The organism is Tsuneonella deserti (assembly GCF_014644315.1).
In the GTDB taxonomy this organism is placed as follows: Bacteria; Pseudomonadota; Alphaproteobacteria; order Sphingomonadales; family Sphingomonadaceae; genus Tsuneonella; species Tsuneonella deserti.
On record NZ_BMKL01000001.1, the window covers coordinates 726377 to 782500 of the forward strand.

Annotated in this window: 54 protein-coding genes and 1 tRNA gene (2 of these 55 only partly in view); 33 read left to right on the forward strand and 22 right to left on the reverse strand. The window is 65.4% G+C overall.

Features of this window, described 5'->3' with window-relative positions:
- The 8 genes from ccmC to IEW58_RS03355 all read left to right on the forward strand — a co-directional run.
- On the forward strand, positions 1-527 hold the 3' portion of the coding sequence (gene ccmC / locus IEW58_RS03320; protein ID WP_188643818.1) for a heme ABC transporter permease CcmC. The gene continues 226 nt to the left of window position 1, outside the view; only the last 527 of its 753 coding nucleotides appear in the window; its start codon lies off the left edge, out of view; it ends in the stop codon at positions 525-527.
- Positions 527-664, forward strand: a complete 138-nt coding sequence (locus IEW58_RS03325) for a hypothetical protein (RefSeq protein WP_188643819.1) — start codon at positions 527-529, stop codon at positions 662-664. The genes ccmC and IEW58_RS03325 overlap by 1 nt, the downstream gene beginning before the upstream one ends.
- Positions 661-1134, forward strand: a complete 474-nt coding sequence (gene ccmE / locus IEW58_RS03330; protein WP_188643820.1) for a cytochrome c maturation protein CcmE — start codon at positions 661-663, stop codon at positions 1132-1134. The genes IEW58_RS03325 and ccmE overlap by 4 nt, the downstream gene beginning before the upstream one ends.
- A 13-nt stretch (positions 1135-1147) precedes the next feature.
- Positions 1148-3106 (forward strand): heme lyase CcmF/NrfE family subunit, encoded by a 1959-nt coding sequence (locus tag IEW58_RS03335; RefSeq protein ID WP_188643821.1) that lies wholly within the window; start codon positions 1148-1150, stop codon positions 3104-3106.
- The gene (locus IEW58_RS03340) at positions 3103-3633 is read left to right on the forward strand and encodes a DsbE family thiol:disulfide interchange protein (RefSeq protein ID WP_188643822.1); all 531 of its coding nucleotides are present in this window, start codon (positions 3103-3105) and stop codon (positions 3631-3633) included. The genes IEW58_RS03335 and IEW58_RS03340 overlap by 4 nt, the downstream gene beginning before the upstream one ends.
- Positions 3634-3704: 71 nt before the next feature.
- Positions 3705-4046, forward strand: a complete 342-nt coding sequence (locus tag IEW58_RS03345) for a cytochrome c-type biogenesis protein (protein WP_188645649.1) — start codon at positions 3705-3707, stop codon at positions 4044-4046.
- On the forward strand, positions 4043-4672 hold the full coding sequence (locus IEW58_RS03350) for a tetratricopeptide repeat protein (RefSeq protein WP_188643823.1): 630 nt from the start codon (positions 4043-4045) through the stop codon (positions 4670-4672). Before IEW58_RS03345 ends, IEW58_RS03350 begins: the two co-directional genes overlap by 4 nt.
- Before the next feature lie 76 nt (positions 4673-4748).
- The gene (locus tag IEW58_RS03355; protein ID WP_188643824.1) at positions 4749-6659 is read left to right on the forward strand and encodes a potassium transporter Kup; all 1911 of its coding nucleotides are present in this window, start codon (positions 4749-4751) and stop codon (positions 6657-6659) included.
- Between the two features lie 7 nt (positions 6660-6666).
- Here IEW58_RS03355 and IEW58_RS03360 read toward each other — a convergent pair whose 3' ends face one another.
- Genes IEW58_RS03360 through IEW58_RS03380 form a run of 5 tightly spaced genes read right to left on the reverse strand, consistent with a single transcriptional unit; the run spans position 6667 to position 11941 of the window.
- Positions 6667-7326, reverse strand: a complete 660-nt coding sequence (locus IEW58_RS03360) for an inner membrane-spanning protein YciB (protein ID WP_188643825.1) — start codon at positions 7324-7326, stop codon at positions 6667-6669.
- Positions 7326-8249 (reverse strand): signal recognition particle-docking protein FtsY, encoded by a 924-nt coding sequence (ftsY, locus tag IEW58_RS03365; protein WP_188643826.1) that lies wholly within the window; start codon positions 8247-8249, stop codon positions 7326-7328. Before ftsY ends, IEW58_RS03360 begins: the two co-directional genes overlap by 1 nt.
- Positions 8246-9433, reverse strand: coding sequence for a MiaB/RimO family radical SAM methylthiotransferase (locus IEW58_RS03370; RefSeq protein ID WP_188643827.1), 1188 nt, complete (start codon positions 9431-9433; stop codon positions 8246-8248). Before IEW58_RS03370 ends, ftsY begins: the two co-directional genes overlap by 4 nt.
- Complete coding sequence (gene dapF, locus IEW58_RS03375; protein ID WP_188643828.1) at positions 9415-10227, reverse strand: diaminopimelate epimerase; 813 nt, start codon at positions 10225-10227, stop codon at positions 9415-9417. Before dapF ends, IEW58_RS03370 begins: the two co-directional genes overlap by 19 nt.
- A gap of 46 nt (positions 10228-10273) precedes the next feature.
- Complete coding sequence (locus tag IEW58_RS03380) at positions 10274-11941, reverse strand: putative bifunctional diguanylate cyclase/phosphodiesterase (protein WP_308419253.1); 1668 nt, start codon at positions 11939-11941, stop codon at positions 10274-10276.
- 98 nt (positions 11942-12039) lie between these two features.
- Between IEW58_RS03380 and IEW58_RS03385 the strand changes: the two genes are divergently transcribed.
- The gene (locus IEW58_RS03385; protein ID WP_188643829.1) at positions 12040-12453 is read left to right on the forward strand and encodes an EVE domain-containing protein; all 414 of its coding nucleotides are present in this window, start codon (positions 12040-12042) and stop codon (positions 12451-12453) included.
- An 80-nt stretch (positions 12454-12533) separates the two neighbouring features.
- Complete coding sequence (locus tag IEW58_RS03390) at positions 12534-12704, forward strand: CsbD family protein (RefSeq protein WP_188643830.1); 171 nt, start codon at positions 12534-12536, stop codon at positions 12702-12704.
- Between the two features lie 369 nt (positions 12705-13073).
- On the opposite strand, the gene IEW58_RS03400 is transcribed toward IEW58_RS03390, so the two are convergent.
- Positions 13074-14378 carry an MFS transporter gene (locus IEW58_RS03400; protein ID WP_188643832.1) on the reverse strand — a complete coding sequence of 435 codons (1305 nt, stop codon included), beginning with the start codon at positions 14376-14378 and terminating at the stop codon, positions 13074-13076.
- A 112-nt stretch (positions 14379-14490) separates the two neighbouring features.
- Between IEW58_RS03400 and pgsA the strand changes: the two genes are divergently transcribed.
- Both pgsA and IEW58_RS03410 read left to right on the forward strand, forming a co-directional pair.
- On the forward strand, positions 14491-15099 hold the full coding sequence (pgsA, locus tag IEW58_RS03405) for a CDP-diacylglycerol--glycerol-3-phosphate 3-phosphatidyltransferase (RefSeq protein ID WP_188643833.1): 609 nt from the start codon (positions 14491-14493) through the stop codon (positions 15097-15099).
- Positions 15100-15190: 91 nt separating this feature from the next.
- The gene (locus IEW58_RS03410) at positions 15191-15538 is read left to right on the forward strand and encodes a DUF6481 family protein (RefSeq protein ID WP_188643834.1); all 348 of its coding nucleotides are present in this window, start codon (positions 15191-15193) and stop codon (positions 15536-15538) included.
- A 1-nt stretch (position 15539) separates the two neighbouring features.
- On the opposite strand, the gene IEW58_RS03415 is transcribed toward IEW58_RS03410, so the two are convergent.
- Entirely contained in the window at positions 15540-15821 is a 282-nt protein-coding gene (locus IEW58_RS03415) for a UvrB/UvrC motif-containing protein (RefSeq protein WP_188643835.1), read from the reverse strand.
- Positions 15822-15954: 133 nt separating this feature from the next.
- On the opposite strand from IEW58_RS03415, the gene IEW58_RS03420 reads away from it, so the two are divergent.
- On the forward strand, positions 15955-16401 hold the full coding sequence (locus tag IEW58_RS03420; protein ID WP_188643836.1) for a hypothetical protein: 447 nt from the start codon (positions 15955-15957) through the stop codon (positions 16399-16401).
- 31 nt (positions 16402-16432) lie between these two features.
- Here IEW58_RS03420 and IEW58_RS03425 read toward each other — a convergent pair whose 3' ends face one another.
- A complete protein-coding gene (locus IEW58_RS03425; RefSeq protein ID WP_188643837.1) occupies positions 16433-17329 on the reverse strand; it encodes a hydrogen peroxide-inducible genes activator in 897 nt (298 codons plus the stop codon).
- Positions 17326-18528, reverse strand: a complete 1203-nt coding sequence (rnd, locus tag IEW58_RS03430) for a ribonuclease D (protein WP_188643838.1) — start codon at positions 18526-18528, stop codon at positions 17326-17328. The genes IEW58_RS03425 and rnd overlap by 4 nt, the downstream gene beginning before the upstream one ends.
- 156 nt (positions 18529-18684) lie before the next feature.
- Here rnd and aspS point away from each other — a divergent pair, with 156 nt between their 5' ends.
- From aspS to IEW58_RS03495, 13 genes are all read left to right on the forward strand, one after another.
- Positions 18685-20475 carry an aspartate--tRNA ligase gene (aspS, locus tag IEW58_RS03435; protein WP_188643839.1) on the forward strand — a complete coding sequence of 597 codons (1791 nt, stop codon included), beginning with the start codon at positions 18685-18687 and terminating at the stop codon, positions 20473-20475.
- A 109-nt stretch (positions 20476-20584) separates the two neighbouring features.
- Positions 20585-21163, forward strand: a complete 579-nt coding sequence (locus IEW58_RS03440) for a hypothetical protein (protein ID WP_229658416.1) — start codon at positions 20585-20587, stop codon at positions 21161-21163.
- Entirely contained in the window at positions 21160-21861 is a 702-nt protein-coding gene (locus IEW58_RS03445) for a COG3904 family protein (RefSeq protein ID WP_229658417.1), read from the forward strand. Before IEW58_RS03440 ends, IEW58_RS03445 begins: the two co-directional genes overlap by 4 nt.
- Before the next feature lie 141 nt (positions 21862-22002).
- Complete coding sequence (locus IEW58_RS03450; protein WP_188643840.1) at positions 22003-22653, forward strand: hypothetical protein; 651 nt, start codon at positions 22003-22005, stop codon at positions 22651-22653.
- Positions 22650-23108, forward strand: coding sequence for a phage holin family protein (locus IEW58_RS03455; RefSeq protein ID WP_188643841.1), 459 nt, complete (start codon positions 22650-22652; stop codon positions 23106-23108). The genes IEW58_RS03450 and IEW58_RS03455 overlap by 4 nt, the downstream gene beginning before the upstream one ends.
- Positions 23105-23983 (forward strand): DUF3618 domain-containing protein, encoded by an 879-nt coding sequence (locus IEW58_RS03460; RefSeq protein WP_188643842.1) that lies wholly within the window; start codon positions 23105-23107, stop codon positions 23981-23983. The genes IEW58_RS03455 and IEW58_RS03460 overlap by 4 nt, the downstream gene beginning before the upstream one ends.
- Positions 23984-24154: 171 nt before the next feature.
- The gene (locus tag IEW58_RS03465) at positions 24155-24391 is read left to right on the forward strand and encodes an acyl carrier protein (protein WP_160610148.1); all 237 of its coding nucleotides are present in this window, start codon (positions 24155-24157) and stop codon (positions 24389-24391) included.
- Positions 24392-24527: 136 nt separating this feature from the next.
- Entirely contained in the window at positions 24528-25790 is a 1263-nt protein-coding gene (gene fabF / locus IEW58_RS03470) for a beta-ketoacyl-ACP synthase II (RefSeq protein ID WP_188643843.1), read from the forward strand.
- A gap of 1 nt (position 25791) precedes the next feature.
- Positions 25792-26754 carry an endolytic transglycosylase MltG gene (gene mltG / locus IEW58_RS03475; RefSeq protein ID WP_188643844.1) on the forward strand — a complete coding sequence of 321 codons (963 nt, stop codon included), beginning with the start codon at positions 25792-25794 and terminating at the stop codon, positions 26752-26754.
- Positions 26755-26780: 26 nt separating this feature from the next.
- Positions 26781-27266 (forward strand): 2'-5' RNA ligase family protein, encoded by a 486-nt coding sequence (locus tag IEW58_RS03480; RefSeq protein ID WP_229658418.1) that lies wholly within the window; start codon positions 26781-26783, stop codon positions 27264-27266.
- 61 nt (positions 27267-27327) lie between these two features.
- Positions 27328-27404: transfer RNA gene (locus tag IEW58_RS03485), tRNA-Met, on the forward strand.
- A gap of 53 nt (positions 27405-27457) precedes the next feature.
- A complete protein-coding gene (locus IEW58_RS03490) occupies positions 27458-27868 on the forward strand; it encodes a hypothetical protein (RefSeq protein WP_188643845.1) in 411 nt (136 codons plus the stop codon).
- On the forward strand, positions 27865-28338 hold the full coding sequence (locus IEW58_RS03495) for an HAD family hydrolase (protein WP_188643846.1): 474 nt from the start codon (positions 27865-27867) through the stop codon (positions 28336-28338). The genes IEW58_RS03490 and IEW58_RS03495 overlap by 4 nt, the downstream gene beginning before the upstream one ends.
- Before the next feature lie 3 nt (positions 28339-28341).
- Here the strand turns inward: IEW58_RS03495 and IEW58_RS03500 are convergent, their stop codons facing one another.
- Complete coding sequence (locus IEW58_RS03500; protein ID WP_188643847.1) at positions 28342-29445, reverse strand: YeiH family protein; 1104 nt, start codon at positions 29443-29445, stop codon at positions 28342-28344.
- 65 nt (positions 29446-29510) lie between these two features.
- Here IEW58_RS03500 and IEW58_RS03505 point away from each other — a divergent pair, with 65 nt between their 5' ends.
- Together IEW58_RS03505 and IEW58_RS03510 are read left to right on the forward strand one after the other, a co-directional pair.
- Positions 29511-31007 carry a glycerol-3-phosphate dehydrogenase gene (locus IEW58_RS03505; protein WP_188643848.1) on the forward strand — a complete coding sequence of 499 codons (1497 nt, stop codon included), beginning with the start codon at positions 29511-29513 and terminating at the stop codon, positions 31005-31007.
- A complete protein-coding gene (locus IEW58_RS03510) occupies positions 31004-31582 on the forward strand; it encodes an NADPH-dependent FMN reductase (RefSeq protein ID WP_188643849.1) in 579 nt (192 codons plus the stop codon). The genes IEW58_RS03505 and IEW58_RS03510 overlap by 4 nt, the downstream gene beginning before the upstream one ends.
- Here the strand turns inward: IEW58_RS03510 and IEW58_RS03515 are convergent.
- Together IEW58_RS03515 and IEW58_RS03520 are read right to left on the reverse strand one after the other, a co-directional pair.
- Positions 31573-31941 (reverse strand): DUF6285 domain-containing protein, encoded by a 369-nt coding sequence (locus IEW58_RS03515; RefSeq protein WP_188643850.1) that lies wholly within the window; start codon positions 31939-31941, stop codon positions 31573-31575. The two genes, IEW58_RS03510 and IEW58_RS03515, sit on opposite strands and share 10 nt — an antisense overlap.
- The gene (locus IEW58_RS03520; protein ID WP_188643851.1) at positions 31931-32947 is read right to left on the reverse strand and encodes a phosphotransferase family protein; all 1017 of its coding nucleotides are present in this window, start codon (positions 32945-32947) and stop codon (positions 31931-31933) included. The genes IEW58_RS03515 and IEW58_RS03520 overlap by 11 nt, the downstream gene beginning before the upstream one ends.
- A gap of 61 nt (positions 32948-33008) precedes the next feature.
- On the opposite strand from IEW58_RS03520, the gene kynU reads away from it, so the two are divergent.
- From kynU to IEW58_RS03535, 3 genes are all read left to right on the forward strand, one after another.
- Positions 33009-34232: a kynureninase gene (gene kynU / locus IEW58_RS03525; RefSeq protein ID WP_188643852.1), complete on the forward strand. Its 1224-nt coding sequence runs from the start codon at positions 33009-33011 to the stop codon at positions 34230-34232.
- 62 nt (positions 34233-34294) lie between these two features.
- A complete protein-coding gene (locus IEW58_RS03530) occupies positions 34295-35581 on the forward strand; it encodes an acyl-CoA dehydrogenase family protein (protein WP_188643853.1) in 1287 nt (428 codons plus the stop codon).
- Positions 35578-36411, forward strand: a complete 834-nt coding sequence (locus tag IEW58_RS03535) for an alpha/beta hydrolase (RefSeq protein ID WP_188643854.1) — start codon at positions 35578-35580, stop codon at positions 36409-36411. The genes IEW58_RS03530 and IEW58_RS03535 overlap by 4 nt, the downstream gene beginning before the upstream one ends.
- Here IEW58_RS03535 and acs read toward each other — a convergent pair.
- From acs to IEW58_RS03555, 4 genes are all read right to left on the reverse strand, one after another.
- Positions 36408-38357 carry an acetate--CoA ligase gene (gene acs / locus IEW58_RS03540; RefSeq protein ID WP_188643855.1) on the reverse strand — a complete coding sequence of 650 codons (1950 nt, stop codon included), beginning with the start codon at positions 38355-38357 and terminating at the stop codon, positions 36408-36410. The genes IEW58_RS03535 and acs overlap by 4 nt on opposite strands.
- 36 nt (positions 38358-38393) lie before the next feature.
- Positions 38394-39911: a TLP1 C-terminal extension domain-containing protein gene (locus IEW58_RS03545; protein WP_188643856.1), complete on the reverse strand. Its 1518-nt coding sequence runs from the start codon at positions 39909-39911 to the stop codon at positions 38394-38396.
- 154 nt (positions 39912-40065) lie between these two features.
- On the reverse strand, positions 40066-42105 hold the full coding sequence (locus tag IEW58_RS03550; RefSeq protein WP_188643857.1) for a 3-hydroxyacyl-CoA dehydrogenase NAD-binding domain-containing protein: 2040 nt from the start codon (positions 42103-42105) through the stop codon (positions 40066-40068).
- Positions 42106-42116: 11 nt separating this feature from the next.
- Positions 42117-43352: a serine hydrolase domain-containing protein gene (locus IEW58_RS03555; RefSeq protein WP_188643858.1), complete on the reverse strand. Its 1236-nt coding sequence runs from the start codon at positions 43350-43352 to the stop codon at positions 42117-42119.
- Between the two features lie 183 nt (positions 43353-43535).
- Between IEW58_RS03555 and IEW58_RS03560 the strand changes: the two genes are divergently transcribed.
- Together IEW58_RS03560 and IEW58_RS03565 are read left to right on the forward strand one after the other, a co-directional pair.
- A complete protein-coding gene (locus tag IEW58_RS03560) occupies positions 43536-45287 on the forward strand; it encodes a class I adenylate-forming enzyme family protein (RefSeq protein ID WP_188643859.1) in 1752 nt (583 codons plus the stop codon).
- A gap of 22 nt (positions 45288-45309) precedes the next feature.
- Positions 45310-46563, forward strand: coding sequence for a TetR/AcrR family transcriptional regulator (locus tag IEW58_RS03565; protein ID WP_188643860.1), 1254 nt, complete (start codon positions 45310-45312; stop codon positions 46561-46563).
- A gap of 111 nt (positions 46564-46674) precedes the next feature.
- Here IEW58_RS03565 and IEW58_RS03570 read toward each other — a convergent pair whose 3' ends face one another.
- From IEW58_RS03570 to IEW58_RS03595, 6 genes are all read right to left on the reverse strand, one after another.
- Positions 46675-49857, reverse strand: coding sequence for a TonB-dependent receptor plug domain-containing protein (locus IEW58_RS03570; protein WP_188643861.1), 3183 nt, complete (start codon positions 49855-49857; stop codon positions 46675-46677).
- Between the two features lie 73 nt (positions 49858-49930).
- A complete protein-coding gene (locus IEW58_RS03575) occupies positions 49931-51160 on the reverse strand; it encodes an MFS transporter (protein ID WP_188643862.1) in 1230 nt (409 codons plus the stop codon).
- 80 nt (positions 51161-51240) lie between these two features.
- Positions 51241-52308 (reverse strand): acyl-CoA dehydrogenase family protein, encoded by a 1068-nt coding sequence (locus tag IEW58_RS03580; protein WP_188643863.1) that lies wholly within the window; start codon positions 52306-52308, stop codon positions 51241-51243.
- A gap of 14 nt (positions 52309-52322) precedes the next feature.
- Entirely contained in the window at positions 52323-53534 is a 1212-nt protein-coding gene (locus IEW58_RS03585; protein ID WP_188643864.1) for an acyl-CoA dehydrogenase family protein, read from the reverse strand.
- 13 nt (positions 53535-53547) lie between these two features.
- Entirely contained in the window at positions 53548-55038 is a 1491-nt protein-coding gene (locus IEW58_RS03590) for an MFS transporter (RefSeq protein WP_188643865.1), read from the reverse strand.
- Positions 55035-56124 carry the 3' portion of an acyl-CoA dehydrogenase family protein gene (locus IEW58_RS03595; RefSeq protein WP_229658419.1) on the reverse strand. 266 nt of this gene lie beyond the right edge of the window, so only the last 1090 of its 1356 coding nucleotides appear in the window; its start codon lies off the right edge, out of view — the gene reads right to left on this strand; it ends in the stop codon at positions 55035-55037. The genes IEW58_RS03590 and IEW58_RS03595 overlap by 4 nt, the downstream gene beginning before the upstream one ends.

Below are 56124 nucleotides of genomic sequence, written 5' to 3' on the forward strand. Positions count from 1 at the left end.
CCGAGATCGTCTGGCGCCACCCGCTGGCAGCGATCGCCGGGCGCGCTGCGGCGCTTCCGGGCGCGTTCTTCACCGCCCTCTGCCTCGTCACCGGCTCGCTCTGGGGGCGTCCTGCCTGGGGCACCTGGTGGGAATGGGACGGCCGCCTCACCAGCATGCTCGTGCTGCTGTTCCTCTACCTCGGCTACATCGCGCTTGCCGGAGCCACTGCGCGCGAAGGCGCTTCGAGCCGCATCCCGGCGATCTTCGGGCTGGTGGGCATCGTGAACGTGCCGGTGATCCACTATTCGGTACTCTGGTGGTATTCGATACACCAGCCTCCCAGCCTTTCGTTGAGCGGATCGGCCATGGCGCCCGAGTTCCTCTGGCCGCTGCTGGCCGCGACCGCCGGGTTCTCCTGCCTGTTCGGCGCGATCGTGCTGATGCGGATGCGCGCTCTGCTTGCCGAGACCCAGGCCCAGGCCCGCTTGCGCCGCCGCGCGCGCGAGCTCGAGCTCGAGCCGCGCCTTAAGGCATCGGGGGCCTGATGCGCGAAACGCTCGATCAATGGCCCTTCGTGATCGCCGCCTATGCGATCGGCATAGCCGGTACGCTTGTGCTGATCGGCTGGAGCTGGCTGGCGATGCGGCGCGCCGAGCGACGCAGGGAAAAGGCCGGAAAATGAACGACTCCGCGCGCGGCCTGCAGCCCAAGCACCAGCGCCTGGCACTGGTGGTGGTGGCCGTGGTCGCCATCGTCGCTGCCGCGATCATCGCCACCTGGGCGCTGCGCAGCCAGGCGAGCTACTTCTATGTGCCGAGCGACATCGTGAAGCACCATCCCGCTCCGGGCCGCTCGGTCCGCCTCGGGGGCATGGTGGAGAAGGGTTCGGTCGTCACCCGGCCCGACGGCGTGACGATCGAATTCGTGGTCGGGGACGGCACGGCGCGGGTGCCGGTCCGCTATTCCGGCATCGTGCCCGACCTGTTCGTCGAAGGATCGGGCGTGGTCGCCGATGGACGGATGCAGGCCAATGGCACTTTCATCGCCGACAAGCTTCTCGCCAAGCACGACGAGAACTACGTCCCGCGCGAGCTTGAGGAAATGACCGCGGCCCAGAAGAAGATGGTGGTCGAGGAGACCACATCGCGATGAAATCCGCTCGCAGATGATTGCAGAGCTCGGTCTTGCCGCGCTGTGGCTGGCTGCCGCGCTGGCTGCGCTGCAACTCGTGTCCGGCTTCCTCGCCGCGCGGCACGGGGGGGAGGCGGCTGAGGCCGAGCTGGCCGTGCTCGTCCGCCCGGCGGCGATCGTGCAAGGGGTGGTGTGCGTCTTCGCCTTCGCGATGCTCGTCTGTTTGTTCGCCCGCACCGACCTGTCGGTGAAGCTGGTGGCGATGAATTCGCACTCGATGAAGCCGATGATCTTCAAGCTCGCGGGTGCGTGGGGCAATCACGAAGGCTCGATGCTGCTGTGGGTTACGGTCATGTCGGCCGCGGGCGCGCTAATCGCTATTGTCGAACGACGCCTGCCGGAACGCACCATGCAGGCGACGCTGGCGGCGCAAGGTTTTGTCGCGCTCGGCTTTTACGCCTTCCTGCTGTTCAGTTCGAACCCGTTCGAGCGGCTGCCGATGCCGGCAATCGAGGGCAACGGCCTCAACCCGCTTCTGCAGGACATCGGGTTGGCCTTCCACCCGCCGACTTTGTACCTCGGCTACGTCGGCCTCTCGGTCGCCTTCAGCTTTGCCGTCGGCGCACTGCTGACACGGCAGGTGACGCCCGAATTCGCGCGGGCCATGCGGCCATGGGTTCTCGGCGCGTGGATATTCCTGACCATCGGGATCACCGCCGGGTCCTACTGGGCGTACTACGAACTAGGCTGGGGCGGCTGGTGGTTCTGGGATCCGGTGGAGAACGCTTCGCTGATGCCATGGCTGGCGGCGACGGCGCTGCTCCATTCGGCCAGCGTGCTGGCCTCGCGCGATGCCTTGCGGGCGTGGAGCATCATGCTGGGCGTGGTGGCGTTCTCGATGAGCATGGTGGGGACGTTTCTGGTCCGCTCGGGCATTCTCACCAGCGTCCATGCCTTTGCGGTGGACCCCGAGCGCGGGTCGTTCATCCTCGCGTTGCTCGCGATCTACATCGGCGGCGCCCTGGCGGTGTTCGGTCTCAGGGCGAGCACGATAGCCGAAGGCGAGCGTTTCGCGCTGGTCAGCCGCGAGGGCGCGCTGGTGATCAACAACGTGCTCCTCTCGGCCATTCTCGGGGTCGTGCTGCTGGGCACGCTCTATCCGCTGCTGACCGAAGCATTGGGCGTGCGCGTCTCGGTCGGGCCGCCCTATTTCGACCCGGCGTCGGCGATTTTCGCTTTGCCGATGCTGGTGGTCATGGCGGCGGGCCCGTTGCTGCGCTGGCGGCGCGATCGATTGCAGCGGGTGCGGCGGCCGCTCATCGTTGCCGGGGCTGTGGCACTTGCCGCCCTGCTCGTGGCGCTCGCGCTGGACGGTCCGGGCATTCTGCCGCTTCTGGGGCTGTCGCTGGGCGCGGGTCTGGCGGTCGCCTCGGTTCTTCCCTTGCGCGGACGCAACTTGCGGCGGCTGCCGCTGGCGACCTGGGGCATGGTCGTCGCGCACCTGGGCATCGCGGTGTCGCTGATCGGCATGGCGAGCGACACGGCTTTCAGCGAAGAACGCCTGTCGGCCCTCAGGGTGGGCGAGACGGCCCAGGTCGGGCCGTGGCGCGTGACGCTGCAGTCTGTATCGCCCGTCGCCGGTCCGAACTGGAACGCGCTCGAAGGGGTCATGCTGGCGAGCTACGCCGGCGGTGAGCCCGCTCGCCTAGCACCGCAGGCGCGCAGCTTCTGGGCGCCCCCGCAGGAAACCACCGAGAGCGCGCTGCAAACCCGCTGGAACGGCCAGCTTTACGCGGTCCTCGGCAAGGCGGCCGACGGGCAGCGGTGGCAGGTGCGCCTGTGGTGGAAGCCGTTCGTGACGCTCATCTGGCTTGGCGGCCTGATGATTGCGCTTGGCGGCGTGCTGGCGCTGCTTGGAAATGTCGCGCGCGACCTGAAGCGGCGAACCGTCCAGCGCAAGGCCGCGGCGCGGCGGGCGGAGCTTGCGCGATGAAGCCGTGGCGCTTCTTCGTGCCCCTGGCCGTGTTCAGCGCCTTCGTCGGCGTGGCGGCATGGCAGCTGACGCAGCCCAAGGACGAATTCGTCCATTCGGCCATGATCGGCAAGCCGGTGCCGGAATTCGCGATGCGCGCCGCCTCGGCCGACCGCCCGGGACTGGCGCTGGCCGATCTCAAGGATGGCAAGCCCAAGTTGCTCAACATCTGGGCGAGCTGGTGTGTGCCATGTGCCGCGGAGGCGCCGCAACTTGCGGCCTTGCAGGCCCGGGGCGCGACCATCGTCGGTGTTGCGATCCGCGACCGCCCGGAGGACGTTGCCGCTTTCCTTGATCGGTACGGCAATCCCTTCACCCGCATCGGCGCCGACGACCTGTCCGAACTCCAGCTTGCGATCGGCAGCTCAGGGGTGCCGGAGACGTTCGTGGTCGATGGCAAGGGGATCATCCGCTACCAGCACATCGGCGACATCCGCGAAAGTCAGGTCCCGATGATCCTCGAAAAGCTGGCTGAGGCGGGCCAGTGAGGCTGCTTGCCGCCTTGTTGCTGGCCCTGGCCTTGCTTCCGTCGCAAGCCCCGCTTCGCGCGCAGGATTCCATGCCGCCTGCGCCTTACGCCTATCGCCAGCTTGACGACCCCGCGCAGGAAGCGCGGGCGCAGGGGCTGATGGAGACGCTCCGGTGCCTCAAGTGCCAGAGCCAGTCGATCGCCGACAGCGACGCGCCGATGGCCGGCGACATGCGGCATCAGGTCCGCACCCGGATCGCTGCGGGCGAGGACCCCGAGGTCATCCGCCAGTGGATGATGGAGCGTTACGGCGACTACGTCAGCTATGCCCCTCAGGTCAGCCGCACGACCTGGCCCCTGTTCGCCGGACCGGTGATCCTGCTCGCCATCGCGGCGCTGTTGCTGTGGCGCCGCTTCGGGAGGCGCCGGTGACTTTCCTGCCGATCATCCTGTTGGCGGCCGTGGCTTTCGTGGTGGCTGTCTTCGTGTTGCGGCTGCCCCGTACGGGCTGGGCGCTGTTCGGCGCCGCGCTCCTGTTCGGTCTGGCGGGCTATGCCCTCCAGGGCTCTCCCGGTCAGGCGGGCGCGCCGAAGGCTGCGATCCCCGAGGCTGCCGACGCGGGTGTCGCGCTGGTCGAAGCCCGGCGCGAGCTGTTTGGACCGGCACCGCCCAGCCGCTTCGTGACGGTGGCCGATGGTTTCGCGCGGCGCGGTCAATTCGCCGATGCGGCAGGTATCCTGCGCGCCTCACTCGAGAAAAACCCCGGCGATGCCGAGGCATGGCTCGCTCTGGCCAACGCGCTGGTGGAGAATGCCGAAGGTCAGCTCACTCCGGCGGCGGTCTTCGCCTTCGGCAAGGCGGAGCAGGTCGATCCCGAAAGTCCGGGTCCCGGCTTCTTCCTTGGCGTCGCCCTGATCAATTCCGGCCGCCCGGTGGAGGCGCGCCAACTGTGGGCCGACATGCTCGCGCGAGCGCCTGCCGATGCACCGTGGCGCGCCGGACTCAAGGAACGGCTCGACCGGCTCGACGTTCTTATCGCGCAGATGGGAACGCGGTGAACATGCGCGCTCTGCGTTGCAGGGGCCTGGACGCGGTGCTAGTCGCCGCGCCCGCCATGACAGACTCACTCGGCCAATGAGCGCTCCGCTCCCGCCCGGCGAGATCGGCGGCAAATCGACTTCGGCGAAGGTGAAGCTGGCGGTCGGGGCGATCGGCATCGTCTTCGGCGACATCGGCACCAGTCCGATCTACGCATTCCGCGAAACCTTTGTCGGGCCCCACCCTCTCACGCTCGACACCCTGCACCTGATGGGAGTGGTCAGCCTGATCTTCTGGGCGATGACGATCATCGTGTCGCTGCAGTACGTTGCCATCCTGATGCGGGCGGACAACAAGGGGCAGGGCGGCACGCTCGCCCTGGTCGCGTTGATCTCGCGCAAGATAGGCAGCACCAACCGAAGCTGGATTGCGGTCATGCTCGGCGTATTCGCCACCTCGCTTTTCTACGGCGACAGCATGATCACGCCAGCCGTGTCGGTCCTCTCGGCGGTCGAGGGCCTCACCACCGTCGAGGCGGGACTGGCCGATTTCGTCATCCCCATCGCGCTTGCGCTGCTGATTGCGCTGTTCCTGCTTCAGAAGCGGGGCACCGCCTCGATCGGCAAGCTCTTCTCGCCGATCATGCTGGTCTATTTCTCGACACTCGCGGTGCTCGGGATCAGCCACATCCTCGATTTCCCCGGGGTGCTGGCCGCGCTCAACCCCTGGTATGCCGTCCAGTTTTTCATGACGGACAAGCTGCTGGGCTTCCTCGCGCTCGGGTCCGTAGTGCTGGCGGTGACGGGGGCGGAAGCACTCTACACCGACATGGGCCATTTCGGCCGCGGCCCCTTGCGGATCAGCTGGTTCGGTTTCGCCATGCCATGCCTGCTGCTCAATTACTTCGGCCAGGCGGCGATGATCATGAACCTGGAAGCCGCGGCGGCGGCCGAGGCGATCCAGAACCCGTTCTTCCTGATGGCGAGCGAGGCCTTCCGCCTGCCGCTGGTGCTGCTGGCAACGGCGGCGACCTTCATTGCCAGCCAGGCGGTCATCTCCGGTGCCTTTTCAGTGACGCAGCAGGCCATCCAGCTGGGCTTCGTGCCGCGCCTGTCGATCCTCCACACCAGCGAGACCGAGCACGGACAGGTCTACATCCCGTTCGTCAACTGGGTGCTTATGATCGCGGTCATCCTGCTCGTGCTGACGTTCCGCAACTCCTCAAACCTCGCCAGCGCCTATGGCATTGCGGTTACCGGCGCGATGCTGATCGATACCTGCCTGATGGCGGTTCTGTTCGTCGCCGTATGGCGGTGGAAGCTGTGGCTGGCGCTGCCGATCGCGGCAGTTTTCTTCCTCTTTGATGGAGCCTTCTTTGCCGCCAACCTGCCCAAGGTGCCGGATGGCGGCTGGTTCCCCCTGCTGGTCGGCGCCTTCGCGTTCACCCTGCTGACGACCTGGGCCCGGGGCCGGCAACTGATGCGCGACCGGATGAGCGAAGTGGCGCTGCCCATCGCCATTTTCGCCAAGAGCGCCAAGAACTCCGCAACCCGAGTGCCCGGCACCGCGATTTTCATGGCCTCGACTACCGGCGGCGTGCCGAGTGCGCTGCTTCATAACATCAAGCACAACAAGGTGCTGCACGAGCGAGTGGTGATCCTCACGATCGAGATCGCCGACGTGCCCTATGTCGATCCCATCGAGCGCTTCGAAATCCATAGCGTCAGCGACGGGCTTTACCGGGTGGTGCTGCATTTCGGCTTCATGGAGGAAACCGACGTGCCCGCCGCCCTCAAGGGCGTGGAATCGTGCGGCGGCATGTTCGACATGATGCACACCAGCTTCTTCCTCAGCCGGCAGACGCTGATCGCCTCAAAGCGGCCCGGGATGGCGATCTGGCGCGAAAAACTGTTCGCCTGGATGCTGCGCAACTCGGCGACCGCCATGTCGTTCTTCCGCCTGCCGACCAACCGCGTGGTGGAACTCGGCAGTCAGCTGGAAATCTAGGCCGCTGTCAGTCGGTCGGTGGCTGGTCCTTCAGCACCTCGTCGCGATCCTCGAAGCTGAGCCCGTGGCGCAGGAGCATCGGGATCTGCGTGAAGGTAAACAGGAACGACAGCGGCATGAAGACCCACAGCTTGGCCCAGAGCCAGGTTTCGAAACCGTCGTTGCCGGCGTTGTAAAAGTGCCGCAACGCTTCGTTCAGGGCAGCGAGAAAGGCGAAGAACAGCCCCCAGTTGCGGGACAGCTTGAGCCAACCGGCCTGATCCACCCCTTCAAACGCCGCGCCGAGCAGGACCTGGAGCAACGCCACCCTGCGAGCGTAGCCGATAAGCAGGGCGGCGGCGAACAGCAGGTAGATCACCGTCGGCTTTACCTGCACCCAGAAGGGATCGCCGAGGAATATGGTCAAGCCGCCGAAGCCGACGATGAGAGCGGTGGAGAGCCACAGCATCGGCGACACGCGCCCGAACTTGATACGAGAGAATAACAACGCCGCGATCGCCGCCACGATGAAGGCGCCGGTGCCCCGGATGATCGCGGCGATCGTGCCGGCCATGTCCTTGCCGCCCGGATCGGACAGCTTGAACACCGCGAGGAACACGATCAGCGGACCATAGTCGATGGCGACATTGAGCCACCCGGTCGGCTTGCGCTCGCCTGCATCGCTCATCACGCCACTCCCGCGATCACGCGCGCCACCAGGTCGGGGTCGAAGGGCCGCAAGTCATCGATCTTCTCACCGACGCCGATGGCATGGATCGGCAGGCCGAACTGCTCCGCCGCCGCGACCAGCACGCCGCCGCGGGCGGTCCCGTCGAGCTTGGTCATGACGAGCCCGGTCACCCCGGCGACCTCCTTGAAGGTTTCGATCTGGGCAAGCGCGTTCTGGCCGTTGGTGGCGTCGAGGACGAGGATCACGTCGTGCGGCGCTTCCGGATTGAGGCGTCCGAGCACGCGGCGGATCTTGGCCAGCTCGTCCATCAGCTCGCGCTTGTTCTGCAATCGCCCGGCCGTGTCGACGATCAGCGCGTCGGTGCCCTTCGCGGTCGCTTCCTTCAGGGCGTCGAACACGATCGAGGCAGGGTCTCCGCCTTCGGGTCCCGAGACGATCGGAACGCCAATCCGTCCCGCCCAGGTGGCCAGCTGGCCGATGGCCGCCGCACGGAAGGTATCCCCGGCGGCCAGCATGACCGCATAGTCATCCTCCTGCAGCCAATGGGCGAGCTTGGCGATGGTCGTCGTCTTCCCGCTGCCGTTCACTCCGATGACGAGGATGACCTGCGGCCGCGGAAAGGCAGTGATCTCGAGCGGCCTGGCCACGGGGCGCAGGATCGCGGCGATCTCTTCGGCTACAGCCTCCTTCAACTCCTGTTCGGTGACGTTGAGGCCGAAACGCTTTTCGGTCAGACGGTCGCGAATGCGCCGTGCCGCTGCCGGCCCGAGGTCGGAGACAATCAGCGCGTCTTCGACGTCGTCGAGAGTGGCATCGTCGAGCCGCGCTGTGCCGACTACGCCGGTGAGATTCTGGGTGAGCTTTTCGGACGTCTTGCGAAAGCCGCCGAACACCCGCTCGGCCCAGGTGGGTTCGCTCATACGAGCAGCCCTTCCTCGATAGTGGTGGGAACTATGCGAACGATTTCGCCACGCTGGACACCCGCCGGAAGACGGACGCGGGCGAAGTTTTCGGCATGGCCTGTCCCGTCGGATTCGGCCAGCACCAAAAGCGGAGTACCGACCAGCGAGCGAAGCCACGCTGCGCGCGTTTCCGATACTGCCTCGCGGAGGGATGCGGCGCGTGTTTTCACGGTTGCCCGATCCACTTGCGGCATCCTGGCCGCAGGGGTGCCGGAACGGAGCGAATATGGAAAGACGTGCCCGTGCACGATGCCGAGCTCGCGGATGATGGAGAGGTTGGCCGAATGACGCCCTTCGTCCTCGGTGGGAAAACCGGCGATCAGGTCAGCGCCGATGGCGATGGCGGGCCGCCTGCTTTTCAGTCTCGCCACCAGGTTCAGGGCATCCTGCCGAAGGTGGCGGCGTCTCATGCGCTTGAGGATCAGGTCGTCGCCATGCTGCAGCGATAGATGCACGTGTGGCATGACCCGCGACTCGCTCGCGATCAGCTCCTCGAGCAACGGGTCGATCTCGATGCCGTCGACGGACGACAGTCGCACGCGAGCCAGGCCGGGGAACGCATCCAGGATCGCCGCGACCAGCTGGCCCAGCCGGGGCAATTTCGGCAGGTCATGGCCCCAACTGGTCAGGTCCACCCCTGTGAGCACCACTTCGGCCGCGCCCAGCGAAAGATAGCGTTCCACTTCGCCCAGCACGTCGGCGACCGGCACCGAGCGGCTGCCACCGCGACCTTGCGGGATGACACAGAAGGTGCAGGCGTGATCGCAGCCATTCTGCACTGCGACGAACGCGCGTGTGTGGCGGCGCGCGGCGGGCGCCGGCCCGCCCGATACGTTCCAGGCGCGGAAATCGAGCTTCGATGCGTTTGCCACGATGCCGTCCACTTCGGGCATGGCGCCGATCGCCTCGCGCTCGATCTCGGCCGCGCAGCCCGTCACCAGCAGCCGCGCATCGGGGCGGGCGCGGCGGGCGCGGCGGATCGCCTGGCGCGTCTGGCGCATGGCCTCTCCGGTCACGGCGCAGGAATTGATCACTATCGTGTCGCGTTCACCTGACAGCAGCGAACTGATCCGCTCGCCTTCCGTCAGGTTCATGCGGCACCCAAGCGAGATGACCTGCGCCGTCACCCGAAATCGTCCCATTCGAAGCTGCCGCGAAAGCTCTCCGTCGCCGGCCCCGTCATGGCTATGCGACCGCTGTCCATCCATTCGATCTCGAGGGGGCCCCCTGGCAGCGTGACCGTTGCGCCGCGACCGGCGACCAGGCCGCGCCGCATCGCCGCAATCGCCGTCGCGCAGGCACCGGTGCCGCAGGCGCGCGTCAGGCCCGCGCCGCGTTCCCACACCCGAAGCTTGATCGAGCGCGGTCCGGTGACTTGCGCGACGTTGACGTTGACCCGTTCTGGGAAGAGCGGATCGTTCTCGATAAGCGGGCCGAGCCGGTCGAGCGGAACGGTGTCGACCTCGGGCACGAAAAAGATCACATGCGGATTGCCGACATTGACCGCGGCGGGTTGCTCCAGTCCCTCCCATGCAACCGGCATGGACGCGGTGTCGATCGGGTAGGCGAGGGGGATCGCATCCCAATCGAATCGCGGTGCGCCCATGTCTATCCGTGCACCGCCGCTGGCAGGCTCTACGGTGACGACGCCGCCCGCTGTCTCTACCCGGGCCAGTCGCCCGTGAAGCAGGGCCACGGCGCGGCTGGCATTGCCGCACGCTTCCACTTCGCTCCCGTCCGGATTGAAAATGCGCATGCGGAAATCGGCGTGGGCCGAGGGTTCCAGGACGATCACCTGGTCGCAGCCGATGCCCGTTTGGCGATCGGCCAGCGCGGCTGCGATCTTGCCGGTGAGGGGCGGTAGCGGATCGGTCCGGGCATCGAGCACGACGAAGTCGTTGCCGAGACCGTGCATCTTGATGAAGGGTACCCGCATGGCGCGCGGGCTCTAGGTCGAGGCGGACCTCGCGTCCAGTGCGCGCTCAGCCCGCCAGGCGGTGGTCGGCGGCATCTGCGGGCACCGCGGCTTCGACAGGCGCTGCAGCCGTTGCCAGCAGGCCAAGAGCCGCCAGCCGCTCACGCACGGCGGATGCCGTTTCGGGCTTGCCGAAATAGTAACCCTGGCCCTTCAGCTCGCCCATGGTCTTCAGTTTGGCTAGGATCGCGGTCGTCTCGATCCCTTCGGCCGTGATGGGCAGATCGAGACCGCCACCCAGCGAGACGATTGCGCGGACCAGCTTGTCCGCCTCCTGCCCATCTTTAAGTTCGGACACGAAGCTGCGATCGATCTTCAGGCGATCAAAGGGCAGGGTGCGCAGCTGCGAGAGGCTGGAAAAGCCGGTCCCGAAATCGTCAAGGCTGATCGTCACGCCCTGGTTCTTCAGGCTGGTGATGATCGTGCGCACGACGCCGATGTTCTCGTGCAGGCAGCTTTCGGTGATCTCGATGTCGAGCCGCTGGGGCGGGAAGTTGTGCCGCACCAGCATCTTGAGCAGCTTTTGCGAAAACCACGGATCCCGCAGCTGAACCGGTGAAATGTTGATCGACAGCGACAGACGCGGATCCCATTCCTTCGCATCCTGCAGGGCCTGTTCGATGAGATGTTCGCTGAGGTCGGCGATTGCGCCGATTTCCTCTGCGACGGGAATGAAGACTTCCGGGCTGACCAGCCCGAGGGTTGGCGAGTGCCAGCGGGCCAGCATTTCAAAGCCCGAAAGCTCTCCGGTAGAGACATCTACCTGCTGTTCGTAATACGGCACAAACTCGCCAAGCGGGATTCCGCGGCGGATGCCGTTCTCCACTTCACTGCGGAAGCGAAGCTCGCTCTCCATCGATTCCTCAAACCAGAAGTAGCGGTTCTTGCCGCGCTTCTTGGCATGATACATGGCGATGTCGGCCTGGTGGATAAGGGTGTTCGCATCCGTTTCCACGCCTTTTGCGCCATGATCGGCCGCCGTTGCCATGCCAACCGAAACGGTGACCTCGATCGTCGTATCGTTGACGACTACGGGTTGTCCGACCCGCTCGATCACCAGGGATGCGAACTGGTCGATCCGGTCGGGATACCGCGGGTCCATGGGCAGGACGCAGGCGAATTCGTCGCCACCCAGCCGCGCCAGCAATGCGCCGCTCGGCAGGAGCGCGCGGATCCGGTCAGCTGTCGTCCTGAGCAGATGGTCCCCGGCAAGATGACCGTTGAGATCGTTGACCAGCTTGAAGTTGTCGAGATCCACCATCACGAAGGCGGTCGACCTGCCACTGGCTTTCGTGTCCGCCAGCAGGGCATCGGTCGCCGGGCCGATGCTGCGGCGGTTGAGCGCACCCGTCAGCGGATCGATCTCCGCCAGCTCACGCGCCAGTTCCTCGGCTTTGCGGCGCTCCGCGATCTCGTCGGTCAGCTCCGCATACCTTCGCCATCCGAAGATCACGAGTGCGACGTTAAGGATCAGCGCATTCACGAGCGCCGGATCGGGGGCCGCTCCGAGGCCCATCCACGAACGCATGATCTGCGGCACCACGATCCAGCCGGTGCCGATGAACAGGAGGATTGCGGCCACCGCGATGCCGAGAGCCAGCAGATCGCGCTCGGCGCGTCCAAGCTTCTGGACCTTCGCTTCCGGTCGATCCGTATTGGCATTGATGCCGGGCAACCCAACCCCCTGACGTTGCGAACGCCTGCCTATCCCCTAAGGGCCTGAAAATTGAGTTAAGAGCAGTGCGCCTGCGGGTGCGCGGAAAGAGGAATTCCATGGAACGGCGCTATTGGCTGATGAAATCGGAGCCCGATGTCTACGGCTGGGACGATCTGGTGGCCGAAGGGGAAGGTATCTGGGACGGTGTACGCAACTACAGGGCGCGCAACAACCTCGCCGCCATGAAAGTAGGAGACCGGGCGTTCTTCTATCATTCGAATATCGGCAAGGAAGTCGTCGGGATCGTCGAGATCAGCGTCGCCGGACTGCCCGATCCGACCGACGACAGCGGCAAGTGGGCCTCGGTCAAGGTGAAACCGGTCGAAAAGCTTGCGCGTCCGGTGACGCTGGCCCGGATCAAGGCGGAGCCCGCGCTCGCGGACAGCGAGATCATCCGCCAGTCGCGGCTTTCGGTGGCCGAACTGCGCCCCGCCGAATGGCAGGTCATTCTTCGCATGGGTCAATCGTAAAGGAACATTCCGCGCCCGGCGCCCGTTGAGTGAAGGAGAGGGCGGCATCCCGCTGCCCCGTTCAATCAAGGAGACCCCCCATGGGCGAACTGAAGGACAAGGCCAAGGGCATCGCGAACGAAGTCGCCGGCAACGCCAAGCAGATGTCGGGCGACCCTGACACCCGCGCCGAAGGCACCATGCAGGAACGCAAGGGCGAAGCGCAGAACCTCAAGGGCGAGGTGAAGGGCGCGTTCGGCAACAAGGTCTGAGCCACCTCTGGCCAACGAATGGTAGTGGAAGGGCCGCCTGGCGACGGGCGGCCCTTTTTCTGTGGAAAAGGGATCATCCTCGTCAACAGACAGCCTTAATGTCCCGTCACGCGACAATGGCGGAATAGCAGGGAGCGTAATGGTTTCCATGCCGTTAACACCTTCGCCATGCGACGCTCCCTTGTCCTTACCGATGAATCGGCCCGCCATCCTTTCCGTGCGTCGCTACCGCCGCACGTCCGCCGCGTTGACGCTTCCGCTTCGATGAAACCATCATGGGCGATTTCGCGCGATGACGTGCACGGGTTCGTCGGGGCCTATTTCGCCTGCCTGGCGGCAGTGGCGGTATTCATTGCCTGACAGGGCGCCCTAACGCTGCGCGGCACGTTCGGCGCGCAGAAGCAGCAAACCGAGATAGGCCGACACGAGGCACATCGCCGCGCTCAGAAGCAGATGGTGAATGATGTCGAGCCCAACCGCTGACAGGCCCGTCGCCAGTAGCGATCCAAGCACCATCGCGCCCGAATTGACGATGTTGTTCGCAGCGATGGTCCGCGCCGTCTGCGTCTTCGGCACGAAGGTGGTCAGAAACGCATAGAGCGGCACGACGAACATTCCCCCCGCCACCGCAATGCCGAGAAGGCAAAGCAGCAGGGGCACCGCCATCGGATGGGCGATGAACTCGGGCACGTCCAGCAGGCCGGTCGGATCAGGGATCCACGCCTGGCAAACGAGGTAGAAGCCGAGCACGAACAGCCCCATCGCGATGACCGACAGGGGAGAGTATCGCGCCGAGACCGTGCCCTTCAACAGGGCGTTGACTGACACAGACCCGATCGCCACCCCGATCGAGAAAATCACCAGGAACAGGCTGGCGACTTCCTTGCTCGCGGTCAGGACGTTTTTGGCGAGGGGCGGGAACTGGATGAACAGCACCGCGCCTATGGTCCAGAAAAAGCTGATCGCCATGATGGCCAGGAATACGCGGCGATCGTGCGAGGTATTGCGCACCAGAGCAATCGAACTGCGCACGAAATGGAAATCGAGCGGCTCGACGGCGCCCTGGGCGGGAGCATCGGGCACTTGCCGGGCCACGACGTAGCCCAGGATGGCAGTGACGATCACGCCTGCGGCGGCGGCCTCGACCGGTATCCAGCCCGCGAGAATCGTGCCGAAAAGTATCGCGATGTAGGTTCCCGCCTCGACCAATCCCGTGCCGGCGAGCACCTCGTGCTCGTGCAGGTGCTGGGGAAGGATGGCGTATTTGATCGGCCCGAAAAAAGTCGAGTGAACTCCCATGGCGAACAGGGCCACCATCAACAGCGGTATGGCGACCGCGTGAACGGCGATGTCCTGCCACGCGAGAACGAGCCCGATGCCCCCGGTGCACATGATGCCGATTTCGCAGGCCTTCACGATGCGGATGATGCGGGCCTTGTCCCGCATGTCGGCAAGCTGGCCGGCGAGTGCGGAGAAAAGGAAGAATGGCAGGATGAAGACACCCGACGCGACCGCGCTGAACATGCCTTCGGCTTCTTCGGAGTTGTAGATGCTGTACACGACAAACAGCACCATCGCCGTCTTGTAGAGGTTGTCGTTGAAGGCGTTGAGCAGCTGGGTGATGAACAAGGGCAGGAAGCGCCGGCGGCGCAACATATGCGTGGATACTGTCATTCGCTTCCGCCGGTAGCCTCTCCGGGCGCCGGGTCTAGCGGCTGGCGACAGGGGAACAAGCCCAAAGGCGGCGCTTTTGCGCGAGGCTTGTCTGGGGTAGGGCGGCGATCAGATGCTCACTCTGCCTAATCTTCTGACGATGAGCCGCATCTTCGCGGTCCCTCTGCTGGCCTTCCTGTTGTGGTGGCCGGACTGGCGGGTCGGCTACGGCGTGGGGTTCGTGCTGTACTGCGTGATCGGGTTCACCGACTACCTCGATGGCTATCTGGCGCGCGCTCAGGGAACGGTGAGCAAACTCGGCCAGTTTCTGGACCCGATTGCCGACAAGATCATGGTTGCCGCGGTGATCCTGGTGCTCGCTGCGCAAGGTTACATGCGGGGGCCATATGTAGGGGACCTGCACGTGATTGCAGGGCTGATCATCCTGATGCGCGAGATCGCGGTGTCAGGCCTGCGTGAATTCCTCGGTCCCCTACGGGTTTCGGTTCCGGTCTCGCGCCTCGCCAAATGGAAGACCACTTTCCAGTTGGTGAGCCTGGGCGCGTTGATCCTCGGCGGCGCGGTGCACGGCGCGCCTTGTGTCCTGGGATCGGAACCGTGCATTCCCCGGCCTGGCCAGTGGATCCACCTGACCGGTCTCGTCACGCTGTGGGCCGCAGCGGTGCTCACCCTGATAACGGGGTGGGACTATTTGCGGGTCGGCCTGAAGCACATGGATTGACCGGATCGTCAGGCGGATTGAGCTACGGGTAGCCAGCGGGCGAACATCCTTGTAGGGGGCCGCGCGCACACCGACGTGCCAGGATGGACTAATGGCTGGATTCAAGGACCTCGACTTCAACGAACGCCGCGCCGCGGCCGACAGGGCGCGCGAGAAGGCGCTGGCCAAGTTGAAGGCGCGGCCACAGCTGGACGAGGAAGAGCGGGCCCGCCGCGTTGCCGAACGGACCGCGCGCGAGGCAGCCGAAGTCGAGAAGCGTCGCGCGGCGAAACAGGCTCGCGAAGAAGCCGCCGAAGCCGCGCGGATCGCCAAGGCGGAAGCCGAGGCGGCAGCTGCTGCCGAGGCTGCGGCCAACAAGCCGCGCGAAAAGACCGAGGAAGAACGCAAGGCCGAGCGCGACGCGCGCTATGCCGCACGCAAGGCCCGCAAGAAGCGCTGAGCTACTTGCGGCGGCGCCGCGAGGGGCCAGTCGTTCTCGGGTCTGGCTTGGGCGGAGGCTCCCAGCCGGGCGGCGGCTCCATTCGCGGCTGACCCGTTCCAAGACCCATTGCACCGGGGCGCTGGCGAGAAATCCCCGCTCCCCCTGCCGCGTTAACCTCGTCCGGAGACGCGCCGCCCGAGACCAGCGCGATCATGTCGCGCAAGCGCCGTGCCTCCTCGAAATCCATCGCGTCGGCGGCCGATTGCATTTTCGCTCGCAAGGTTTCCAGACTGTCGATCATGATGGTTTAACGCGCGCGATCTTATTTTGCCCTCACGCAACGCGATGCTCGCCGGTTTCCGCATGTTTACGGATAAGTCGTTCGGGTAGAAACGCCGGTTGTAAGCGCATCCCGATGAAGGAGAAGCCTTCCGATGCGCTTGATCATGCTTTCGCTGGCAATTCTGCTGTCAGCCCCTCCGCTTTCCGCGCAAGCGACGACCAGTGGACCCTTACAGCCAGTGCAACCCCGCTCCGCGGTTCCGGTTCAGCGCGATGACGTTTCTGTCAACAATCCCACCAAGATGCAGCTCAGAGTGCAGATCCAGCAACTGGAGGCCAAGGTCGACGAACTCACAAGCCTTATCGAGGCACAGAGTACGCTGCTCGCAACGGTAAACGGCAACCTGACTTCGGTTCAGGCGGCGCTGGGCAACTTTCGGGCTTCAGCAGACAAGCAGCACACCAAGCTGCGCACGACGAGTTTCCTCGACTGCTACCAGACCGCTGCGTACTCTACCTGGGGTTACGGCGAGGGCGAAATCGCTCTCAAGCATTGCACCGGAGAACTTGGCGCCCAGGGCATCACGATTCCGTACTGAGAATCGTCTTCGCCAAGGTAGTCTCGGCGTCTCAGCCTGCCCGAAGCTCTTCGGCGAGAAGCCTGAACTCGTCTCCCCGGGGCGAATTCTTGCGCCAGATAAGGGCGATCTCGCGGCTGGCCGCCTTGCCCTTCAATGGGCGGGCGACGACGTCGGTCTCGTGCAGGATGCCCGCGTCGATCGCCATCTGCGGCAGCATGGTGACACCCAGTCCGTTGTCCACCATCTGCACCAGCGTGTGCAGCGAAGTGCCGATCATCGTTGCCGACGCCCGAAGTCCCGGGCGATTGCAGGCCGCAAGCGCGTGATCTCGCAGGCAGTGTCCGTCCTCGAGCAGAAGCAGCCGGCCCTCGTCGATCATCGAAGCGGGTATCTCCTCCGGCAGATCGCGCGGCTCATTCTTGGGAAAGGCAACGAACAGGCGGTCGTCCGATATGTGCGCCGTCTCCACCTCGCCCGTGGCGAAGGGCAGGGCGAGCAGCACGCAGTCGGCGCGGCCGTTATTGAGGCTTTCGATCGCATCCGAACTGGTCTCTTCGCGCAGGAACAGCTTCAGCGCAGGCCGTTCGCGACGAAGACGGGGAAGCATCCGTGGGAGCAGGAAAGGGGCAATCGTGGGGATCACGCTCATGCGCAATTCGCCGCTCAAGGGCTTGCCACTGGCCTGGACGAGATCGCTCAACTCCTCTGCTTCACGCAAGAGCCGGTGCGCCTTGGCCACCACCTGCTCGCCGAGCGGAGTAAAGCGGACAACTCGGCGGCTGCGCTCGACCAGCGTGACTCCCAGGAGCGATTCCAGCTCGCGCAGGCCGGCTGACAGGGTAGACTGGGAAACGAAGCTGGCCTCTGCCGCGCGGCCGAAGTGACCGTGCTCGTGCAGCGCCACGAGGTACTGGAGTTGCTTGATGGTGGGAAGGTAAGTCGTCACTCAGCCGCCAGGGCGTCTTCCGCTTCGGCGGGTTCGTGTGCGATCCGCGTCATCTTGAGGCGTCCGTTTTCGACCCCGAAGCCGAGGCGACCTTCGACCAGCTCGAGGGCATCTTTGCCGAATACCTCGTACCGCCAGCCTTGCAGCACCGGCAGGTCGCGCATGCCGGCAGCGAGTGCCTCCATTTCGTCGCTACGGGTAAGGAGGCGGGCGGCCACATCGATCTCGCGGCTACGGATCTTGAGCAGCAGCTTCAGGAGGTCGGCGACGAGCGCGCCCTCCTTGCCCAACGGCGCGCCGCGGCGAGGCTTGTCGGGCATTTCGTCGTTGGAGAGGGGGCGGGCACCTTCGATGACCTTGATCAGCCGCTTCCCGATGTCGTTGTCCTTCCACGCTGCCGAAAGGCCGCGCACTTTTGCCAGATCGGCCTGCTGCCTGGGCGGATGGCTGGCGAGATCGGCGAGGGTTTCGTCGCGCATGATCCGGCCACGCGGGATGTTCTTGTGCTGCGCCTCGGATTCGCGCCAGGCGGCGAGCGCCTTCAGGCGGCCGAGAACGGCTGCGTTGCGGCTAGGCGGACGAATGCGCTCCCAGGCGGCTTCAGCGTCGGTGGCGTAGTTGGCTGGATCTGCCAGCCGCTCCATCTCGGCATTGAGCCAGGTCCCGCGCCCCGTTTTGATCAACTTCTTGAGAATACGCGGGAAGATTTGCGCCAGGTGCGTGACGTCGCCGATCGCATACTCGATCTGCCGGTCGGTCAGGGGGCGGCGGCTCCAGTCGGTGAAGCGCGCGCCCTTGTCGACGGTGAAGCCGAGCCAGCTTTCGACGAGATTCGCGTAACCGATCTGTTCGGACTGGCTGATCGCCATCGAGGCTATCTGGGTGTCGAAGATCGGGTGCGGGGTCTTGCCGGTGAGATTGTAGACGATCTCCACGTCTTGTCCGCCGGCATGGAAGACCTTGAGCACGTCCTCGTTCTCGCACAGCAGGTCGAGCAGCGGGGCAAGGTCGATGCCGGGGGCGAGCGGATCGATCGCGGCTGCCTCATGCGTGTCGGCAATCTGCACCAGGCACAGTTCCGGCCAGTACGTGTTCTCGCGCATGAATTCGGTGTCGACGGTGACGAAATCGCTTTTCGCCAGGCGCTCGCACAGGTCCGTCAGCGCATCGGTCGTGGTAATCAGATCGTGTATCTTCATCGGTTCTTTTCTTGTCTCGGGCGGAGTACCGCCCCCGGACCGCCGCGCAGCTTGACAAAGCCGGGGCGTTCCCTTGTTAGCGCGCGTCGATTCCGCCTATGGGAGCCGCGCGCGCCGCGCCCTAGCGCCTTACCCGTGAATTTGGAAAGAAATTAGATGCACGCCTATCGTTCCCACAGTTGCGGCGCCCTGACGAAGGCGGAAGTCGGCCAATCCGTTCGCCTGTCGGGCTGGGTGCACAACAAGCGCGACCATGGCGGCATCCTGTTCGTCGATCTGCGCGATCATTATGGCATGACCCAGATCGTCGCAGACAGCGACAGCCCGGCGCTTCCGGTGCTCGAGAAGCTGAAGCTGGAATCGGTCGTCACGATCGATGGGACGGTTAAGGCTCGGGCCGACGCCGCGGTGAACCCGAATCTTCCCACCGGCGAGATCGAGGTGTTCGCCACCGCCTGCACGGTGCAGAGCCGAGCCGAAGACCTGCCGCTCATCGTCAACTCGGCGGAGGACTATCCCGAAGAGACGCGCCTCAAGTACCGTTTCGTCGACCTGCGGCGCGAGCGGGTGCACGCCAACATCATGCTGCGCTCCAACGTCATCGCTTCGCTTCGGCGGCGGATGATCGGGCAGGGTTTCACCGAATTCCAGACGCCGATCCTTGGCGCCTCCAGCCCCGAAGGCGCGCGCGACTATCTCGTCCCCAGTCGCCTGCACCCGGGCCGCTTCTACGCGCTTCCCCAAGCGCCGCAGATGTTCAAGCAGCTTCTGATGGTCGCCGGGTTCGACCGCTACTTCCAGATCGCACCCTGCTTCCGCGACGAGGACCTGCGGGCCGATCGCAGCCCCGAGTTCTATCAGCTCGATTTCGAGATGAGCTTCGTCACGCAGGAAGACGTGTTCCAGACGATCGAGCCGGTCTTGGCCGGGGTGTTCGAGGAATTTGCTAACGGTAAGAGCGTGACCCCTGCGGGCAGCTTCCCGCGCATCCCCTACCGCGAGGCGCTGCTCAAGTACGGCACCGACAAGCCCGACCTGCGCAATCCGCTGATCATCTCGGACGTTTCCAGCCACTTTACCCAAAGCGGTTTCGGGTTGTTCGAGAAAATCGTCGGTTCTGGCGGCGTGGTCCGCGCGATTCCCGCGCCTGCGACGCACGAGAAGAGCCGCAAGTTCTTCGACGACATGAACGATTGGGCGCGGCGCGAAGGCTTTGCCGGCCTCGGCTACGTCACCCGCAAGGGCGGCGAGTTTGGGGGGCCAATCGCCAAGAACCACGGTGCCGAGGGGATGGAGAAGCTGTACGCCGAGCTCGGTCTCGGCGAGAACGACGGCCTGTTCTTCGCAGCCGGCAAGGAAAAGGACGCGGTCAAACTGGCCGGTGCCGCGCGCACCAGGGTTGGCGAAGAGCTCGGCCTCATCCCCGACGACCGTTTCGAGTTCTGCTGGATCGTCGATTTCCCGATGTTCGAATACGACGAGGACGCGAAGAAGGTCGATTTCAGCCACAACCCCTTCTCGATGCCGCAGGGCGAGATGGAGGCGCTCGAGAGCAAGGACCCGCTCGATATCCTCGCATGGCAGTACGACATCGTCTGCAACGGCTACGAGCTGTCCTCTGGCGCGATCCGGAACCACCGTCCGGACATCATGTACAAGGCGTTCGAGATCGCCGGGTACAGCCGCGAGGACGTGGACCAGAACTTCTCCGGCATGATCGAGGCGTTCAAGCTCGGCGCGCCGCCCCACGGCGGCTCGGCTCCGGGCATCGACCGCATCGTCATGCTGCTCGCCGACGAGCCCAATATTCGCGAGGTGATCGCTTTCCCGCTGAACCAGCGTGCGCAGGATCTGATGATGGGCGCCCCGAGCGAAGTGCCCGCGCGGGCGCTTCGCGATGTGCATATTCGCCTGGCAGAGCCGCCGAAGGCACCTTCTGCGAACTGACAGGTCGCGCCGACCGGCGCGTTTGACCGCACGCTCCAAGAGGCGTAAATTTGTCCCCTGACGACGGGCGGCCCGGACCGTGCCGCCCACATTCGGTTGGGGTCGAGCGATGAGCGGTTGGAAGATGCGCGCGGCAGGCGCGGGCGGTGCGATGCTGGCGATGCTGTCACTTGCCGTTCCCGCTCACGCCCAGTTCGGTGGCCTGCTGGGAAGCATCGGCAGGCCGACCTCTGAAAAGACTTCCGACGGGTGTCCCAAGGGCAAGTCGCGCAGCGGCGGATCGCAGGTCTTCGGCTCGATCCTCGGCTCCGTTGCAGGCAATGCCGCGGCCCGCGCGGGCGTCTATTCATGGGTGCCGATTTCCGGCCTCACCGACCAGCTCACGGCGGCGATAGCCTGCAAGCTCGATCCCGAAGAGCAGAAGCAGGCGGCGCAAGCCACGCTCGACGCCACCCGGGGTGAGGGCGACGGTGCGGAAGTTGCGGTGGGCACCTCCGCCTCGTGGACTTCCGCGACGCGCGAGGATGTATCCGGCACATCGACGGTCGTCGCCCGCAACGATGAAGAACCCGGGGGCCTGCAGTGCCTCGTCGTGTCCGACGTCGTCATCGTCCGGGGCGAAGAAACCCGGGCGGACAAGCGGATGTGCCGTCGCCCCCCTGCTGCGCGATACGCGCTGGTCGCGTGAGAAAAGGCAGCCGTTTCGGCATTGCGGTGGCCGCGCTCGCGCTCCTCACCGGCGCAGCGGATCCCGACAACCCGAGCTGCCCTGCCAATCCGGATTTCGGTCCGGCCGTTCCCATGACGCTGACCCCTGCCGATCGCGGCGGCGGCCGCGTGCTTCTCGCGGAGGGAAAGATCGACGCATCGCTCCCGGCACGGCTGCGCAAGGCCCTGGAAGCGGATGAGACCATTGGCGAAGTGTGGATCCGTTCCGCCGGTGGGGATGCACGAGCAGGCAACGAGGCGGGCAAGGTCATCCGCTCGTTCCCGGGGATGCTTACCCGCATACCCTCGGGCTGGGCGTGCTTCTCGGCGTGCAACTTCCTGTTCATGGGCGGCGACCGCCGGGTGGTCGAGCCGGGCGGAGTGTTCATGGTGCACATGTTCACGCACACCAATCAGCGCGACGTCATTCAGGAGACCATCGCCGAAGGCACCAATGCCACCGCCGAGTTGATCGGTGAGATCGAGCAATCGAGCGCCCAGCTCGCCAGCGACGATAACGATTTCCTGATCCGCATGGGTGTCAGCCGCAAGCTGCTGACCGATGTGATGTACAAGCAGCAGGCTTTGAAAACGGAAGGCAATCCGACCACGCGATACTGCCTGACGCAGGAAGAGGTTCGCCGCTACAATGTAATGCCCGAAGAACGATCGCTCTAGAGTGAGCACTGATCGTTCCGCTGGTGGCAATTGACGCACTTCCCGTCGAATAAACGCCACTGAGAGGGTTATCGTGGAGCGGTGACGGAAACACCGCAGGCGCGCGTCCATTGGTCTGATATCGGATCAAAGGAGACCAGCATGACCCAAGCGACAACCCCCGGAATCTCCGGGGCGTCTACCGGATCGACCTCCATTGGAGAGGGTCTTTCGAGCGACGCTACCCGGCTGAAGGACACGGCAACGGCAAGAGTGGAGCAGGCTGCCGACACCCGCAAGGAACAGGCGACCACCACGGCGCACGCGATATCGTCCGCCATCGACAAGGCTGCCGGTGCTCTGCGCGAGGATGACAAGGCGCCGGAATGGCTGACCACGGCGTTCGAGAAAACGGCCCGTCAGGTCGATGAGCTCGCGCGAACAATCGAGAACAAGGACATCGCCGACATTCGTCGCTCGGTCACGGGTTTCGCCCGGCAGAGCCCGGTGGCGTTTCTCGCCGCCGCTGCCGCTGCAGGCTTCGCTGCCGCGCGTTTCCTGCGGGCCGGCAGCGAATATCAGACGCGCCGCGAACAGGACACGCAGCGGCCCTTCGAATCGACAGGCTCGAGGAGCGTGACGAAATCGGAAGGCTTCCGGGGAGCGTCCGACAGGGCGCCCGTGGGGGCCGCCGGCGCCGCGTCAGGTTCCGATACCGGCGGCGCAGGCTCGAGGGACGGGATGGCGGGCGCCGACAACACGGCTTGGGCACCGTCCTCCGCGCCGCTCGATAGCGAAGGAGCTCTGTCATGAACGACCATACGCCAGACAGGGTAATGAACCCGCCCAGGTCCGGCTCTGGGGCCACCGGCGGCGATAACGTCGTCGACCTTCTCGGCCAGTTGACCAGCCAGGGCGCGCACCTTGCGCACGAGCAGGTCGCGCTCATGCAAGCCGAGGTGCGACAGGGTGTCAGCGACATCAAGCAGGCCGTCGCCGCCTATGCGGGTGCCGCAGTGCTGGGTCTTGCGGGACTCGGGGTTACGCTCACGGGACTCGGGTGGTGGCTTGGCGACGGCATCGACAACGTGCCGCTGGGCATCGTCATCGTGGGCGTCGTGGTTCTCATCATCGCCGCGATTCTCTACTCAAGCGCCAAAGGCAAGGTCGCAGCGGCCCATCTCAAGCCAGAACGAACCATCCGAACAGTCGGCGACACGCCAGACATTGTCAGCGGAAATGAAAGCTTCACTGGAGGCAGGCCATGAGTAACGCAGAGCACACGGAAACCCGCGATCCGGCGGAGATCGAGCGCGAAATCCGTCAGACACAGGCGGAGATGGGCCGCACGGTCGACAAGATCGGCGATCAGTTGACGCCCAGGAACCTTCTTAACGCTCTGCTGGACAAGGCTGACGAGAATGGCATCGACGCGCGCTATCTCGTCGATGGCGCACGGAGGAACCCGCTGGCGCTGGGCATGATTGCGCTCGGCGGGATCTGGCTCGTCAGCGACAGTGACGCGCGCCCATCGACCCTGAAGCCTTCCGGGATTGGCGGATGGACCGGCTCGGAAGCCCACTACGATCATCATCGCGGCTATATCGAACACATGAGTCGATGCGAGCCGCAGGCGAACGAGGACGAGGCCAGTTACCGCCGGCGCCGCGACCTGGCGCGGGCCAACTACCTGATGATCGAGCAGCGGCACGACGAGGACGAGAGCAGCTTTCGCCAGCGGCTTGACCAGGCGACCGACGCATTGCGCGAACGGCGGGACAGCTTGCTCGACCAGGCGCATCGCATGGGACGGACCGCCAGCGAATCCGCAGGTGAAGCCTCAGACAGCGTGATGCAGGCTTATCGTTCGAACCCGCTGGTCGGCGGCATGATAGCCGCGCTGGTCGGCGCGCTCGCCGGCGCGGCCGCACCGGTCACCCGGACGGAGGAAGGACAGATCGGCAAGTTCGGAGCGGACGCACTCGACGCGGCAAAGGAAAAGGCCCGCGAACTCGCGGACGTCGCGCGTGACAAGAAGGACGAGCTGGTTGACAAGGCAGACCAGCGAATGGCCAAGGGTCGCGGCGGGCCCTCGGTGGGCGACGCGCCAGGGGTCCGGGCCCCGGAATACGGCACGGTCTGAGTCCGGAGGACTGCATGACCCGGCGGCCGCTCCCTCCGCGGCCGCCGGCTCATTGATGAGGCCTCTTCTCGATTGCCCGGGAAGCCATGGTCTCGGGCACTTGCCAGCCGTAACCGCGTTCATTAGGGCGACAGAAAATCTCGAAACCCGAAATTCAAGAGGGAACACTCCATGAGCGATACCGCCGAACGCGTGCAGAAGATCGTCGTCGAACACCTGGGCGTGGAAGCCGACAAGGTCACCCAGGAAGCCAGCTTCATCGACGACCTGGGCGCGGACAGCCTCGACATCGTCGAGCTGGTGATGGCGTTCGAAGAGGAATTCGGCGTCGAGATCCCCGACGATGCCGCGGAAAAGATCACCACGGTCGGCGATGCGACCAAGTACATCGAAGAGCACAAGGGCTGATTGCCCAACCCGCCACGCTCGCCTGACAGCAGTCGGCGGGGCATGGGGGCGCCCATCGAAGTAAATGCTTTGATGGGCCCCGGGCAGGCTCGACCCCCGCAGCGGGGCCGGGCCTGTTGCATTTACGGAGAGTAGCATGCGCCGAGTGGTCGTAACCGGACTGGGCCTCGTCACCCCGCTGGGTAGCGACGTGGAAACCACGTGGAAGAACCTTGTCGAGGGCAAGAGCGGGATCGGACCGATCACCCGCTTCGACGTCTCGGACCAGAAGGCGAAAATCGCCGGCGAGGTGAAGCCCAAGGATCACGAGTGGGGCTTTGATCCAGACAAGCGGGTGGACTTCAAGGTCCAGCGCCAGGTCGATCCGTTCATTGTCTATGCGATCGACGCCGCGGGCCAGGCTCTTGAGGACGCCGGGCTGGAGGACATGGACCAGGAGACGAAGGAGCGCACGGGCGTCTCGATCGGCTCGGGCATCGGTGGCCTTCCCGGCATCGAGAGCGAATCGCTGGTCCTGAAGGAAAAGGGCCCGAGCCGGGTAAGTCCGCACTTCGTCCACGGACGGTTGATCAACCTCACCAGCGGTCAGGTCTCGATCAAGTACGGGCTGATGGGCCCGAACCACTCGGTGGTCACCGCCTGTTCGACCGGTGCGCACTCGATCGGCGACGCGGCCCGGATGATCAAGGACGGCGATGCCGACATCATGCTCGCCGGCGGCGCGGAATCGACCATCAATCCCCTCGGCCTTGCCGGCTTCGCGCAGGCGAAGGCTCTCAACATGAGCATGAACGACCAGCCCGAAAAGGCGAGCCGACCTTATGACAAGGGCCGCGACGGCTTCGTGATGGGCGAGGGTGCCGGGGTCATGGTGCTCGAGGAATACGAGCACGCCAAGGCGCGCGGCGCGAAGATATATGCCGAGGTCGTGGGATATGGCCTGTCGGGTGATGCCTACCACGTCACTGCGCCTCATCCCGAGGGCAAGGGCGCGGAGCTGGCCATGCGCATGGCGCTTCGCAAGGCGCACATGGAGCCGGGCGACATCGACTACGTCAACGCTCACGGAACATCCACGATGGCCGACACGATCGAGCTGGCGGCGGTAAAGCGCGTGCTGGGCGACGATCTCCACGGGGCATCGATGAGCAGCACGAAGTCCGCGATCGGGCACCTGCTCGGGGGCGCCGGCGCGGTCGAGGGCATTTTCTGCGTGCTGGCGATCCGCGACCAGGTCGTGCCCCCCACGCTCAACCTCGACAACCCCGACGAGGGCACCGAGGGGGTCGACCTGGTTCCGCACAAGGCGCGCCATCGGGAGGTGCGGGCGGCACTGTCGAACAGCTTCGGTTTCGGCGGAACCAACGCCAGCGTGATCTTCAAGAAGGTCGAAGACTGAGGTGCGCAAGCTCGCGCTGGGGCTGGTAGCGCTCGGCGCGCTGGTCCTGATCTGGTTTGCCTGGGGCTGGTACGGCAGCGGACCGGCGGCGAAGGAGACCGCGTTTACCGTGCCCGACGGGGCGACCCTGACCTCGGTCGCCGGTAAGCTGGAAGAGGCAGGACTGATCTCCTCGTCCGACGCATTCCTGCTGCGGGCGAAGGTTCTCGGTAGCGGCGATCCGGTTCAGCGCGGCGAATTCGCGATCCCGGCCGGGGCGAGCCCCGCGACCATCCTTGATACACTGCAGCACGGGCAGGTGATCCGGCGGTTCGTGACCATCGCAGAGGGGCTGCCATCGATCGTCGTTTATGAAAAGCTGATGGCCGAACCTTTGTTGACGGGTCCAATTCCGGTCCCCGAGGAGGGCTCGGTCCTGCCCGATACTTACGACTTCGAACGGGGCGAGCCGCGTACGCGGGTGCTTGCGCGGATGCAGGCGGCCATGAAGAACTATCTCGCCGAAGCATGGTCGAAGCGGAAGCCGGACATCGCCGTATCTTCGCCGCAGGAAGCGCTGACGCTGGCCTCGATCGTCGAGAAGGAAACAGGCGTTGCCAGCGAACGGCGCATGGTGGCGGGTCTATACTCGAACCGCGTCAAGCAGGGCATGCCGCTGCAGGCGGATCCGACGATCATCTACCCGATCACCAAGGGCAAGCCGCTGGGCCGCCGCATCCGCCAGAGCGAGATTGCCGCGGTCAATGGGTACAACACCTACACCATGAGCGGGTTGCCGAACGGTCCCATTACCAATCCGGGCCGCGAGTCCATTGCTGCCGTGCTCAATCCGGCACCGACCAAGGCGCTCTACATGGTGGCGAACGGCAAGGGCGGTCACGTCTTCGCAAGCACGCTTGCCGATCACAACGCCAACGTGCGCAAGTGGTTCGAAATCCGCCGCGCGCGGGGAGAGCTTGACTGAGCGGCGGTCACTACGCACCGCTAATCGTGACCGCCGAGCTGCCCGAAGCCTTGCAGTCTCGTGCGGACCAGCTTCGGCGCGAGCACTTTCCGCCTGAGCGCAATCATCTCAAGGCCCACGTCACGCTGTTCCACGCACTGCCGCCCGGCGTGGAGGACGAACTGCGCGATGCGCTCGCCGCAGAGGCAAGGAGCAAGCCAATCCCAGCACGGCTTGCAGGCGTGATGAACCTTGGGCGGGGCACCGCACTCAGGCTGGAGAGCCCGGCCATGCTCGCCTTGCGCGAAAGGCTCGCAGATCGCTTCCACGGGCTCCTCACGCCCCAGGACGAGCGCGTCCCCCGGCTGCATGTAACCATCCAGAACAAGGTGCCGCCTGTCGAAGCCCGCGCATTGCAACAGGTGCTCGCGCCCAAAATCGAGCCGCGCGATTTCACCTTCGCCGGCCTCGCGCTGCATCGTTATCGCGGCGGCCCGTGGGAGTTCGTCAAGCGGTGGTCCTTTCGCGGTTGACCACGTGGGGGACCGCTTCTAAATGCGCCGCCTGCCTCGCCGAAGCGGGGCGCGCAGGACTGGCGGAGTAGCTCAGCCGGTTAGAGCAGCGGAATCATAATCCGCGTGTCGGGGGTTCGAGTCCCTCCTCCGCTACCAGTCCTTACACAGCCCCGCCGGGAACAGTCAGGCGCGGCTCCGGTTGGCCGGATATGGCATCGTTCCATGACATCGCCGACAAAGCCGGCCCGGGGCGCTCGGTGGTGGGCTGGAAGTTGCCTGAAGACGATCGTCGGCGCCTTCTCGACCGGTTTTCGCCGCGCTATGCCCGGACGGTTGCGGATCATGTCACGCTGGCGGCAAGGGTAGCTTCCGATACGCGGCCGCCAGACGATGTCGATGCAGTGGTGGTGGGACATGCGGACGACGGGCAAGGCGTGGAGGCGCTGGCCGTCGCGGTCGAAGGCTCGCGGGCACGGCCGGACGGCAGCACTTTCCATATCACCTGGTCGCTTGCGAAGGGGAGGATGGCGAAGGAGAGCAACGACGTTCTTGCTTCACGCGGGTGGACCTCACTCGAAGAGCCGATTCCTATTCATCTGGTGGGAGCGCGTTTTCCTTGAGGCGCCTCTATCTCGATTGCGATGGCGTGCTGGCGGACTTCGACAAGGGTGCGACAGCAGTCCTCGGCTTGCCGCCGCGCGTGTTCGAAAAGCGGCATGGCCTCGGCCGCTTCTGGCAAAAGCTTGCCACGGCGCCGGACTTCTACTTCGGTCTGCCGCTCATGGATGACGCGATGGAGCTGTTCGATGCCGTGCGGCACCTCGATCCGGTCATCCTGACCGGGCTGCCCCGCGGCAATTGGGCTGCCGATCAGAAAGTGCGCTGGGCGGCCGAATACTTTCCCGGAACCCGCATCATAACGACGATGGCCCGGGATAAGCGCGACCACGCGAAGGAAGGGGATGTTCTGGTCGATGATCAGACCCGCCACCGGCAGCGTTGGGAGGAAGTGGGCGGGGTATTCATTCATCACACTGGCGCGCGCGAGAGCCTGGCGCAGCTCGAGGAATATTTTCCCCTGAGCCGTTGAGCTTCACAGAAGCGCTATCGCGAATCCCAAAGCCACGATGAAGCTCACCGCCGTTGCCGCGAGGACCGGCACCGTGGAACGCCAGCCCATCTGCATCAGCAGATCCATCCGGCTGCGCATGGCCGTTGCCGTCACCGCCAGCAGGAGCAAACCCTTCGAAGCCGCCAGCGTGCTTGACGAAAAGTCCGCAGGCACTGTCACCAATGAGTTGAGCGTGACGACGGCCAGAAAGGCGACGATGAACCACGGCGGCGCAAGCCGGTGGAACCACGGCCGTCCGTTTCCTGCCCCGGCGGCGCCGATCCACATGCTTACGAGAAGCACGACGGGCGCGAGCAGTGCCACCCGCGACAACTTGACCACCGTGGCATAGCCGCCCGCACTGTCCGAAAAGGCGTAACCTCCTCCGATCGCCTGGGCGACATCGTGGATCGATGCTCCGATCAGGAAGCCGGCCTGCCGGTCGTCGAGCCCAAGCAACCCCGCGAGCGGAGGGTAGAGCGACATGGCCAGCGCGCTCGCGAGTGAAACACCGACCAGCGTAAGCGCGAACTGCGCCTGACCCAGCCGCTCCTTGCCGATCACACCATACAGCGCGAGCGCGGCGCTGGCACCGCAGATCGCGGTCGCGCCGCCGGCCAATATGCCTGCGTAGCGGGACTGGCCCGCCGCCCGCGCGCCAGCGAGACCGGCGGCAAAGGTGGCTCCCATCACAACCGTCAATGCGAGAAATGGCGAGAGGCCAAGCGATGCGATCTGGCCGAAGGTGACCTGCAGACCAAGAAGGACAATGCCCCATCGCAGGAATGTGCGCGATGCGAAATCGAGCCCCCGGTGAGTGCTCGGCTCGCGCGCAACGAAGTTCAGCGACAATCCCACGAGCAAGCCCAGCAGGATGATCGGAAACTGGTAATGCTCTGCCAGCCAGGCCGCCGCGGCAGAGCCCACCCCGCACGCGACGAGGCCTGGCAGCAGGTTCCGGCCGGAAGTACCTGCGGTGACTGCTTTGATTTCCTGCTCGGCGAGGTACATTTCGCCAAACAGGTCGCCGCCGTAGGGGAGGGTATCCCAATCGATCGGGGAGGCGGCGCGGCTCTTCAAGGTCATGTCCGCTTTCCCTTCGCGCGGCGGGCGCTAGTGTGCAAGCCGGGCACCGCGCAAGCACAGGGACAATGCCGGAAAACGACAATTCTTTGTTCGACGTCGCGGTCATCGGCGGAGGAGTGAACGGCGCGGGAATTGCGCGCGATCTGGCCGGACGCGGCGCGCGCGTTCTGCTGCTCGAGGCGGGGGACCTGGCGAGCGGGACTTCATCTGCCTCGAGCAAGCTGATCCACGGAGGGCTGCGTTACCTCGAGCATTACGAATTCGGCCTGGTTCGCGAGGCGTTGTCGGAGCGGGAGCGCTTGTGGGAAATCGCGCCGCATCTGATCTGGCCCATGCGTTTCGTCCTGCCTTATGTTTCGGGGCTGCGTCCGCGCTGGCTGCTGCGTCTGGGATTGTTCCTGTACGATCACCTGGGAAGGCGAAGGCGGCTTCCCGGCACCGAAAGCGTGTGGCTCGACGAGCATGTGGCAGGCGCCCCGCTAAAGGGGGAATTCGTACACGGATTCATCTATTCCGATTGCTGGGTCGATGACGCCCGGCTGGTGGTGCTCAACGCGAGGGACGCGGCAGACCGGGGCGCACAAGTTCGCACCCGTTGTCGGGTCGAGGCGATCGAGCGCGCGCGCGAACATTGGAGCCTCGTCACGCCGCAGGGCCTTTTCAAGGCGCGGGCGGTGGTCAATGCTGCGGGCCCCTCGGTGCTCGATCTGCTCGGCAAATCGGGGGAGCCGGCCGGGCGATCGATCCGCCTCGTGCGCGGGTCGCACATCGTGGTGCCCCGCCTGTTCGAGCACCCCTATCCTTATTTCTTCCAATTGCCGGACGGTCGCATCTTCTTCGCAATCCCCTACGAACGGGATTACACGCTGATCGGCACGACCGACCGCGACCATCATGGCGGCCTCGATGCGATCCACGCGAGCGAAGAGGAAATCGCTTACCTGTGCCAAGGCGCAAGCCGCTTTTTCCGCCATCCGGTCCAGCCGTCGGACGTGATGTGGTCGTACGCCGGGGTGCGGCCGCTGGTCGACGATGGCTCCGGCAAGCCCGAGGCGGCGACGCGCGGTTACAGTTTCGAGCTGTCCGATGAAGATGAAGGCGCGCCGATACTCAGCGTGTTCGGCGGCAAGATCACCACCTATCGTCATCTGGCGCAGGAAGCGGCCGACCTGCTGGCCGAGCGCATGCCCGAGCTCGACAAACCACATTGGACCGATGCCGCGCCGTTGCCTGGCGGTAATTTTCCGGTCGATGGGCAGCCGCGCCAACTCGCGACCCTGCTGTCGCACTATCCGTTTTTGGAACCCACCTGGGGGGACCGGATGATCAAGGCCTACGGCACGCTGGCGAGCGTCATGTTGGGGGACGCCAGCAGTCTCGACGACTGCGGCCGGCATTTCGGCCACGGGTTGACCGAGCGTGAGGTGCGATACCTTCAAGCGCGGGAGTGGGCCGTCACGGCGGATGACATCCTGTGGCGCCGCAGCAAGCTGGGCTTGCGTTTTACAGCCGAGGAGCGACAGGCACTCGAGACTTTTCTGGCACAGGAGCCAAGCGCTTGACCCCTCGCATCGTCGCCATCGGCGGCACGGTATCACCCGGCAGCACGACCGAACTGGCGCTCAAGACGGCGATGGCCAGCGCAAAGGCCGAAGGAGCCGAGGTGACACTCTTCGACGGCAACTATCTTGCCGGCCTGCCGCATTATCGCGGACCTGGCCACACGGTCGAGGACGGGATGGAAATGGTTGAAGCCGTCCGGCAGGCCGACGGATTGCTGATCGCGGCACCGGGATATCACGGCACTGTGTCCGGCCTCGTGAAAAACGCTCTCGACTACCTTGAAGATCTGGCCGGCGATGAAAGACCGTACCTGGACGGTCGGGCAGTGGGCTTGATCGCCACCGCATACGGCGACCAGGCGACGGTCAACACCATGCAGACGCTGCGCACGGTAGTCCACGCCTTGCGCGGCTGGCCGACGCCCATGGGCGCGACGATCCGGGTAGGCCCGGACATGTTCTCGTCCGGCGGGCCGCGCCTCGACGAGCGGTCGCGTACGCAGCTCGAACTCGTGGGCCGCCAGGTGGTGCTCGGCGCGCGGAGCCTTGCTTCGCTGGGCGAGGCTCAGGCCTGATCCGGCTTGCTGCCGCGCCAGGCGCGAAAGGCAGGGTAAGCCGGCTGGTCGATCTCCAGCTTGGCGACAGTCGTGCGGATCAGGTGATTGATCAGCGCCGGTTCTTCCGCGTCGATCGACGCGCTGCGAATGGCAACGGCAAGGCGGCCGTTCAGCGACGCCAGGTCTTCCTCTGGCCCGAGCAGATCCACCAGACGCGTCCGTTCCTCCTCCTCCAGCGCGGGTCCCATTTCCAGCTGGCGCTGGGCGATGCCGAGCGCATTGGCGACCACCTTCTGCGGGAAGCCCGGCGCCACTCCGCCCTCAAGGGCGCGGCGGGCCTCGGCAATCAGTAGTGAAGGGGAAGGTCTATCGAACATTCCAAGCCTCGTGATCGGGCGCCAGCAGGCGCATCAGGTCGAACTCGGTTTCGGACGCCCGGCGCGCGATTACGCCTGCTTCGATCGATCGGCTGCCTTCGAGGAACGCCTCGGCCACCCCGGCGCACATGACGCCCCAGTTCATGGTCTGGAACACCTCCCATGCGTGCAGTTCCGCGCGATCGACGGGGGCACCGCCAGCGGCCTCATAGCCGGCGATCAGGTCTTCGCGGGTGCCGAAGCCGCCGACCGGCAGGTCCGGTCGCTGGAACCGCCAGCTCGTCACGCATAACCACGCAAGATCGTAGGCCGGCGGGCCGACGTGAGCGAGCTCCCAGTCAAGCACTGCGCGTATGCCCTCGGGCCCCACCATCAGGTTGCCGTTGCGAAAGTCCCCGTGCAGGAGCACGCGCGCGCGCTCGACCGGCAGGCGGCCCTTCAGCCACCGCAGGGCAAATTCGAATACCGGCCGATCATGGCCGGTCAACCGGTGCCGCTCCTCGAGCGCGGCGAGCTCCTCGTGCGCGCCGATCTGGCGCAGGCCGAGTGGCTCGTATCCTCCGGCACCATGGATGCGAGCGAGTATTTCACCGCAATGGCGCGCCATACCGGCGCGGGCTTGCTCGAGTTCCGGCAGCTTGAGCACCCGCCCGCCGACGGTTTCTCCGGTGATCCGGGCCATCGCGTAACCATCGCCAGCCGCGGAGCCCGGAGCAAGTTCGAAGGCAACCGAGGGCACCGGCACTCCAACCCCCTCGGCAAGCCGCACAAGAGCCGCCTCCGCCGCAACGCTCGGCAGACCTTGCGAAGAGAAGCGTCTCCCGGCCGGCTGGCGGCGCAGGACCAGCGGGATCGTGGTTCCGCCTGCAGTCACGAGATCGAACGCCCACATCTCTTTGCTCGCGCCGCCGGATAGCTGGCGCAGGCCGGTTACTTCGGAGGCATCGATGCCTGCTTCGCGTGCGGCCGCCAGCAAAGCGTCCGCGAGTTCATGTTCCGCTCCCATTGGGTCCACGGTGCGCGATTTGCCGTGCGCTGGCAACGCCTCTCCCGCTAAGGACCCGTCCATGACTCCCGAACAACTCGACGCCGCCGATCCGCTTGCGCCCTTCCGCGACCGGTTCGCTTTGCCGGAAGGAGTGATCTATCTCGACGGTAACTCGCTCGGCGCCCGGCCGAAAGCGGCAGCCGGGCGCATCGCGCAAGTCGTCGAGCGCGAGTGGGGCGAGGGGCTTATAACCTCGTGGAATGCTGCAGGCTGGATCGAGGCGCCCCGGCGGATCGGCGACAAGATCGCGCAGCTGGTCGGCGCGGGGAATGGCGAGATGATCGCCTGCGATTCCACCTCGGTAAACATTTTCAAGACCTTATGCGCTGCTCTTTCGCTCACGCCCGAGCGCGACACCATCCTTTCAGAGCGCGGCAACTTCCCGACCGACATCTACATGGTGCAGGGAATCGAGGCGCTGACGGGCCGCAGGATTCGCCAGCAGCTTGTCGAGCCCGGTGAAGTCGAGGGCGCGATGGGCGACCATGTCGCCGTGGTGCTGCTGACCCATGTCCACTACAAGACCGGGCGAATGCGCGACATGGCGCTGACCACCCGGTTGGCACACGAGGCGGGCGCGTCGATCGTGTGGGACCTTAGCCACAGTGCGGGTGCGGTGCCGGTCGACCTTACCAGCGCCGGTGCGGATTTCGCGGTCGGATGCGGATACAAATATCTCAATGGAGGACCAGGGGCGCCGGCGTTCTTGTTTGCGGCGAAGCGGCATCAGCAAAAGGTGATGCCGGCGCTGTCGGGCTGGTTCGGACATGCGGAACCCTTCGCGTTCGACGACCAATATCGGCCTGCCCCCGGAGTCGAGCGTTTCATGGTCGGCACGCCGCCCGTGCTCGGAATGGCGGCGCTGGAGGTCGGTGTGGATCTGTTTCTCGAAGCGGACATGGCCCAAGTGCGATCGAAATCGCTGTCGCTCTCCCGGCTTTTCATCGAGCGCATGAAGCCACTGTGCGCAGCGCATGGTTTCCAGCTCGCGAGCCCCGAGCTTGAGGCCGAGCGGGGAAGCCAGGTCTCCTATCGGCATCCACAGGGCTATGCGATCATGCAGGCGCTCATCGCGCGAGGCGTGGTCGGCGACTTTCGCGCGCCCGACATCCTGCGCTTCGGCTTTACCCCCCTGTACACCTCGCACGTGGAAGTGGCGGCGGCGGTGGATCACATGGCCCAAGTGATGGAGGGCGGCGAGTGGGACAGGCCCGAATATAAAGTTCGGGCCGCGGTCACCTGAATCCTTGCGGTGGAACGCCAGCGCGATAGGTTTCACCCGGCAACGAAAAACGGGAGAAATCGATGGACTTCGCGATACCGCGCGAGCTGGAGGACTACTACGCGGAGCTGGTGGCATTCATCGAGGCGGAAATCGATCCGCTCGTCGCTGCCGACGACAACATGCGCTTCTTCGATCACCGGCGCGAGCATGCGCGGACCGACTGGGATGCGGGCGGCCTGCCGAGCCACGATTGGGAAGAGCTGCTTCGAGAGGCGCGCAGGCGTGCGGACGCAGCTGGTCATTGGCGTTTCTCCGCGCCCAGGAAGTACGGCGGCAAGGACGGATCGAACCTGTGGATGGCGGTGATCCGCGAGCGCTTTGCGCGGCGCGGCCTCGGCCTCCACAACGATCTGCAGAACGAGCACTCGATCGTCGGCAACTTCCCCTTCGTGGCGATGTTCGAGACCTTCGGTACCGAGGAGCAGAAGGAGGAGTTCATCCTGGGCGGGTTCGAGGGGAATCGCCGGGTCGCCTTCGGCCTGACCGAGCCGCACCACGGCAGCGATGCGACCTGGATGGAGACCAAGGCGGTGCGCGAGGAGCGCGACGGCGTGCCCGGCTGGCGCATCGACGGCGAGAAGATGTGGATCACCGGGATGCACATCGCGACCCACTGCGCGACGTTCGCCCGCACCAGCGGCGAGCCGGGCGATGCGCGCGGGATCACCTGCTTCCTCGTCCCCAATCCCACGCCCGGCCTCGAAATCGAGGAATGGATGTGGACGTTCAACATGCCTACAGATCACCCGCGCCTTAGCCTGACCAACGTGTGGGTGCCGGACAGCGCGATCCTGGGAGCTGAAGGTCGGGGGCTGAGCCTGGCGCAGAGCTTCGTCCACCAGAACCGCATCCGCCAGGCCGCGAGCAGTCTCGGCGCAGCGCTCCACTGCATCGACGAGAGCGTGAAATACGCGCGTGAAAGGAAGCCCTTCGGAGAGGAGCTGGCCCGCAACCAGGGCATCCAGTTCCCGCTCGTGGAGCTTGCGACGCAGTGCGAGATGCTCCGCCTGCTGATCTACAAGACCGCGTGGGAGATGGACAACATGCCACACGAGGAGATCGAGCGGACGATCTCCGATAAGGTATCGATGTGCAACTACTGGGCGAACCGGCTGGTGTGCCAGGCGGCGGACCGGGCGATGCAGGTCCACGGCGGTATCGGCTACTCCAGGCACAAGCCGTTCGAGCACATCTACCGCCACCACCGCCGCTACCGCATCACGGAGGGCGCCGAGGAAATCCAGATGCGGAAGGTGGGTGCGTACCTGTTCGGCTATCTCGGTCCAAACCGGGGCAAGTTCGGGTGAAGCAGCTCGACTGGCGGCTGACTGGCCAGCGCGGCGTTGAGCTGTTTGCGCAAGGCTGGTTGCCCGACGGCCCGGTGCGCGACGTGATCGTCATCGCCCATGGCTACGCCGAGCACGGCGGGCGCTATGGCAATCTTGTCGAACGGCTCGTGCCCGGGGGCTATGCTCTCTATGCCATCGACCACCGGGGGCATGGCCGGTCGGGAGGAAAGCGTGCGCTGGTCGATCGCATGGCCTGGGTTATCGAGGACCTGCACAAGTTCATCGGCGAGGTGCGCGAGCGGCATGACGGCCAGCTGGTCAAATTGCTCGGCCACTCGATGGGCGGCAACGTGGCGTTCGGGTATGCGCTGCGCTGGCCGGAGGACCTGTCGGGCCTGATCCTCTCAGGTCCCCTGATCGGTGGCACCGCGCCGGCGGCGCAGCGGCTGGTGGTAAAGCTGCTCTCGGCCGTGGCGCCGGGCCTTGGGACTGTCGCGCTGCCGCCCGAGGCGGTCAGCCGGGACCCGGAGGTGGTGAAGGCGTATGAGGCCGATCCGCTGGTGACGGTCGGCAAAGTCCCCGCCCGCACGGCGCACGAGCTGTTCGCGCCGCTCCCCGGCTACCTTGAACGCGCGCCTGGCATGCAGGTCCCTGTTCTGATCCAGCATGGCGAGGCCGACGCGCTGGTTCCGCTGGCTGGCGCAAGGCCGACCATCGATGCGATCGGCGCGCCGGACAAGACGGTGATCACGTATCCCGGCCTCTATCACGAGATCTACAACGAGCCCGAGAAGGACGCCGTGATCGGCGACCTTGCCCGCTGGCTCGAGGCACATCCCGCAGCCTAGCGGTTCATCCTCCCCGCAATCAGCTGGTCCACCACCGATGGATCGGCCAGCGTCGAGGTATCGCCCAGCGCGCTGACCTCGTTCTCCGCGATCTTGCGCAGGATGCGGCGCATGATCTTGCCGCTGCGCGTCTTGGGCAGGGCGGGTGTGAAGTGGAGATGATCGGGCGAGGCGATCGGGCCGATCTCATGCCGCACCTGTTGGCGGAGCGCGGCGGCGAGATCGTCGGAAGGCTCCAGCCCCGCGTTCAGCGTCACGTAGCAGTAGATGCCCTGGCCCTTGATGTCGTGCGGGTAGCCGACCACCGCGGCCTCTGCGACATGCTCGTGGAGCACCAGCGCGCTTTCGACTTCGGCGGTGCCCATCCGGTGGCCTGAGACGTTGATCACGTCGTCCACCCGCCCGGTGATCCAGTAGTATCCGTCCTCGTCGCGCCGGCAGCCGTCGCCGGTGAAGTACTTGCCGCGGTAGGTGACGAAGTAGGTCTGCACGAAGCGGTCGTGATCGCCGTAGACCGTGCGCGCCTGCCCGGGCCATGAGCGAATGAGGCACAGGTTGCCGCTCGCGGCGCCTTCGAGCACTTCGCCGTCGGCATCGACGAGCTGCGGCACCACGCCGAAGAACGGCTTGCCTGCGCTCCCCGGCTTCATGTCGTGCGCGCCGGGCAGGGTGGTGATCATCACCCCGCCGGTCTCGGTCTGCCACCAGGTGTCGATCACCGGCAGCGCGCCCTTGCCGACGGTGTCGGAGTACCAGCGCCAGGCTTCGGGATTGATCGGTTCTCCCACGGTGCCAAGCAGGCGGAGCGAGGAGAGGTCGTGCCGCTCCACCGGCTCCTTGCCCTCGCGCATCAGCGACCGGATCGCGGTCGGCGCGGTGTAGAAGATGTTGACCTTGTGCTTCTCGACCGCAGCCCAGAACCGGTCGACATCGGGCCAGTTGGGCACGCCTTCGAACATCAGCGCGGTCGCTCCGTTCTGCAGCGGGCCGTAGACGACATAGCTGTGGCCGGTGACCCAGCCGATGTCGGCGGTGCACCAGAACACTTCGCCCGGGCGGTAGTCGAAGGTGTAACGGAAGGTGGTCTCGGTCCACACCGCGTAGCCGCCCGTGGTATGGAGCAGACCCTTCGGCTTGCCGGTCGATCCGCTGGTGTAAAGGATGAACAGGGGATCTTCCGCGTTCATCGGCTCGCACGGGCACTCGTCCGACACGCCTTGCGACAGCTCGTGATACCAGTGATCGCGGCCCTCGCGCATGGTCACCTGTCCGCCGGTGTGTTCGATTACCAGAACACCCCTGTTCGGCGCCTTTTCAAGCGCTTCATCGACATTGTTTTTGAGCGGAATCGTCTTGCCGCCGCGCCGTCCCTCGTCGGCGCAGACCAGCCAGTCGCTCGCGCAATCCTCGATCCTTCCGGCGATCGCCTCGGGGCTGAAGCCGCCGAAAATGACCGAGTGAACCGCGCCGATCCGCGCGCAGGCGAGCATGGCGAAGGCGCCTTCAGGCACCATCGGCATGTAGATCGTGACGCGGTCGCCCTTCGAAACACCCATCTTTTTCAAGGTGTTGGCCATGCGAACGACTTCGCGCTCGAGCTCGGCATAACTGATGCGGCGCACTTCGCCGTGCGGATCGTCGGGCTCGAAGATTAGCGCGATCCGGTCGCCGTGTCCCGCGGCGACGTGCCGGTCGACCGCGTTGTGGCAGATGTTGAGCTGGCCGTCCTCGAACCACTTGATCGAGACCGGATCGAAGCTCCAGTCGCCCGCCACCGTGGGTGTCTTTACCCAGTCCAGCCGCGCCGCCTGCTCGAGCCAGAAGGCATCGCTGTCCTCGATGCTGCGGGCGTACATCGCCTCGTACTGCTCGGCGGTGCAGTTGGTGCCTTGGGCGGCGGAGGCGGGGCGGCGCACCCATTCGTCATGCGCGGCGGTGTCGGTCATCGTGCTCTCCCGGGCTGTGTGACGGAGACTAGCGTTTCAGCCGCCCAGTGTGAACGCGTTGCGTTCTCCGCCATTGGAAAGCAGCACTTGCGCTCCCACCGGATCCGCGTCTTCCATAGCCGTGAGCGTCGCGGGGTCGTCGCTGCGAGCGATGAAACGGCTGCCATCGGCAAGGCTACCGACCGCGATGGCGTAAGTCGGTCCCTCGCGGCCGTAAACGATGGTATAAGTTTCCACCGTGCCCGGCCCTTGGGCCAGCTCGGCGATTTCGGGCGAGGGCGCGCGCTTTTGCACCGCCTCGCTCCAGCCGGGAAATGCGCCGGGCTCGGTCGAGAGAACAAGCGCGGCGTACTTGCTCTGGAAACCGCCGTTCGCGCCGACGAGGCCGTATGCGCCAGACCGTTCGCGGAGCCGTTCGACCGTGCTCGCGATCGCGTGGCTCGAATAGCCGTTGCCCGATCCGCCGAAATAGGGGAGCCCGCCCGTCACCGTCAGCCCGCGCGGATCGTTCTGATTGAGACCCAGGTGGTCGATCGCGGTCGAGAAAACGGCGATCGGGAAGCACGAATAGAAATCGAGCACTTCGACTTCCCCCATCAACTTGCCGGAAGCGGCAAGAGCGGCATCGAGCGCGGCCTCGGCGGCGGGGTAAGCGCCCGGGTCGGCGCGTTCGAGGATGTCGGGCTCTGCCGCCTGTGCTGCGCCGTGGATATAGACCCAGCGGTCCTCCGGGATGCCCGCGCCTCGCGCGGCAGCGACGGACATGACCAGCATAGCGGCGCCCATGTTGACCTGGTCGCGGGCGACGACCTTCAGCGGGAAGGGATCGGCGATCATGCGATTCTTCGCTGTGACCGTCGCGATCTCCTCGGCGGAGAGCGGTTCGCTCGCCGCGCAGGAATATGGGTTCGCCGCCGCCTTGGCGCTGAACGGCGCGAACAGCTCGCCCATCGCGGTGCAGTAGTCCTCGCGGCTCATGCCGAGGCGCGCGCGGCGGGCGTTCTCGAGCAGGGCGTAGGCGATCGGCGCGCTGACGATGCCGTGACGGATGCCGAGCGCGGTGAGCATCCGCGCCGATCCGCGGTCCTCGATCTCCCCTTCGTCGTGCTCCGCCCAGTCGCGCATCTCGCCCTGCGATGAGAGGTAACGGGTGTTCGAGATCGCCTCGGCCCCGAACACCATTCCGGCAGCAGTCTCGCCGCGCGCAATCCGCTCCGCCATCTCGACGAGCGCCGTGACCGGCGATTGCCCGCCAACCGCTTCGAGGATCGCGTGCCTCGGAGCCAAGCCGACCCGACGTGCCACCGCGAGCGGGAACTTGTCCGGCTTGCCAAAGGGCGAGGGCGCTGCGCCCGAATCCTCGAAAGTGCGGATGGAGGAGACGACTTCCACCAGCGGCTTCAGGTCCCGTGCCGCGCCCGCATCCGCCAAGGCGCGCTCGGCGGCGGCGGCGGCGAGATCGGCGGCGGAAAGGCCCTGCCAGCCGGCCTCGCCGATGCGCTCGACAACCTGGCCGACACCAACGATTACCGGCGTCGAATCCGCTCCGTTCATCGCTCGATCCCCACGCGTGGACCACATGGACCACTGTCCTGGCAAAAGAAATCGGGCCGCTGCAAAGCTACGCCAGGAGCGGCGGCGTGGAGGGGTCGGCAGACGCGGATCATGCCGCCTCCATCGCACGCCGGACGCTTTGTAGGAAAGCGGCTCAGCGGTTGAACTTCTCGCCCGCATCCGCCTTGCGTCGCAGGTAATCGCTCACCGGAAGGCCATGCTTTTCAAGCCCTTCGACGACGGTCTTGAGACCGATCGTGTCGGCCCAGAACATCGGCCCGCCGGTGTAGAGCGGCCAGCCGTAGCCGTTGATCCACACCACATCGATGTCGCTCGCGCGCTGGGCCATGCCTTCGTCGAGGATCTTCGCGCCTTCGTTGACCATCGGGTAAAGCAGGCGCTCGCGGATCTCGTCCTTGGAGATTTCGCGCTGCGGCTTGCCTTCCTTCTTGGCGAAATCTGCGATGATCGCCTTGGTTTCCTCCGACGGCGTGCGGTTGCGCGCCTCGTCGTAGTCGTAATAGCCCTTGCCCGCCTTCTGCCCGAAGCGGCCCTTGGCGCAGAGCGCGTCGCGGATCGTTTCGATCTTCGACGGATCGCGGTGCCAGCCGATGTCGGTCCCCGCGAGGTCGCCCATCTGGAACGGACCCATCGGGAAGCCGAATTCGAGCAGGACGTCGTCGATGTCCCAGTAGTTCGCGCCTTCCATGATCAGCGCGTTGGCCTGTTGCTGGCGGGGGCTGAGCATGCGGTTGCCGATGAAGCCGGGGCACACGCCCGAGACCGCGGCGACTTTGCCGATCTTCTTGGCGAGCTGCATCACTGTCGCCAGCACGTCCTTGCGGGTTTCCTTGCCGCGAACGATCTCCAGCAATTTCATCACGTTGGCGGGCGAAAAGAAGTGCATGCCGAGCACGTAGCCGGGCCGCCTGGTCGCGGTGGCGATCTCGTCCACGTCGAGATAGCTGGTGTTGGAGGCGAGGATCGCGCCCTGCTTCACCACTTCGTCAAGCCTGGCGAAGACCTGCTTCTTGACGTCCATGTTCTCGTACACGGCCTCGATCACGAGATCGCAGTCGGCCAGTTCATCGTAGTTGAGGGTGGGCGAGAGCAGGCCCATCGCCTTTTCCACCGCCTCGTCGGTCATGCGCCCGCGCTTGGCGGTGTTCTCGTAGTTGCGGCGCATCGTCCCCGTCCCACGGTCGAGCGCGTCCTGCTGCATTTCCAGGATCGTCACCGGGATGCCGGCGGACAGGAAATTCATCGCGATCCCGCCGCCCATTGTGCCGGCGCCGATGATGCCGACCTTGTTGATGGGGATCAGCGGGGTATCGCCCGGCACGTCGTCGATCTTGTTCGCGGCGCGCTCGGCGAAGAAGTAGTGGCGCATGGCAGCCGACTGGGTGCCGGTCATCAGCTTCATGAACAGCTCGCGCTCCTTCTTCACGCCTTCGGCATAGGAGAGCTCGCCGGCCGCCTTGACCGCCTCGATCGCGGCGTTGGGCGCGTCGAAGCCGCGGATCTTACGGGCCTGGCTGGCGCGGAACTTGTCGAAGATATCGGGATCGCGAACACCGTCCTGGTTCTTGGTGTCCTCGGAAGCGCGCGGGACGGGCTGGCCGATCTTGCTGCGCGCGAAGGCGACCGCATCGGCTTCGAGGTTGTCCTCGCTGACGATCGCATCGACGAGGCCAATGCTTTGCGCCTTCTTGGCAGAGATCGGATCGCCGCCGACGACCAGCGGCAGCGCGGCTTCGGCACCGACAAGCCGCGGCAGGCGCTGGGTGCCCGCCGCTCCGGGTATCAGGCCGAGCTTCACTTCGGGCAGGCCGATCTTCGCGCTCGGCACGGCAACGCGGTAATGGCACGCGAGCGCCACTTCGCACCCGCCGCCCAGCGCCGTGCCGTGAATCGCGGCGACCACGGGCTTGTCGCTTGCTTCCATCGCGTCGAGCGTCTCGGGCAGGCTCGGCCCTTGCGGCGGCTTGCCGAACTCGGTGATGTCGGCCCCGGCGAAGAACGTGCGTCCGTCACAGCGGATGACGATGGCCTTCACCCCGTCGTCGGCAAGGCCGGCCTCGATCTCGCGCTTGAGCCCGGCGCGCACCGCCTGGCCGAGCGCGTTGACCGGCGGGTTGTTCGATACGACGACAAGCACTTCGCCATCGCGGTGGGAGGAAATCGGATCGGTCATCGGGGTTCTCCTCAGGCGCGGCTGTCGGACAGCGCGGAATAGATCAGGGTCTTGAGCTGACGGCGGATCGGATAGGCGCTCGACGGATAGACCTGCGTCATGAACACCATCGTGATCCCCTCGACCGGGTCGACGAAGAAAGCGGTCGAATAGGCGCCGCCCCAGTAAAATTCGCCCTTGCTCGCCGGCATCAGCGTCTTGGCGGGATCGATCACGCAGGCAAAGCCGAGGCCGAAGCCGACGCCTGCGTTCTGGCTCTCCGAGAACAGGCTCTGCGAAAGCTGCGTGAGGTCCTGTCCGCCGGGCAGGTGGTTGGCGGTCATCAGGTCGAGCGTCTTGGGGCTGATGATCCGCGCGCCGTCCAGCTCGCCGCGATTGACCAGCATCGCGGTGAACCGCTCGTAGTCCGCAATCGTGCCGACGAGGCCGCCGCCGCCGCTGTCGAACCGGCCCGGACGCCCGAGATTGCTCTTTAGACCGGCGTCGATCATCTTCGGCTTGTGGCCGGGAATGTACTGGTAGGCATCGACGAGGCGGTCGAGCTGGCCTTCCGCGCCGAAGCGCGTGTCGGTCATGCCGAGCGGCTGAAAGATATGCTTTTCGAAATAGTCGCCCAGCCGCATCCCGCTGATCCGCTCGACCGCGACGCCGAGCACGTCCGTCGAGACCGAATAATTCCACCTGTCGCCGGGCGAGAATTCGAGCGGGATCTTTGCCAGCGTGGCGATGTATTCGTCGCTGTCGAGGTGGCCGCGCGCGAAATCGAAGCTGCTATCACGATAGGCTGCATCGACGTTGGTGCGCTGCTGGAACCCGTAGGTCAGGCCCGACATGTGGGTCAGCAAGTCGACAAAACGCATCGGCCCGGCTTTTGCGCCGGGCACGAACGGCGCGCCGCTGCCGCCACCACCGGCGTACACGCTCAGGTTCTTGAACTCGGGAAAGACCTTGGTCACCGGCTCTTCCAGCGCGACCTTGCACTGTTCCACCAGCTGCATGAACGCGATCGAGGTGACCGGCTTGGTCATACTGGCGATGCGGAACAGCGCATCCTCGCGCAGGGCTTCGCGGCCTTCGCCCATCGTGCCCATCTGGGTGCGGTAGACCGGCTGCCCGTCGCGCGCGATGCTAAGCTGCATCATCGGAAGGCGGCTGGTGTCGAGGTAGGCCGTGCGCAGAAACGGCTCAATCCGCTCCAGCCGATCTTGGTCGAAGCCGAGGGCCGCCGTGGCCGTGGTGTCCAACATGGTGCGATTCTCTCCCGCATGGCGCTCGCGGCGCTCTGTCGTGCTTGCATACCCAGCTTTCCGACGAGGGCAAACCCTCTCCGGCGGGCAGGCCCATACCAGCCTTAGGAATGGGCGCTTGCGCACGGCGCGCGATTGTTCTTAGTATTGGCCCTAACGAAAGTACGAATACAAGGGAAAGCGATGTCTGAAACGACTCTGGCCGAAGCGCTCGGCTGGACTCCGCCGCCCGGCTGGCCGGCGATGAGCCGCGACCAGATCCGCGACCAGCTCACCGCGCCCGGTGAACGTTTCGAAATGGAGATCGTCACCATCCGCGGCGTGCCGACCCGGGTGTGGAAGCATGCCCCGGAAAACCTGCGCGCCCTGATGATGCTCGCCCGCACCCACGGAGAGCGCGAGTTCGTAGTCTACGAAGACGAGCGGGTGACTTACGCTGCGTTTCACCGTGCGGTGGCGAAGCTCGCTCACGAACTGCGCGAGCGCGGGGTGAAGAAGGGCGACCGGGTGGCGCTTGCCATGCGCAACCTCCCCGAATGGCCGGTGGTGTTCTTTGCCGCCGTCACAATCGGCGCGATTTGCGTCCCGCTCAATGCATGGTGGACGGGCGGGGAGCTTGCCTATGGGCTTGCGGACTCCGGCACGGCGGTGCTGATCTGCGACGCCGAGCGATGGGAGCGGATCGCCCCGCACACGGGGGAAATCCCCTCGCTTCGGCACGTCCTCGTCAGCCGCGCCGGCACCGGCGAACTGGCGGGTCCGGCCCAGCATCTGGAAGCGGTGATCGGCGCGCCCGGCACCTGGGGCGGTCTGCCCGATGCCGAAATTCCTGACGAGCAAATCGCCGCCGATGATGACGCGACGATCTTTTACACCAGCGGCACGACCGGGCATCCCAAGGGCGCGCTCGGCACTCACCGCAATCTCGTCACCAACATCTTTTCGGGAGCCTACAACGCGACAGTATCGGTGTTGCGGCGCGGCGAAGTGCCGCCCGATCCGGTGCCCAAGACCGCGCTCACGGTGATCCCGCTGTTCCATGTCACCGCCTGCAGCGCGACGCTGATGGGGACGCTGGCGGCGGGCAACACGCTGGTGTTCATGCACCGATGGGATCCGCTGAAGGCGTTTCAGATTATCGAGCGCGAGAGGGTCAATGTGACGGGCGGCGTGCCGACCATCGCGTGGCAACTCATCGAACACCCCGAGCGCGAGAACTACGATCTCTCGAGCCTGGAGGCGATCGCCTATGGCGGCGCGCCTTCGGCGCCCGAGCTGGTGCGCAAGATCCGTGACGTGTTCGGCGCGCTGCCCGGCAACGGCTGGGGCATGACGGAGACGATGGCGACCGTCACCGGCCATTCCAGCGAGGACTACCTCAACCGCCCGACCAGCTGCGGTCCGCCGGTCGCGGTCGCCGACCTCAAGATCATGAGCGAGGACGGGACGACCGAACTTCCCGTCGGCGAAGTGGGCGAGCTGTGGGCGCGCGGGCCGATGGTGGTGAAGGGCTACTGGAACAAGCCGGAGGCAACCGCGGAGACCTTTGTCGATGGCTGGGTGCGCACGGGCGACCTGGCGCGGCTGGATGAGGAAGGATTCTGCTACATCGTCGACCGGGCCAAGGACATGATCCTGCGCGGGGGCGAGAACATCTACTCGTCGGAAGTCGAAAACGTGCTCTACGACCACCCGGCGGTGACTGACGCCGCCCTGGTCGGCATTCCACACCCGACACTGGGCGAGGAGCCCGCCGCGGTGGTCCACCTCGCGCCGGGGATGGACGCGAGCGAGGCTGAATTGCAGGCCTTCGTCGCCGAGCGGATCGCGAAGTTCAAGGTGCCGGTGCGTGTCCTGTTTTCGGAGGAAACACTGCCGCGCAACGCGAACGGGAAGATCCTGAAGAAGGACCTGAAGGCACTGTTCGATCAATAGCCGCAAGAGCCGGGGGAATGTGATGGGGGAGGGGACGCACCCGAAGGCAAGCGAGACCGAGCGGTTCGAGCGCCGGAGGCAGGATGTCGTGCACGCGGCATCGGCGCTGATCAACGAACTGGGGGTTAAGGGTACGACCTTTGCCGAGCTCGCCCGCGCCGTGGGCCTCAACGCGACCAGCATCACCTATTACTTCGACCGCAAGGACAAGCTGGTGGTCGCGGTGTACGAGGCGACGCTCGATTGGTTGGAGAGGGCCGCGCGCGAGGCTGGTGACTTGCCTACCCCGGCCGAGCGGGTGCGGGCGTTTATCGCCGCACATGTCGCACTGCGCCGCCGTATCCGCGGAGGGGAGCGCGGGCTGATCACCGCGCTCAGCGAAATCCGCACCCTGGAAGAAGCGGCGCAGGCGCCGCTGCTTACGCAGTATGCCCGCGTAGTGGACCATGTGCGCGGCTTCTTCGGAGAACACCGCGAGGGCCTCAAGCGCTCGCTCGACACCGCACGGGCGCACGTCCTGCTGGAGGCGATGTTCTGGTGGCCGGTGTGGTCTCTGCGGTATTCGACCCGCGATTTCGACCGGCTCGAAGCGCGCATGTTCGACATCTTCGCACGAGGCCTGGCAGGAGATGGCAAAGGCTGGCAGCCACGTCCGCTGGAGAGCGAGGGGTGGCGCTCGCCAGAAGTTTCCAGCGCGGAGACAACCAACGCCTTCCTTCGTTCGGCCACCGTGATGATTAACCAGCGCGGCTATCGGGGCGCCTCGGTCAACCGGATCGCGGCCGCACTCAACGTCACCAAGGGCAGCTTCTATCACCACCACAATGCCAAGGACGATCTCGTATTCGAGTGCTTCCAGCGCAGCTACGACCGGCTATCCGCGGTCCAGCTTGCCGCGGAGGATATCGAGGCCGACGGCTGGACCCAGATCGCCAGCGCGCTGGCCGAGCTGATCGACCTGCAATTCCGCGATCCGATGCCCCTGCTGCGTACCACCGCGCTGCAGGCGCTGCCGTTGGATGAACGGGGCAGTGTCGTCGTGAGATCGAACCGTCTTGCAAACAGGTTCGCGGGAATGCTGGCAGACGGAATAGCCGACGGGTCCGTGCGTCCGGTCGATCCGCTGGTGGCGAGCCAGCTCATCATGCCGGCCCTTAATGCCGCCTACGAGGCGCGAGGTTGGGCGGCGAGGCAGCCCGACCCGGAGATTGCCGTCAAGCTCTACGCCTGGACGCTGTGCGCGGGCGTCTTCAGCGATCCTCCCGAGGTCGGCTGAGTTCTCCCGCAGAGCTGAAAGGCCGGACCACCGGCAGTCATTGCCGCTTCAACAAGAAAAAGGCCGGACACCTTGTGGTGCCCGACCCTTTCTTTGGTCCTTCGCTGCCGCCTAGAACGCCTGCGAAACGGCGATCTTGGCGTTGAAGCCCAGCGGGCTTGCGGTGAAGGGGTCGTAGTTCTGGTCGAGCCGCGCGAACGGCGGATCCTCGTCGAGGATGTTTTGCAGCGAAAGCGCGATGGTCGTGTCGGTCGGCAGGACCACGCGGTACGTCAGGTCGACGGTGGTGAAGGAATCGATCTTCTTGCCCGCCGTCACAGCCTGGCCCGCGAGCGCGCCGGTGTTGGGACCGAAGATCGCATCGCCGCGCTGGTCGATGTAGCCGTCGATGTAGTTCACCTGCAGCCGCAGCGAATGGTTGCCCATTTCGCCCTGGAGGTAGGCGTTGCCCTTCCATTCCGGCAGCGGATAGGCCGTCGTCTGGTAATTGAGCTGGCCAACCGCATCGAAGCCCGGCTGAACCAGGATGCCTTCGACCACGACGTCGCTGGTCTTGTACTCGATCACGTAAGTGCCCGCGAAGCCGGCGCTGATCGCTGCGTCCGCGCCCACCGGCATGCGGTAGTTCGCCTGGAAGTCGATGCCGGATGTCCGGATCTTCCCGCCGTTGACGATCTGCGTCCGCAGCCGCTGCACGTTGCCGATGCCGCATCCGGCAGCGGTGAACGTGAAGCGCGCGGCCAGGGCGGCGTAGGCCGGATCGGCGCAGTTCGCCGCCCCCGTGGCGCCGAAGAGAGCATTGACGATGCCCTGCACCGGTTCGCCCTCGATCGGACCGTCCAGGTCATACCGGAACCAGTCGATGCTCGCGTTGAAACGGTCGGTCTCGATGATCGCGCCGGCGTTGTAGGTCGTTGCGCTTTCAGGCGCGAGGTTCGGGTTGCCGTTGATGTCGATCGCCCGGAACGACGTGCCGATGACCTGCAGCGAAGTGAGGTTACCGGCAAGCTGCTGCGCCGGAGGACCGCGGAAGGTGGTGCCGACGCCGCCGCGCAGGGCGAGGAAATCGGTGACCTGCCACTTGACGCGCGCTTGCGGATCGAAGGTCGATCCCACGGCGCCGCCGTAATCCTCGAACCGGGCAGCAAGCTGGGCCTGGATCGCGTCGGTGATCGGCAGTTGCAGCTCGGCAAATGCGGCGATGACATCACCGCTGGTCCGCCCCGGGCTGTTGGTGCCGAGGAAGCCGAGAGCGCCGGTCTGCTGCACGCATACCGCGTTCGGATCGAGCGGCGAGCCGGGGCAGGGGTTGTAGTTGAGGTTGCTGACGATGTTGTAGTCGCGCGAGTACCAGTTCTTCCGGTACTGCGCGCCGACCGCGAACCCGACGTTGCCGCCGGGCAGAGTGATGCCGGTCTGGCCCGAGACGATGGCGTCCGCCACCAGCTGACGGGTGATCGCGACGGTCCGCGGTTCCTGGAAGAAGGTGTCGAAGGTCGCCAGGTCGTTGATCAGCCCGGCTCCCGGAGCGGTCGACAAGCCTCCGGTCGGGCGGCTGCCGGCGTAGTTCGGGTTGACGTCTCCGGTGACCGGGTTGACGGCCACTGCTGTCGAGAACGGGTTGAAGAAAGTGCACCCGTTGGTTCCGGCGAGCGCCGCCAGTTGGGCACCCGTCAGCCCAGCGCGCGAGGCAGCCGATGCGTAGGGGCAGTTCGGCCCACCGAACCCAGCCAGCGCGTTCTGAAGCAGGTCGCCGAACGTGTCGGTGCCCTCGAACATGCGTTCGTATTCGCTGTAGGTGGCGCTGGCGGTGAAATCGAGGCTGTCGCTGATCGGCGTGCGGAACTCGGCCGAGACGAGATACTCGTCCGAGACGCGCGGCGACGTCGCCGAACCGCGCTCGTTGTCGTCGAAGTACAGCGGATTGCCGCCCAGGAGGGTCGGTCGGAACAAGACCGGGAAGGCCAGTGCCGGCGCGAGCGGCGTGCCGCCGGCGGTGGTGAGGCAGCCCGCCGCTGCGCCGTAGACGGCGCAGTAGTCGCGCAGCGCCGGAGCGTAGGCCGGGATCACGAACACTCCGGGGCCGGCCGCCTGCGCCGGCGTCAGGACGCCACTTGCCGGGATGGTGGTCAAGGTATTGGCGGAGTATCCGGACGGCGGAAGCGTCGGCAGATAGCTTGGCGAAGTGGTAATCTGGGTTTCCGAATGGCCCCACAGCGCGTTGAAGCGCAGCGTGCTGCTCGAGCCGATGTCGAACTCGAGGTCGGCGAAGATCTGGAAGCGGTCTTCCGGTTCGATCAGGTTGCCGAACAGGCCGTACTGGTTGAAGCAGCGATCGGTCGTCGAGCCGGTCACGCTGCGGAATCCGCCAAGATCCTCGCAGCCCAGGTCGCGAACGAAGTTCAGGCCGCCGACCGTTGCATTGAAGTCGAAGTTGCCGGGATTGCCGCCACCCGTCCAGCCGCCCTGGGGGTTATTGGGGTACGGCTGGATCGTGAAATCGCGATCGATCGTCTGAAGTTCGGAACGATGCTGGTAGCCGGCCGACAGGAACAGGCGCAGGCCTTCGACGTCCTTGCCGAAGCTCAGCGCGCCGCCGTAATCGCCCTTCGATCCCTTGATGTAGCGATAGTCGCCCGAAGCAAGGAAGCCATCCTGGTTGGTCTTGGTGATGAAGTTCACCACGCCGCCGATCGCGTCCGAACCGTAGGTTGCCGCGGCGCCGTCCTTCAGCACCTCGATCCGGCCAATGGCTGCGCCGGGGATCAGGTTGACGTCGACGATGGGGATGCCGCTGCCGCCAGACTGGACGATGCGCTTGCCGTTGAGGAGGACCAGGGTGCGCTGCGGGCCGAGGCCGCGCAGGTTGACCGAGGCGACGCCTTCGTTGCCTTGCGCGCGAGCGTCGAACTGGTTGGCATCGCCGATGATGCCGTTCGAGGTCGGCAGGTTCTTGAGCAGGTCGATAACACTCGGCGAACCCTGCTTGGCGAGTTCGTCCGAGGTGATGACGTCCACCGGAGCCGGCTGGTCTTCGGTCGATCCGCGGATGAGGGTGCCCGTGACGACAATTTCCGGCTGCGATTCCGCTGCTGCGTCCGGCCCCGGATCGGTCTGCGCGAAGGCCGCGCTGCTTCCGAACGTTCCTGCGGCGAGCGCGAAGCAGGCGCAAGTGTGGCGCAGACTCGATTTCATCATCGTCTCTCCCTTGACTACGGGCTTGTTTCCGCTTGCCGCGGCAGATACCCGTTTCTCGAAATTCAATGCCAGTCGGGTGGTGATGTCAAGCAGCATTCGGTCTTTTTCCTCCGCGCTCAGGCTTTTCCTGTCGCACTGAAGAATATCGGCAACGCCAAACCGCGAACCTTCAAACCTGTTCTCTCCGTCTCGGCTCGCGCACCGCGAACACCATGAGCCCGAGCGCGAAAGCGATACCGGCGAGCACGAGCGCGAACAGGGGTTCGAACCCTGCGGCGGCGACCAGCAATCCGGCCAGGACCGGCCCGACCGCAGCCACCGCGCCTTCCGCGGTCGTCACGAAGGCGAGGCGCATGGGAATGTCCTCGTGCGCCCCGAATTCGAGCACCATCGTGGTCGCCGCCAGCATCCAGCCCGACCCTCCCGTGCCAAGCAGCACGAAAGCGGCGTAGATGGCGAGCGGCTTGCCCGAGATCATCAGCAGGACGACCCCGATCGCCGCGAGCGCCAGCGACAGGATGTAAACGATCCGGAAGCCCAGCCGGTCGCCCATCGGCCCCCACAACAAGTTCGAAAGGGTGTCGGCGCCGAGAAACGCGAAGCTCAGGCCGCCGATCAGCGCGCCGCTCATGCCGAGCCGCTGGCCGGCATAGATTGTCCAGAACGGGCCGCCGATGCGGATCGCGGTGGCGCAGGCCTGCGCGAGGATGAAGCGCGCGAAGTCCCTGTCTTCGAGGAGTTGGGGGAACTGGCGGACTCGCTCGCGCAACGGAATGACGGGGCGCGAGGCGGGAGAGGCCGGCTCGCGGATCAGCGTCTGGAGAACCAGCAGTCCTGCGCTCGTGAGCGCAAAGGCGAACAGGAACGTCGTCGAATACCCGTTGCCGAGCCATTCCCCGGCGATGAAGTACTTGCCCGCGACCCAAGCGAGGACGGCGGCGATCATTCCGCCCGCCAGATTGCGATAGCCCTGCAACCGGCCCCGCCGCGAGATGGGAATGACCTTGGCCATCAGCATCTGGAAGGCGACCCGCTGGGCACCGTTGAAGAAGCCGAGGAACAGGAACAGGAACAGGGTGACGAGCACCAGCACGTGCCCCGTCAGCAGCCAGCCGGCGAGCGCGAGGCCAAGGATCGCCAGCCGCATCATCGAACCGACGCGGATGGAGTATGGCAGGATGTGGCTGCGATGCTCGATCCGCGCGCCCGACAGGATCGGCGAGATCGTCGCGCCGAGCTGGAGCAGTGCGGTGCCAAGGCCGACTGCGGCCGCGCTCCCGGTTATCAGCAGGAGATATGCCGGGATGATCGTTGGCGCGTAGATCAGCCGGAACCCGGTCATTCCCAGGACGCCATGGACGAAGTTGGCCGTGTAGTTGCGCTTCAGGTTCGCTTCCATGAAGCGCGCGTGGCGGGCGAACGCATCGCCCCCGTCATCGCTGACGAGGGCGACGTTATCGTCGATTGGTTCGACCGAGTTCAGTAGCCCGCCAGCGTCGCGAAGCGGTTCCTCAGGTAGCTCGTCGAGCCCCAGCTCGCCTCGAGCACGCGCGCGCGCTTCAGGTAGAAGCCGACGTCGTATTCGTCGGTCATGCCGATGCCGCCGTGAAGCTGGATGCCCTCGCGGCTCATCGTGTGGAGCACGCGGTTGGCTTCAGCCTTGGCGACGGTGGCTGCACGCGCGATCCCGAAGCCGCTGTCGAGCGCCTCGAGCCCGCCTTCCACCGCCGAGCGCATCATCGCCAAGTCGCCGAACAGGTCGGCCATCCGGTGCTGCAGCGCCTGGAAGCTCGCGAGGACCTGGTTGAACTGCACGCGCTGCTTCAGGTAGTCGAGCGTCACGTCGAACACCTGCTGCGCCATGCCGAGCATTTCCGCGGCGGTCAGGATGCGCGCACGGTCGAGCACGTCGTCCAGCAGGGTATCGCCGCCGCCCGTCAGCTTCTCGGCTGCCGCGCCGTTGAACGTCACTTCGGCATGGCTGCGCTGGTCGGTGAGCTTGCGGTCGGACAGCGAGACGCCGTCACCCTTTTCGACGAGGTAGAGCCCGTCCGCAGCCGCGACCACGAATAAGGTGGCGCCGTGCGCCTCGTGCACGAACGCCTTGGTGCCCGTGAGCTTGCCGCCCTCGACCTTCGCCGAATAGCGCCCATCGTGGCGGGGGCCTTCATCGAATGCCAACGTGCCGACCCTTTCGCCGCTGGCGAGTTTCGGCAGCCACTTGCCCTTCTGTTCGTCGCTACCCCCGAGCACGATTGCGCTGGCGGCGAGGGTGGTTGCAACCAGCGGACTGGCGGTGAGCGTCTTGCCCAGCTCTTCGACCACGAGGCCGGCGGAAAGCCAGCCGAACTCGCTGCCGCCAAACGGTTCGGGAATGACGATCCCGGCCCAGCCCATCTCGGCCATCGTTTTCCAAGCGTCGGGCGAATAGCCCTCGACGGGTTTCTCGCTGCGCACTTTGCGCCACGCGGCGACCGGGCTTTCGCTGGTCGTCCAGTTCCGCGCCATGTCGCGCAGCATTTCCTGTTCTTCGTTGAGAATGGCCATGTCTTTCGGGCCCCTTACTGGTGGTCAAGCATGCCAAGCACGCGCTTGGCGATGATGTTGTTCTGGATTTCGGTCGAGCCGCCGTAGATCGTCGTCGCCTTGCCGAAGAGCCATGCGCGCACGCCGGACAGCTCGCTGTCGCTGAAGCCTTCGCCTTCCCAGCCGAGCCCCTGGAGACCCTGGATCTCGATCAGCAGTTCGGCGCGTTCCTGGCCGAGCTTGGTGCCGAGCTTTTTGAGCACCGAGCTGATTTCGCTGACCCCGCCGGCCGCTTTCGATTCCTCGACCGCGCGCTTGGCGGTGAGCAGGAAGCTCTGCCAGCGGATCTCGAAGTCGGCGATCCGATCGCGCATGACCTTGTCAGCGAGTTCGCCGTTCTCGTCGGTTTCGAGATACTTCTTGGCGATATCCGACAGCGCATTGCCCATCAGGCGCGCCATGCTGCCGCCGCCCGAGAGATTGGTCCGCTCGTGCTGGAGCAGGCGCTTGCCGATGGTCCAGCCCTGGCCTTCCTTCCCGACGAGGTTCTTCTTGGGCACCTTCACGTCGGTGAAGAAGGTCTCGCAGAACGGGCTCATGCCGCTGATCATCTGGATCGGGCGCACTTCGACGCCCGGGTCCTTCATGTCGATCAGCATGAACGAGATGCCGTTGTGTTTGTCGCTACGATCGGTTCGGACGATGGCGAAGCACTTGTCCGCCCACTGGCCGCCGCTGGTCCAGGTCTTCTGGCCATTGACGAGATAGTGGTCGCCCTTGTCCTCCGCAAAGGTCTGCAGGTTGGCGAGGTCGGACCCGGCGTTCGGTTCCGAATAGCCCTGGCACCAGCGGATCTCGCCGCGTGCGATCGGCGGGATGTGCTCCCGCTTCTGCTCTTCGCTACCGTATTCGAGGAGGGTGGGGCCGAACATCATCACGCCCATGCCGCCGATGGGGTTGTAGGCGCCCGCCTTTGCCATCTCCTCGTTGAGGATGTGCGCCTGCTTGCGGGTCAGGCCGCCGCCGCCGTATTCCTTCGGCCAGGTCGGCACGCCCCAGCCGCGTGCTCCCATCGCCTCACGCCAGGCTTTTTCGGCCGGACCTTCCTGCGTTGGGCCTTCGACCGAGGCGAGGGCATTGCCCTTTCCTTTCAGTTCGGGCGGGAAGTTCTTCTCGATGAACGCGCGCACTTCCTCGCGGAAGGCGTCATCCGTGCTTGCGGCTTGTGGTTCGGCCAGCGTCGCCATGTTCTCTCTCCTGCTATCGCACAGGTGCACCGATGGGTGCGTCCTGGATGGTCTGGTTGTTCGCCTCGGCTTCGCGTGCGCGCAAGCGTTCGAGGTTGGCAAGATGTTTTGCCTCGGTGATGGGATAGAAAGCGATGATCGCGCAACCGACCGCCCACAGGCCGACAACCATCGGCACGTAGTGGAGGATCAGGCTGTCGGTCATCGCGCCTGTGACTTTGGCCGGATCGATGCCCGCGGGGAAACGCGAAGTCTCGAGTACGATGCCGGCGGCAAGAATGCCGAGCCCGCTGGCGCATTGTCCGGCGAAGCTGGCCGCCGAGAAGTAGATACCGGCATTGTGGCCGCCCGAGCGGACCGCGTCGTCCTCCACCACGTCGGCCAGCATGGAGGATGCCGTCATCAGGCTGACCGCCACCATCGCGCCGTAGATCGCGCCGACCAGCAGCAGCGTCGGCAGGAGCAGGGGATGGCCTGGCGCGAAGAACAGGTCGAAGTAGACCAGGACGAGTGGGAAAGTGCCGAGCAGCACGCCCATCATGGCAAGATAGAGCGCGGCGTTGCGCTTGCCCCACCACTGGGTGAACCTGGGGGCCAGCGGAAGTGCGATGCACACGGCGAGGAACCCGTCGAGGGTCAGCAAGGCGAGCTGGCCCGAGGTGAGCTGATAGACGTAAGTGCCGAAGTAGAGCGAAGTCGCTCCGTAGACCCCGATCGCCGTCCATTTGAAGATGGCGAAGCCGAAGATCGTCAGGAAGGCGCGGTTGCGGAACGCAGAGCCCATTTCCCTGAGATGAGCCATCAGCCCGGGGACGACCGGCCGGTCATCCGCCTGCCGGATGAAGGGTATGCGCGAGCGCGTGCCCCAGCCGCAGACGAGGATGCTTACCAGCATCAGGCCCGCGCCCGTCAGCGCGAAAGGCACGTAGCCCGCAGGGTTAAGCTGGCCCTTGGGAAACTCGGGCGTGGCGACGAAGAAGAACTTCAGCGCGAAGGCCGCGAACGCGAACGTCCCGGCATAGGCGAACCAGTAGCGCAGACCGTACAGGCGGGTTCGTTCCGCATAGTCCTGCGTAAGCTCACTGCCGAGTGCGTTGGCGGGCACCTGGTAAGTGCTCATGGCGAGCCGCGCGAGCGAGGCGAAGGCGAATATCCACACGCCCATCGACCAGTCGCTGAGCCCGGCTGGCGGAAACCAAACGAACGCGAAGAAAAGTGCCGTGGGGATTGCGGCGCCATAGATGTAAGGATGCCGGCGCCCCATCCGCGAGCGGGTGCGGTCCGAAACCCGGCCGATGATGGGATCAGCGATGGCGTCCACCACCAGCGTCAGCGCGATCGCGGTGGAAACGATGGCCGCGCTCACGCCGAGGACCTGGTTGAAATAAAGCAGCAGGTAAGTCGAGAACGCGGTGCTCTTGATGCCGTCCGCGATCGAGCCGAAGCCGTAGGCCAGCCGGTTCCCGCGCGAGAGCGGCGGCGCCACTGTCTCCGGCGATCTCACGCGACCGCCTCCGCCGCGTCCTGGATGTCACCGATGGGGTCGGGATAAAGCTCGAGCGCCAGCGCCCGCCGGTTGAGCGTCGAGTAATCCGGAAATACCGGGTCGTGGACGTCGCGGTAGGCCTTGAGGTGCTGCTTGGCGACGGTGACCTTGTGCACTTCGGTCGGGCCGTCGGCGATGCCCATGACCATCGCGCCGATCAGGCTGCCGACGAACGGCATCTCGTTCGACACGCCGAGCGATCCGTGGATGTGGATGCAGCGCTTGGCGATGTCGGCATAGACCTTGGGCATCAGCGCCTTGATCGCGGCGATGTCCTTCCGCACGCGGCGATAGTCCTGGTACTTGTCGATCGCCCACGCGGTCTTGAGCACGAACAACTTGAACTGCTCGAGCTCGATGTAGCTGTCCGCGATATCGAACTGCACGCCCTGAAAATCGGCCAGCGTGCCGGTGCGGGTGGTGCGGCTCACCGCGCGGCGGCTCATCTTGTCGAGCAGCTTCCTGCAGTTGCCGACCGTGCGCATCGCGTGGTGGACGCGCCCTCCGCCGAGCCGGGTCTGCGAGATCGCGAACGCGCCGCCGCGCTCACCCAGCAGGTGGTCGGCAGGCACGCGCACGTCGGTATAGCGCACGTAGCTCTCGCTGCCGCCCTCCTGTCCATAGACGCCGACGTTGCGGACGATCTCGACCCCCGGCGTGTCGACGGGGACGATGAACATGCTCATCCGCTCGTGGCGCGGCGCATCGGGATCGGTCACGGCCATGACGATCAGGAACTCGGCCCACTTGCCGTTGGTCGAGAACCACTTTTCGCCGTTGATCTTCCAGTGGTTGCCGTCCTGCTCGGCACGGGTGACGAACGCGGTCGGGTCCGAACCGCCCTGCGGCTCGGTCATCGAGAAGGCGCTGACGATCCGGTTGTCGAGCAGCGGCTGGAGGTACTGCTCCTTCTGCTCCGGCGTGCCGTAGTGGGCGATGATCTCGGCGTTGCCGGTGTCGGGCGCCTGGCAACCGAACACGATCGGCGCGAAGCTGGCGCCGCCGATGATCTCGTTCATCAGGCCGAGCTTGACCTGGCCATAG

What these genes read in the sequence shown, in the direction of transcription:
- IEW58_RS03325 (WP_188643819.1), top strand. Translation starts at nt 527, where the DNA reads ATGCGCGAAACGCTCGATCAATGGCCCTTCGTGATCGCCGCCTATGCG.
- ccmE (WP_188643820.1), top strand. Translation starts at nt 661, where the DNA reads ATGAACGACTCCGCGCGCGGCCTGCAGCCCAAGCACCAGCGCCTGGCA.
- IEW58_RS03335 (WP_188643821.1), top strand. Translation starts at nt 1,148, where the DNA reads ATGATTGCAGAGCTCGGTCTTGCCGCGCTGTGGCTGGCTGCCGCGCTG.
- IEW58_RS03340 (WP_188643822.1), top strand. Translation starts at nt 3,103, where the DNA reads ATGAAGCCGTGGCGCTTCTTCGTGCCCCTGGCCGTGTTCAGCGCCTTC.
- IEW58_RS03345 (WP_188645649.1), top strand. Translation starts at nt 3,705, where the DNA reads ATGCCGCCTGCGCCTTACGCCTATCGCCAGCTTGACGACCCCGCGCAG.
- IEW58_RS03355 (WP_188643824.1), top strand. Translation starts at nt 4,749, where the DNA reads ATGAGCGCTCCGCTCCCGCCCGGCGAGATCGGCGGCAAATCGACTTCG.
- IEW58_RS03360 (WP_188643825.1), bottom strand. Translation starts at nt 7,326, where the DNA reads ATGAGCGATGCAGGCGAGCGCAAGCCGACCGGGTGGCTCAATGTCGCC.
- ftsY (WP_188643826.1), bottom strand. Translation starts at nt 8,249, where the DNA reads ATGAGCGAACCCACCTGGGCCGAGCGGGTGTTCGGCGGCTTTCGCAAG.
- IEW58_RS03370 (WP_188643827.1), bottom strand. Translation starts at nt 9,433, where the DNA reads ATGGGACGATTTCGGGTGACGGCGCAGGTCATCTCGCTTGGGTGCCGC.
- dapF (WP_188643828.1), bottom strand. Translation starts at nt 10,227, where the DNA reads ATGCGGGTACCCTTCATCAAGATGCACGGTCTCGGCAACGACTTCGTC.
- IEW58_RS03385 (WP_188643829.1), top strand. Translation starts at nt 12,040, where the DNA reads ATGGAACGGCGCTATTGGCTGATGAAATCGGAGCCCGATGTCTACGGC.
- IEW58_RS03390 (WP_188643830.1), top strand. Translation starts at nt 12,534, where the DNA reads ATGGGCGAACTGAAGGACAAGGCCAAGGGCATCGCGAACGAAGTCGCC.
- IEW58_RS03400 (WP_188643832.1), bottom strand. Translation starts at nt 14,378, where the DNA reads ATGACAGTATCCACGCATATGTTGCGCCGCCGGCGCTTCCTGCCCTTG.
- pgsA (WP_188643833.1), top strand. Translation starts at nt 14,491, where the DNA reads ATGCTCACTCTGCCTAATCTTCTGACGATGAGCCGCATCTTCGCGGTC.
- IEW58_RS03410 (WP_188643834.1), top strand. Translation starts at nt 15,191, where the DNA reads ATGGCTGGATTCAAGGACCTCGACTTCAACGAACGCCGCGCCGCGGCC.
- IEW58_RS03415 (WP_188643835.1), bottom strand. Translation starts at nt 15,821, where the DNA reads ATGATCGACAGTCTGGAAACCTTGCGAGCGAAAATGCAATCGGCCGCC.
- IEW58_RS03420 (WP_188643836.1), top strand. Translation starts at nt 15,955, where the DNA reads ATGCGCTTGATCATGCTTTCGCTGGCAATTCTGCTGTCAGCCCCTCCG.
- rnd (WP_188643838.1), bottom strand. Translation starts at nt 18,528, where the DNA reads ATGAAGATACACGATCTGATTACCACGACCGATGCGCTGACGGACCTG.
- aspS (WP_188643839.1), top strand. Translation starts at nt 18,685, where the DNA reads ATGCACGCCTATCGTTCCCACAGTTGCGGCGCCCTGACGAAGGCGGAA.
- IEW58_RS03440 (WP_229658416.1), top strand. Translation starts at nt 20,585, where the DNA reads ATGAGCGGTTGGAAGATGCGCGCGGCAGGCGCGGGCGGTGCGATGCTG.
- IEW58_RS03450 (WP_188643840.1), top strand. Translation starts at nt 22,003, where the DNA reads ATGACCCAAGCGACAACCCCCGGAATCTCCGGGGCGTCTACCGGATCG.
- IEW58_RS03455 (WP_188643841.1), top strand. Translation starts at nt 22,650, where the DNA reads ATGAACGACCATACGCCAGACAGGGTAATGAACCCGCCCAGGTCCGGC.
- IEW58_RS03460 (WP_188643842.1), top strand. Translation starts at nt 23,105, where the DNA reads ATGAGTAACGCAGAGCACACGGAAACCCGCGATCCGGCGGAGATCGAG.
- IEW58_RS03465 (WP_160610148.1), top strand. Translation starts at nt 24,155, where the DNA reads ATGAGCGATACCGCCGAACGCGTGCAGAAGATCGTCGTCGAACACCTG.
- fabF (WP_188643843.1), top strand. Translation starts at nt 24,528, where the DNA reads ATGCGCCGAGTGGTCGTAACCGGACTGGGCCTCGTCACCCCGCTGGGT.
- IEW58_RS03490 (WP_188643845.1), top strand. Translation starts at nt 27,458, where the DNA reads ATGGCATCGTTCCATGACATCGCCGACAAAGCCGGCCCGGGGCGCTCG.
- IEW58_RS03500 (WP_188643847.1), bottom strand. Translation starts at nt 29,445, where the DNA reads ATGACCTTGAAGAGCCGCGCCGCCTCCCCGATCGATTGGGATACCCTC.
- IEW58_RS03505 (WP_188643848.1), top strand. Translation starts at nt 29,511, where the DNA reads ATGCCGGAAAACGACAATTCTTTGTTCGACGTCGCGGTCATCGGCGGA.
- IEW58_RS03515 (WP_188643850.1), bottom strand. Translation starts at nt 31,941, where the DNA reads ATGTTCGATAGACCTTCCCCTTCACTACTGATTGCCGAGGCCCGCCGC.
- IEW58_RS03520 (WP_188643851.1), bottom strand. Translation starts at nt 32,947, where the DNA reads ATGGGAGCGGAACATGAACTCGCGGACGCTTTGCTGGCGGCCGCACGC.
- kynU (WP_188643852.1), top strand. Translation starts at nt 33,009, where the DNA reads ATGACTCCCGAACAACTCGACGCCGCCGATCCGCTTGCGCCCTTCCGC.
- IEW58_RS03530 (WP_188643853.1), top strand. Translation starts at nt 34,295, where the DNA reads ATGGACTTCGCGATACCGCGCGAGCTGGAGGACTACTACGCGGAGCTG.
- acs (WP_188643855.1), bottom strand. Translation starts at nt 38,357, where the DNA reads ATGACCGACACCGCCGCGCATGACGAATGGGTGCGCCGCCCCGCCTCC.
- IEW58_RS03545 (WP_188643856.1), bottom strand. Translation starts at nt 39,911, where the DNA reads ATGAACGGAGCGGATTCGACGCCGGTAATCGTTGGTGTCGGCCAGGTT.
- IEW58_RS03550 (WP_188643857.1), bottom strand. Translation starts at nt 42,105, where the DNA reads ATGACCGATCCGATTTCCTCCCACCGCGATGGCGAAGTGCTTGTCGTC.
- IEW58_RS03555 (WP_188643858.1), bottom strand. Translation starts at nt 43,352, where the DNA reads ATGTTGGACACCACGGCCACGGCGGCCCTCGGCTTCGACCAAGATCGG.
- IEW58_RS03560 (WP_188643859.1), top strand. Translation starts at nt 43,536, where the DNA reads ATGTCTGAAACGACTCTGGCCGAAGCGCTCGGCTGGACTCCGCCGCCC.
- IEW58_RS03565 (WP_188643860.1), top strand. Translation starts at nt 45,310, where the DNA reads ATGGGGGAGGGGACGCACCCGAAGGCAAGCGAGACCGAGCGGTTCGAG.
- IEW58_RS03570 (WP_188643861.1), bottom strand. Translation starts at nt 49,857, where the DNA reads ATGCTGCTTGACATCACCACCCGACTGGCATTGAATTTCGAGAAACGG.
- IEW58_RS03575 (WP_188643862.1), bottom strand. Translation starts at nt 51,160, where the DNA reads ATGGAAGCGAACCTGAAGCGCAACTACACGGCCAACTTCGTCCATGGC.
- IEW58_RS03580 (WP_188643863.1), bottom strand. Translation starts at nt 52,308, where the DNA reads ATGGCCATTCTCAACGAAGAACAGGAAATGCTGCGCGACATGGCGCGG.
- IEW58_RS03585 (WP_188643864.1), bottom strand. Translation starts at nt 53,534, where the DNA reads ATGGCGACGCTGGCCGAACCACAAGCCGCAAGCACGGATGACGCCTTC.